This window comes from Stenotrophomonas oahuensis, assembly GCF_031834595.1.
GTDB classification, from domain to species: Bacteria; Pseudomonadota; Gammaproteobacteria; order Xanthomonadales; family Xanthomonadaceae; genus Stenotrophomonas; species Stenotrophomonas oahuensis.
Map to the genome: position 1 here is coordinate 4,372,836 of NZ_CP115541.1, position 57,671 is coordinate 4,430,506.

The 57,671-nt window shown below is 64.8% G+C and carries 48 protein-coding genes (2 of these 48 cut by a window edge); 5 read left to right on the top strand and 43 right to left on the bottom strand.

The features are described 5' to 3' along the window. Positions 1–1,550 carry the 3' portion of a putative bifunctional diguanylate cyclase/phosphodiesterase gene (locus PDM29_RS19540; RefSeq protein ID WP_311191684.1) on the top strand. 235 nt of this gene lie to the left of the window's left edge, so 1,550 of the gene's 1,785 nt are visible here — the last part of the coding sequence; the start codon falls outside the window, past its left edge; the stop codon is at positions 1,548–1,550. 11 nt (positions 1,551–1,561) lie between these two features. Next, positions 1,562–1,798 (top strand): DUF1653 domain-containing protein, encoded by a 237-nt coding sequence (locus PDM29_RS19545; RefSeq protein WP_311191685.1) that lies wholly within the window; start codon positions 1,562–1,564, stop codon positions 1,796–1,798. Between the two features lie 37 nt (positions 1,799–1,835). On the opposite strand, the gene PDM29_RS19550 is transcribed toward PDM29_RS19545, so the two are convergent. The 3 genes from PDM29_RS19550 to PDM29_RS19560 form a co-directional block, all read right to left on the bottom strand. Further along, entirely contained in the window at positions 1,836–3,056 is a 1,221-nt protein-coding gene (locus PDM29_RS19550; protein ID WP_311191686.1) for a hypothetical protein, read from the bottom strand. Between the two features lie 254 nt (positions 3,057–3,310). Continuing rightward, positions 3,311–4,435, bottom strand: a complete 1,125-nt coding sequence (locus PDM29_RS19555) for a TrbL/VirB6 family protein (protein ID WP_311191687.1) — start codon at positions 4,433–4,435, stop codon at positions 3,311–3,313. A gap of 59 nt (positions 4,436–4,494) precedes the next feature. Further along, positions 4,495–5,319: a hypothetical protein gene (locus tag PDM29_RS19560; RefSeq protein ID WP_311191688.1), complete on the bottom strand. Its 825-nt coding sequence runs from the start codon at positions 5,317–5,319 to the stop codon at positions 4,495–4,497. A gap of 376 nt (positions 5,320–5,695) precedes the next feature. Here PDM29_RS19560 and PDM29_RS19565 point away from each other — a divergent pair, with 376 nt between their 5' ends. Beyond that, positions 5,696–6,160: a DUF4189 domain-containing protein gene (locus tag PDM29_RS19565; protein ID WP_311191689.1), complete on the top strand. Its 465-nt coding sequence runs from the start codon at positions 5,696–5,698 to the stop codon at positions 6,158–6,160. Next, positions 6,144–7,247, top strand: a complete 1,104-nt coding sequence (locus PDM29_RS19570) for a DUF4189 domain-containing protein (protein WP_311191690.1) — start codon at positions 6,144–6,146, stop codon at positions 7,245–7,247. The genes PDM29_RS19565 and PDM29_RS19570 overlap by 17 nt, the downstream gene beginning before the upstream one ends. A 20-nt stretch (positions 7,248–7,267) precedes the next feature. Here PDM29_RS19570 and PDM29_RS19575 read toward each other — a convergent pair whose 3' ends face one another. The 25 genes from PDM29_RS19575 to PDM29_RS19690 all read right to left on the bottom strand — a co-directional run bounded on the left by PDM29_RS19575 (position 7,268) and on the right by PDM29_RS19690 (position 32,428). Further along, positions 7,268–8,287, bottom strand: coding sequence for a Rieske 2Fe-2S domain-containing protein (locus PDM29_RS19575; RefSeq protein ID WP_311191691.1), 1,020 nt, complete (start codon positions 8,285–8,287; stop codon positions 7,268–7,270). Further along, positions 8,284–9,399 carry a hypothetical protein gene (locus PDM29_RS19580; RefSeq protein WP_311191692.1) on the bottom strand — a complete coding sequence of 372 codons (1,116 nt, stop codon included), beginning with the start codon at positions 9,397–9,399 and terminating at the stop codon, positions 8,284–8,286. Before PDM29_RS19580 ends, PDM29_RS19575 begins: the two co-directional genes overlap by 4 nt. Continuing rightward, on the bottom strand, positions 9,396–10,559 hold the full coding sequence (locus PDM29_RS19585; RefSeq protein WP_311191693.1) for an ATP-grasp domain-containing protein: 1,164 nt from the start codon (positions 10,557–10,559) through the stop codon (positions 9,396–9,398). The genes PDM29_RS19580 and PDM29_RS19585 overlap by 4 nt, the downstream gene beginning before the upstream one ends. Further along, complete coding sequence (locus tag PDM29_RS19590; RefSeq protein WP_311191694.1) at positions 10,556–11,395, bottom strand: MBL fold metallo-hydrolase; 840 nt, start codon at positions 11,393–11,395, stop codon at positions 10,556–10,558. The genes PDM29_RS19585 and PDM29_RS19590 overlap by 4 nt, the downstream gene beginning before the upstream one ends. Continuing rightward, entirely contained in the window at positions 11,382–12,374 is a 993-nt protein-coding gene (locus tag PDM29_RS19595; RefSeq protein WP_311191695.1) for an NAD-dependent epimerase/dehydratase family protein, read from the bottom strand. Before PDM29_RS19595 ends, PDM29_RS19590 begins: the two co-directional genes overlap by 14 nt. A gap of 2 nt (positions 12,375–12,376) precedes the next feature. Next, the gene (locus PDM29_RS19600) at positions 12,377–13,393 is read right to left on the bottom strand and encodes a beta-ketoacyl-ACP synthase 3 (protein WP_311191696.1); all 1,017 of its coding nucleotides are present in this window, start codon (positions 13,391–13,393) and stop codon (positions 12,377–12,379) included. A gap of 38 nt (positions 13,394–13,431) precedes the next feature. After that, positions 13,432–14,526: a DUF4189 domain-containing protein gene (locus tag PDM29_RS19605; protein ID WP_311191697.1), complete on the bottom strand. Its 1,095-nt coding sequence runs from the start codon at positions 14,524–14,526 to the stop codon at positions 13,432–13,434. Between the two features lie 47 nt (positions 14,527–14,573). Then, positions 14,574–15,917 (bottom strand): XVIPCD domain-containing protein, encoded by a 1,344-nt coding sequence (locus PDM29_RS19610; protein WP_311191698.1) that lies wholly within the window; start codon positions 15,915–15,917, stop codon positions 14,574–14,576. Continuing rightward, on the bottom strand, positions 15,914–16,531 hold the full coding sequence (locus PDM29_RS19615) for a hypothetical protein (RefSeq protein ID WP_311191699.1): 618 nt from the start codon (positions 16,529–16,531) through the stop codon (positions 15,914–15,916). The genes PDM29_RS19610 and PDM29_RS19615 overlap by 4 nt, the downstream gene beginning before the upstream one ends. Before the next feature lie 478 nt (positions 16,532–17,009). Next, positions 17,010–17,552, bottom strand: coding sequence for a DUF4189 domain-containing protein (locus tag PDM29_RS21105; protein ID WP_425508695.1), 543 nt, complete (start codon positions 17,550–17,552; stop codon positions 17,010–17,012). A gap of 56 nt (positions 17,553–17,608) precedes the next feature. Beyond that, positions 17,609–18,160, bottom strand: a complete 552-nt coding sequence (locus PDM29_RS19620; RefSeq protein WP_311191700.1) for a DUF4189 domain-containing protein — start codon at positions 18,158–18,160, stop codon at positions 17,609–17,611. A 42-nt stretch (positions 18,161–18,202) separates the two neighbouring features. Next, complete coding sequence (locus PDM29_RS19625; protein WP_311191701.1) at positions 18,203–19,351, bottom strand: TrbL/VirB6 family protein; 1,149 nt, start codon at positions 19,349–19,351, stop codon at positions 18,203–18,205. Between the two features lie 69 nt (positions 19,352–19,420). Beyond that, on the bottom strand, positions 19,421–20,206 hold the full coding sequence (locus PDM29_RS19630) for a hypothetical protein (protein WP_311191702.1): 786 nt from the start codon (positions 20,204–20,206) through the stop codon (positions 19,421–19,423). Between the two features lie 42 nt (positions 20,207–20,248). Then, on the bottom strand, positions 20,249–22,693 hold the full coding sequence (locus PDM29_RS19635; protein WP_311191703.1) for a VirB4 family type IV secretion/conjugal transfer ATPase: 2,445 nt from the start codon (positions 22,691–22,693) through the stop codon (positions 20,249–20,251). Between the two features lie 77 nt (positions 22,694–22,770). Continuing rightward, a complete protein-coding gene (locus PDM29_RS19640; RefSeq protein ID WP_311191704.1) occupies positions 22,771–23,079 on the bottom strand; it encodes a VirB3 family type IV secretion system protein in 309 nt (102 codons plus the stop codon). Beyond that, positions 23,072–23,467 (bottom strand): TrbC/VirB2 family protein, encoded by a 396-nt coding sequence (locus PDM29_RS19645; RefSeq protein WP_311191705.1) that lies wholly within the window; start codon positions 23,465–23,467, stop codon positions 23,072–23,074. The genes PDM29_RS19640 and PDM29_RS19645 overlap by 8 nt, the downstream gene beginning before the upstream one ends. A 73-nt stretch (positions 23,468–23,540) precedes the next feature. Then, positions 23,541–24,491 carry a lytic transglycosylase domain-containing protein gene (locus PDM29_RS19650; protein ID WP_311191706.1) on the bottom strand — a complete coding sequence of 317 codons (951 nt, stop codon included), beginning with the start codon at positions 24,489–24,491 and terminating at the stop codon, positions 23,541–23,543. Beyond that, complete coding sequence (gene virB11 / locus PDM29_RS19655) at positions 24,491–25,534, bottom strand: P-type DNA transfer ATPase VirB11 (RefSeq protein WP_311191707.1); 1,044 nt, start codon at positions 25,532–25,534, stop codon at positions 24,491–24,493. Before virB11 ends, PDM29_RS19650 begins: the two co-directional genes overlap by 1 nt. 15 nt (positions 25,535–25,549) lie before the next feature. Then, positions 25,550–26,830, bottom strand: a complete 1,281-nt coding sequence (locus tag PDM29_RS19660; protein ID WP_311191708.1) for a TrbI/VirB10 family protein — start codon at positions 26,828–26,830, stop codon at positions 25,550–25,552. Next, entirely contained in the window at positions 26,827–27,606 is a 780-nt protein-coding gene (locus tag PDM29_RS19665) for a TrbG/VirB9 family P-type conjugative transfer protein (RefSeq protein WP_125362319.1), read from the bottom strand. The genes PDM29_RS19660 and PDM29_RS19665 overlap by 4 nt, the downstream gene beginning before the upstream one ends. Then, entirely contained in the window at positions 27,603–28,673 is a 1,071-nt protein-coding gene (locus PDM29_RS19670) for a VirB8 family type IV secretion system protein (RefSeq protein WP_311191709.1), read from the bottom strand. The genes PDM29_RS19665 and PDM29_RS19670 overlap by 4 nt, the downstream gene beginning before the upstream one ends. Before the next feature lie 90 nt (positions 28,674–28,763). After that, positions 28,764–29,213 carry a hypothetical protein gene (locus PDM29_RS19675; protein ID WP_311191710.1) on the bottom strand — a complete coding sequence of 150 codons (450 nt, stop codon included), beginning with the start codon at positions 29,211–29,213 and terminating at the stop codon, positions 28,764–28,766. A 412-nt stretch (positions 29,214–29,625) separates the two neighbouring features. Then, on the bottom strand, positions 29,626–31,284 hold the full coding sequence (locus PDM29_RS19680) for a type IV secretory system conjugative DNA transfer family protein (protein WP_425508766.1): 1,659 nt from the start codon (positions 31,282–31,284) through the stop codon (positions 29,626–29,628). Positions 31,285–31,337: 53 nt separating this feature from the next. Then, positions 31,338–31,592 (bottom strand): hypothetical protein, encoded by a 255-nt coding sequence (locus tag PDM29_RS19685; protein WP_311191712.1) that lies wholly within the window; start codon positions 31,590–31,592, stop codon positions 31,338–31,340. A 152-nt stretch (positions 31,593–31,744) separates the two neighbouring features. Then, a complete protein-coding gene (locus tag PDM29_RS19690; RefSeq protein WP_311191713.1) occupies positions 31,745–32,428 on the bottom strand; it encodes a hypothetical protein in 684 nt (227 codons plus the stop codon). 238 nt (positions 32,429–32,666) lie between these two features. On the opposite strand from PDM29_RS19690, the gene PDM29_RS19695 reads away from it, so the two are divergent. After that, positions 32,667–33,887, top strand: coding sequence for an MFS transporter (locus tag PDM29_RS19695; protein WP_311191714.1), 1,221 nt, complete (start codon positions 32,667–32,669; stop codon positions 33,885–33,887). A gap of 120 nt (positions 33,888–34,007) precedes the next feature. Here the strand turns inward: PDM29_RS19695 and PDM29_RS19700 are convergent, their stop codons facing one another. The 15 genes from PDM29_RS19700 to PDM29_RS19770 form a co-directional block, all read right to left on the bottom strand. Continuing rightward, on the bottom strand, positions 34,008–36,881 hold the full coding sequence (locus PDM29_RS19700; RefSeq protein WP_311191715.1) for a TonB-dependent receptor domain-containing protein: 2,874 nt from the start codon (positions 36,879–36,881) through the stop codon (positions 34,008–34,010). 228 nt (positions 36,882–37,109) lie between these two features. Next, positions 37,110–39,455: a beta-L-arabinofuranosidase domain-containing protein gene (locus PDM29_RS19705; RefSeq protein WP_311191716.1), complete on the bottom strand. Its 2,346-nt coding sequence runs from the start codon at positions 39,453–39,455 to the stop codon at positions 37,110–37,112. A gap of 19 nt (positions 39,456–39,474) precedes the next feature. Beyond that, on the bottom strand, positions 39,475–41,835 hold the full coding sequence (locus PDM29_RS19710) for a Tat pathway signal protein (RefSeq protein ID WP_311191717.1): 2,361 nt from the start codon (positions 41,833–41,835) through the stop codon (positions 39,475–39,477). A 105-nt stretch (positions 41,836–41,940) separates the two neighbouring features. Continuing rightward, positions 41,941–43,515 carry a DUF5597 domain-containing protein gene (locus PDM29_RS19715; RefSeq protein WP_311193841.1) on the bottom strand — a complete coding sequence of 525 codons (1,575 nt, stop codon included), beginning with the start codon at positions 43,513–43,515 and terminating at the stop codon, positions 41,941–41,943. Between the two features lie 29 nt (positions 43,516–43,544). Beyond that, positions 43,545–45,848 (bottom strand): S9 family peptidase, encoded by a 2,304-nt coding sequence (locus PDM29_RS19720; protein ID WP_311193842.1) that lies wholly within the window; start codon positions 45,846–45,848, stop codon positions 43,545–43,547. Between the two features lies 1 nt (position 45,849). After that, positions 45,850–47,421, bottom strand: a complete 1,572-nt coding sequence (locus PDM29_RS19725; RefSeq protein ID WP_311191718.1) for an APC family permease — start codon at positions 47,419–47,421, stop codon at positions 45,850–45,852. A 51-nt stretch (positions 47,422–47,472) separates the two neighbouring features. Next, positions 47,473–49,215, bottom strand: a complete 1,743-nt coding sequence (locus PDM29_RS19730) for a DUF885 domain-containing protein (RefSeq protein WP_425508767.1) — start codon at positions 49,213–49,215, stop codon at positions 47,473–47,475. 29 nt (positions 49,216–49,244) lie between these two features. Further along, the gene (locus PDM29_RS19735; protein WP_311191720.1) at positions 49,245–51,053 is read right to left on the bottom strand and encodes a DUF885 domain-containing protein; all 1,809 of its coding nucleotides are present in this window, start codon (positions 51,051–51,053) and stop codon (positions 49,245–49,247) included. A gap of 29 nt (positions 51,054–51,082) precedes the next feature. After that, positions 51,083–52,285, bottom strand: coding sequence for a M24 family metallopeptidase (locus PDM29_RS19740; RefSeq protein WP_311191721.1), 1,203 nt, complete (start codon positions 52,283–52,285; stop codon positions 51,083–51,085). Then, positions 52,282–53,874, bottom strand: a complete 1,593-nt coding sequence (locus PDM29_RS19745; protein WP_311191722.1) for an aldehyde dehydrogenase family protein — start codon at positions 53,872–53,874, stop codon at positions 52,282–52,284. Before PDM29_RS19745 ends, PDM29_RS19740 begins: the two co-directional genes overlap by 4 nt. Before the next feature lies 1 nt (position 53,875). After that, a complete protein-coding gene (locus tag PDM29_RS19750) occupies positions 53,876–54,778 on the bottom strand; it encodes a dihydrodipicolinate synthase family protein (protein ID WP_311191723.1) in 903 nt (300 codons plus the stop codon). Next, positions 54,775–56,085, bottom strand: a complete 1,311-nt coding sequence (locus PDM29_RS19755) for an FAD-dependent oxidoreductase (protein WP_311191724.1) — start codon at positions 56,083–56,085, stop codon at positions 54,775–54,777. Before PDM29_RS19755 ends, PDM29_RS19750 begins: the two co-directional genes overlap by 4 nt. Continuing rightward, positions 56,078–56,323 carry a (2Fe-2S)-binding protein gene (locus tag PDM29_RS19760; RefSeq protein WP_311191725.1) on the bottom strand — a complete coding sequence of 82 codons (246 nt, stop codon included), beginning with the start codon at positions 56,321–56,323 and terminating at the stop codon, positions 56,078–56,080. Before PDM29_RS19760 ends, PDM29_RS19755 begins: the two co-directional genes overlap by 8 nt. Beyond that, positions 56,320–57,432: an NAD(P)/FAD-dependent oxidoreductase gene (locus PDM29_RS19765; protein ID WP_311191726.1), complete on the bottom strand. Its 1,113-nt coding sequence runs from the start codon at positions 57,430–57,432 to the stop codon at positions 56,320–56,322. Before PDM29_RS19765 ends, PDM29_RS19760 begins: the two co-directional genes overlap by 4 nt. Next, positions 57,429–57,671, bottom strand: partial view of a proline racemase family protein gene (locus tag PDM29_RS19770; RefSeq protein ID WP_311191727.1) — the 3' portion only. 714 nt of this gene lie beyond the right edge of the window; only the last 243 of its 957 coding nucleotides appear in the window; its start codon lies beyond the right edge, outside the window — the gene reads right to left on this strand; it ends in the stop codon at positions 57,429–57,431. The genes PDM29_RS19765 and PDM29_RS19770 overlap by 4 nt, the downstream gene beginning before the upstream one ends.

A 57,671-nucleotide genomic window follows, 5' to 3' on the forward strand; every position in this document is an offset into this window, starting at 1 on the left:
TCGAGTCGCACGCCGTGCTGCAGGTGGAAGACCTCAGCCAGGATCCGCGCTTCGCGGACAACCCGGCGGTGACCGGCCCCGAGCATCTGCGCTTCTATGCCGGTGCGCCGCTGGTCACTCGCGGTGGTATCGCACTGGGAGCCTTGTGCCTGATCGATCGCAAGCCGCGGGTGCTGGGCGAAGACGAGACGCGGCAGTTGCAGACGCTGGCCCGGCTGGTGGTCAATCAGATGGAACTGCGGATGTCGGTAGGCCGGCGCGACGCCGTGAGCGGGCTGCCCAACCGCCAGCAGTTCCAGTCCGACCTGGGCGTGCTCGGCCGGCAGGATGGCGGCCACCAGTACACCGGCGTGCTGCTGGACGTGTTCGATCTGCAGAGCACCACCGACGCCGGCCAGGTGCTGGGCCTGAAGCCGGTTGAATCGCTGCTGCGCCAAGCATCGCTGCGGGTGCAGGACATGATCGGCGAGATCGCACAGGTCTACCACGTGGCCGCGACCCGCTTCGGCTTCGTGCTGCGCGACCACAGCCACGAGCAGGTGGAGGAACTGCTGGACCGGCTGCGCGAGCGCATGCGCCGACCGCTGATGGTAGGCAGCATTCCGATGTCACCGCAGTTCCACGCCGGCGTCTGCGCGTTCCACCCCGAACCCGAGCAGACCGCGGACCTGCTGCGCAAATGCCTGGTCGCCATGCATCACGCACTGCAGACCGATGCCTGCGTGTGCTGGTATTCCAAGGACCGCGACGAATACCTGCGGCGGCGCTACCGGCTGGCCTCCGATGCCGGGCGCGGCCTCAGCCAGGACCAGTTCACCCTGGTCTACCAACCGCGCTTTGACCTGTCTGACGGGCTGCCGGTATCGGCCGAGGCGCTGTTGCGCTGGACCCACCCGTCGCTCGGGCCGGTCAGCCCCGCCGAGTTCATTCCAGTGCTGGAATGCACGGCGCTGATGCCCACGCTGAGCCGCTGGGTGGTGGAGCAGGCCGTGCAGCAGGCCGCCCGCTGGCAGACGCTGCTGCCCGGCTTTGCCGTTTCCCTGAACCTGTCACCGCGCGACTTCGACGACGAACACTTGTGGCAGCGCATGGCCGAGCGACTGCAGATGTACGGGCTGCCGCCTTCGTTGATTGAGGTAGAGATCACCGAAGGCCAATGGCTGCACAGCCATCCCGCCGCCCTGCCCCAGCTGCGTGCGATGGCAGCGGCCGGGGTGCGGGTGGCCATTGATGACTTCGGCAGTGGCTACAGTAATTTCGGCTATCTGGCCGAGGTGCCGATCAGCCATATCAAGATCGACCGCAGCCTGATCACCGGGTTGGCCGATTCTCGCACCGCGCGCCTGAAGGTGGACGCCATCATCCGGTTGGCCGAGCAGCTGGGCTACCGCACGGTGGCCGAGGGCGTGGAGCACGAAGCCGAGCTGGAGCTGCTGCGGGCATGGGGCTGCGATGAAGCGCAGGGCTTCCACCTGGCCCGGCCCATGCGCGCCGAGGCAGTGACGCAGCTGGTCCTGGCCTGCCGTGCGGGGCCGCTCGCCGACGCGTAAGATGCGTCCCCATGACAGATCTCGCCCCACTCCCTACCCTGCCCACCGGGCATTACCGCCACTTCAAAGGCGGCAACTACCGCGTGCTCGGTGTGGTCCGCCACAGCGAAACGTTGGAACCTCTGGTGCTGTACCGGCCGTTGGACAAGGACAGCGGCGACTGGGTGCGGCCCTATGACATGTTCTGCGCACAGGTGGAGCATGAGGGCGTGATGCGGCCGCGATTCGCATTGATCGCGGCCGATTGATTCCGCGCGGACGGGCATGGCCCGTCCCTACCAGCCCTTACGGCGCGGCGCTCTGCCCGGCAACCGCCGCACTGTTGACCACAAACGGATCACGCCCGGCATCGGCATAGCCACTGCACGCCGCATCGCCGGGGGCCACCGGATCACAGGCCCACAGCCCACGCGGCACGGTGTCGCGCGGTTCAAAACGCTCGCCCGTCCACACCAGGAAGCCCAGGTGCAAGCGGCCCCACTCACCGTAGGTGCGCGGCTCGGCTTTGCCTTCAGCGGACACGTCGGCATACCAGCGCAGCGCCGGACCATACTGCAGCTTGCCCGGATCCAGCTGCACGCCTGTGCCTTCCACGCCATAGCGCTTCTTGTCGACATCGGACAGCAGCGGCTGCGCCGGCATCACCTGCGCGGTGATGTCCTGCGGTGCGCCGCCCGCCGTGACCTGGTACACCCGCTGCTCGACCAGTGCCTCACGGCAGCTGCCGGTGGACAGGCGCATGGTCTTGCCCGCGTTGCCATCCGGGTAACGGCCATCCACGCAGGTGAACGGACCAGAGACCAGATACACCGTGGTCGAGGCATCGGCCCCTTCGAACGAACGCACCCACAGCCCGTTCTGCACGGCAATGAAGTCCGGCCGCACGCCATAGCCCGGCACCGCCTTGAACCACGCCTTCTGGCCAAGCTGACGCTCGCGCGCGGCGCGTGGCAGCAGCAGCTGCTGTTCGGGGATGGCCTTTAATGCATTGGCCAGATGTGACGGCATGACACCCTGGCAGGCCCCCACCAGCAGATTGTCCTGGCTGGCAAGGCGCGCAGCCAGATCGTTCGGGCAGCGTGCGCCCAACTGCCGTTCGATGGCGTTGTCCTGGTTGGCCAGCACGGGTACAACCAACGGACGCGGTGCAGGCGGCGCGGCCGGGGCCTCGGCAACAGCATCAGCCGACGCTGGCTCAGGTACCACGGCTGCCGACGGCGCACCTGCCGCGGCATCCGCGGCGGCGGCAGCGGCATCTGCGGCACGGGCAGAGATGATTGCATCGGCTTGTTCGGCGTTGATTCTTTCATTCGAGGATGCCGGTGCCTCCGCCACTGCGTCTACCGCCTCGACCGGCTGCTCGGCCGCAGCCGGCGCAGCGACGGGAGCATCCACAGCCTCCTGCGCCTGCGCCTGCGCGGTGGCCAGCGCGAACGGCAGCATCAGCAGCAACGAGGTGGAACGGCAGGCACGCAGGTGCCGGGAATGAAGCGATGCTTTACGCATGTATTCGTCCTTGAAGCTGGAGTTGAATGAGGTGGATCACTGCAAGCGATGACATTCAAAGCCCCCTTTGAATGTCCGTTCCGTCCACGGCCGGGACCCCGACGCGGACACCCTACACCAATCGTGAAATCCGCGTCGCGACAAAGTGAAGAAACTTTGAAGAAGATCACATCTTGGACCGTAAGATCCTGTTAATCCCAGGACTGCATAACAATCGGGACAAAGGCCGCACCGCGTTGGTGCGGCGCAACACCTCATCCCAACGTTGGCCCCGCATTCCCACGCAGACCGGGGCCGATGCCCGGGCTTGATCCCCCCACCGGATGTGCCGCACCCGGCACAAGATGCGGATGAACCTGCGGCACTGGCTGCTGCTGGGCCTCCACCGCTGTAGGCGCGCTCGGGGCAGCCTGTTCCCTTGTCTGAGCGGCGGAGGTGCCCCCTGAGATTTGCGAGAACGGCGAGAAGTTGCCCAGTACGCCTTGGAAGAACATGGCCGCCATTGGCGGCGCAGTCACGATCAGCGTGGTCATGATCACCCCAAGACCGCCCTGCTGCAGCGCCATGCTGCTCAGACTCGTCCCTCCACCACCGCCCAGCAGGAACATGTCGATGGCAGCACGCGCCCAGAACGACTCTGCGACTGCCACGACCGTGGTCATTGCATAGTCGACCATCACTGCCAGCACCGCCATCGAGAACATCGTTCCGAGACCATAAAGCAGCCACTTCTGAAACAGCGGCTTGGTCTGCTCAAACAGCAGGCAAAGTATGAACAGCGGTGCCAGTCCAACAAACAACGCCAGCGCGATCTTGTAAAGCATCAACATCGAACCGGCCACCACAGCGGGACCGCCGGTGCCCAGGCCGATGAAGAACTTGGCCTGCAGCTTCTCGGAGCCCATCTCGGGATCATTGGCAACCTCGATGGCGTCAATGCTGGCCATCGCCACCTGCATCCAACCCAGTGCCTTGTCTATCTGCTTCTCGGCGGGAGCACTGCTACCGGTGACGACACGCGATATCTCATGCTGAAGATCCTGAAACAGGATCGTCCGCAGCTCTGCGGACAGATCCGTGAGCTTCCAGTTGGTGATGGACACAGCGGTCGCGAGCAATACGATGAACATCGCGCGCACCACATTCATGAAGAACGCGGCTATTGAATCCCGGCTTCGCCCCGATACGATCAGCCCGCCCTTCATGGCCACCCACAGTGTCAACACCCCCCACGCGAACTCAGCGACCCACTTCACGACGCGATCAAACAGCCCAACGCGGAACTCTTCGATCCGCTTATCCAGCGACTGCATGATCAGATCGAAGAACACGAAGTCCATCGCACCCGAGACCCGCATGAACGCATCTGTTAGTTCCATTCCTTCCCTCATCCATTGTCCAACTGAAAGCTCTGACGCGTGCATCAACCACACGCCTGTTACTTGAGCTTCAATGCCTTCTCCAACGCCGCCACCTGCACCACGTCACCCACCGCCCGTTTCACCGGATCTCCCCTGAGTGCTGCCTTCGCCAGCACGCGCTGCTGCTCTTTGAGTGAGGCGATGCTGGCGTCATACGCCTGCATGCGCGCCGACCAGGTCTGCGCCATTGCGTTCAGCTGATTCCCAAGGCGCGCAGTGTCACCTTGCGCAGCCTGCGCCCCGCCGGAGGTGTTCTCGCTGTTTTCGCGCGACTCCAGATTCCGGTCCATTTCGGAACGGACCTGATCCATGGTCTCTTCGAGGAAGAAGAGCGTCTCGTTGAACTTACGGTTGTCCATCCGCTGGATGCTCACGCACAATTCATGCTGACGCTTCTTCCAGTCCGCGCCGTCCCCGAACGCTATGTTCCCGGCCAGCTGTTTCCATCCGGTGCTCAAGGCTTCGCGGCCGCACTTTTCTTTGACCAGGTAGTCCTCCGCCACGGGTTCAAGCTGCGCGCCGGGCGGAAGGTCCATCGCGAAACGCAGCGGGTCGAAGATCGCATCCAACTGCTCCATGTGTCGCTTGGTATCCCTCCAGCGCTGAGCCTCCGTCGTAAACTCTTTAATCTGGGAGACGAACTGCTGGATCTTCCAGAAGATTCCCTGGATGTCGACCACTGGCCAGCCGGATGCGGTCGCGGTCGGGGACGCCGCGGCAAGCGCGATGATGAGCGCACAAGCCTTGGCACTCTTGCGCGCGCGTTGCCGACGACGTGTGCCACCTCGTCCCGACGTCTGCTGTGATTCTTCATGCCCTCGCGGACTTGCCTTCGCCTTCATCACGACCTCCTTGATCAAGGCGTGAACCATGCAACAAGGCAGACGCCACGTGGACGCTAGATCCCGGCCAGCGGCGACACGAAACGAACATCCAGCTTTCAATGGCCGCGCGGGCTTTCGTCGAACACACTGCGGCACAGGAGTTTCAGGGCGCATGACAGCGACAGCGCGAAGCGCATTCGCTGTGCCGGACAAATCTGCAGGATTTCCCTTGGTACGTCGCTTCCAGCCATCAGCGCGCGACGCCGCCCCCCTCAGAACAACGTCCGGGGCTGGGATGTAGGAAAACCCCTATACGCCCACCACCCATTCCCCGCTATCGTATGCAACCAGCGCTCCGGTTGGCCCGGGGCGGGTCATTCAACGGGGACAACACATGAAGCACACCGCACCTCGCCCGCACCGGGCGCGCTGGACACTGCTGGCCATTCTGGCCACCGGTACCGCCTTCGCCCAGACCCCGGCCGGGCTGCCGCCGCCGGGCACAATGAGCGCGAAGATGCCCGAAGGCATGGAAATCTACATGAGCATGGCGGTCAGCGACGCCGACCAGCAGGTCAGCCGGAACATGGGGGCCAGCGAGTCCGAGGCGAAAATCCGCTCGCTGCAGGAATGCAAGGCCAAGTACAAGGGCTGCGTGGAACTGATCACCTTCCCGGTGCGCAACCACTGCATGGGCCTGGCGGTGGACAAGAAGGCCAAGCCGAACATCCGTGCCCTGTTCGTCAGTGTGGAAGAAACCGGCAAGACCAAGCCGGGTGAGCTGGCCCAGAAGTCGCTGGAGCAGTGCGAGGCCGCCGGCGGTGCCCAGTGCGAGTCGCAAAGTGATTACTGTTTCTAAGGCTGTCCGCATCGGACTTGCGGGTGCGCTGCTGGCCCTGGTGCCGGCTTTGGCCCACGGAAACCAGGCGCAGCAGACGCAGATGCAGCGCGATCACCAGAACATGGTGAACTACATCGTCTGGCATCAGAGCCCAGTCGCGGCAGCGTATGTCCCCACCGCCGAAGACCAGATCAATGCGGCGCTCCGGGCCGCCATGCTGGCAAGGAAGCGTGAGAAGATCGCCAAGGACGCTACCCGCGACTGGTGGGGCGTGGTCGTGGTCAGCACCGAGGACGGCTCCTGGAACGTAAAGCTCAACGCCGAGGACAAGACCATCCCGTTGATGGATGCCATGGACGAGTGCAAGGGCGTCTGCTCGCCGATCCTCACCTTCGCCAACAGCTGCGTCGCACCGTCCTACAGTGCACAGGGCGGCATGTACTGGGAACAGGGCGACACCCGCGCCAATGCCCGGGAGGCGGCGAACGCTGCGTGCACCGCAGCAGGGGGCAGCAACTGCAACAGCCCGAAAGAACAGGCCATGTGCACCGGCTGGAAGTATGCGTACAGCGGCCTTGAGCGCTTTTCCAATCGCATGAATCACACCGCCAAGGGTGATATTGCCTCGGCCAAGTTCGAGTACTTCCCAGGTGCCCAGGACTACATTGCCAAGCCACTGGAACGTCGCGGCACGTCAACGGCCAAGATCGATCTTGACAAGAAATACCACGGCTCTGATGAAAAGGGAAAGCAAAGACTGGAGCAGCGCGCGCAAGGCGTCATGCGCATGGCCGAGCCCTGGACCGCCATTGCCGCCGGAAGCGGGCCGAAGGCCTATGCCATCCACTGGGGCCTGAACGAAACCGACGCCAAGGACACGGCGATCAACAAGTGCGGCGGCGGTGACTGCAAGGTGCTGGTCGCGGTGCCCTACGGTCAGTGCATGACAGCCATCCGCCTGCTCAAGGCCGACGGGCGCGTGGACAGCTTCGGCGGCCAGGGTGCCACCCAGGCCGAAGCGGAGGAAATCGCGATGACCCAGTGCATCAGCGCGGGCGCGGCCACCTGCCCCGTCGTCTTCAATGAGTGCATGAAGAAGAAGTAATGCGCGACGTAGAGATGCTGCTACAGCAGCATCTCTACGGCACGGGGTACCGCCTCTGGCGGCAACGCCCCCTGCGACCAGAAGTGTTCCAAGGTGCCACGCACCAGATCCAGTGGCGTGGACGCCCCCTGCCTCGCGCCGAATCGTGCCTTGTTGTCGGACTGCAGGCGCAGCATGGCAGCATCCTGGTCGTTCACCCGCTTCAGGAACGGCCACACGAACAACCGCACCGCCCACGCCGGAGCCCAGCGCCCCTCCACATGCAGGGTGACGAACACATCCGTCTCATGCGGGCTGCGTGGGGTGAAGTGCAGGTCGATCAGCACCCGGCTGCCGTTGGCGTAGGTGTACTCAATGCGGGTGCTGCCCGGCGCGGCAAAATGCGCGCGCTCGCCGGTGCGCTCCGACTCGAACAGGCGATACAGCAGACCTGACTGTGCCGGCAGGCCCTGGTAGTCGACGCTGAAGCCTTCGGCGGTGGGAGTGAACTGTGCCGTGGCCCGAGCGCGCGCGGCGTCACTGCGCACCAGCCCGGCGTGGATGAAGTGGGTGTGCATCGGATCCAGGAAGTTCTCCATGGCGTCCACCACGTTGGCTGCCCAGCGGGTCTGCCAGATGAAACGGCGCGTGCCCGGATCGGTGGCGCGCACCATGGCATTGGGCTGGTCAGCCCCTGCCGGTCCCGGTCGCAGCCACACGAAGCCATCGAGTTCGCAGGTGGCAAATGCCCGTACCCGCACGCCCGGCGGGGTGTGCTCAGACGGCAGGCCGGGCACCCCGCGCAGTGCGCCTTGGGCATCGAACGCCCACCCATGGTAGGGACAGGCCAGGTGCCTGCCCTTGACGCAGCCCGCCGACAGCGGTGCGTGACGGTGGGGACAACGATCTTCCAGAGCGATCAGGGTACCGTCGCCGTCCTGGCTTCGAGCCAGGGCGATGTGCGTGTCCAGCACCGTGATACCCAACGGCTGCGGGCCGACCGCGTCGGAGCGCGCAACCGCATACCACTGGGTGTGAAGCAAGGGGTTCCAGGTACTCATAGTTGAAATCCACGCAGCAGCGGTACACCGAGCCGGCAGGTTGTGGCCGACAGCGCCGAGATCATCGCGCGCGTTCGGCGCGGCAGATGACCGGCGTAGACGGCACTGTATTCGATGGAAGGCACCCCGCCGCGCAGCCGCTTGAAACCCGCGGCACCAGCGCTGAAGTTCAAACGCCAGCCCTGGATCTGGCAGGTGCGATACGCGCACGCGGTGGCGAGTCGGTACAGAGCCCGCTTCTGTGGCTCGGTCGTGTCGTAGCCGACAATGGGGGCGGTGGCGGTGCGCCCCAGTCGGAACAGCCCGACAATGCATGCCAGACGATTGTCTTCGTCGCGGAAGCCCTCGAACTGCAGCAGCCCGGCACGGTGCCAAAGGCGCAGGAACTCGGCGGTATAGACCGGGTTGAAGCGCGAATGCTTGCCGATATAAAGCATTGCGTAGAGTTCGGCGATGCGCGCGTAGTCGATTTCGTTGATGTCTGCATCGTCACAATGACGCAGCGGCGTCTTGCGCAGCAGCGCGATATCCCAGCGCAGGTTCTGATGACGACGATGCAGGGTCTCGAACGCGTCGTACAGATACACCTGCCGGCTGGCGACCAGCACACAGCCTGCAGCGCGCAGCGCGTCGATCCAATCCGCATTGTCGTGGGCGTTGAGCGAACGGAACCACACCGCGTGCTGCGGCCAGCGCTCTATCGCCTCCGCCACCACCGCGACCGGGTTCACCTGCGCAAGCGACGGGTACAGATTGGTGGACAGCAGCCAGTTGTTGACGCACACGGCGCGGTCGAGGCCATTGCTCCGCAGCGGCACGCCAATGGCGGCGATGCCCTTTCGCGACAGCGGCGCAGCCCATGGCGGAAGGTAGCGCGCGGCTTCTTCTGCCGCGTAGTCGGCATAGGTACTGGTGGGCGAGCAGACCCAGGCATCGCCGGCCAGCCCGTCGTGCACGCTGACCGGCAGCGGACCGACCTCGGTGCGGATCGCGGCGGTGTGCGCGCGCACGTTGGTGATCAGGGTGTCGGTCGCACGGTCGGCGTGCACCGCCGCGAAAGCATGCGCCGCGCTGGTGAAGTTGCCCTCACCCTCGGTGCGCACGGCGCTCATCGGGCGACCGCTGCCATCGGCTCGCCATCCCACTCGATGTCGCGGGTGGCCGCCTCGCGCAGGCTGCAGTGCTGCCGTCGCGCCATCCGTGCATATGAGCCCAGGTCGAGCAGGCTGGCCAGCGGCGGCAGGCGGTCGCCGGCGGTGCTGATGACGTCGACGGCATTACCGAAGTCGCGTCGCCACTGCCCGAACTGTCGATGCTGGACGGCCTGCTTCAGGCCTGCGCTGGCCATCAGCGCACCGATCATCCGTGCGCGCGGTGCAACCGGCTCCTGTAGTTCACCCTCCCCCAGCAACGCCGCCGGCAGGTCGCAGTCGAACGGGAACAGATGCAGCCCGCTGGTCGCGCGTGGATTGCATTCCAGCGCCAGCGCCCCGCCTTCGGCGGCCTCGATCCAGTCGAAGGAGATCTGTCCGCTGTAATGCGTACCGCGCACCAGCGCGGCGATCGCATCGCGGATGGCCGGCCGCTGCACCGGCTCGAAGTAGTAGCTGGAGCTGCGGTGCAGCCGATAGCGCGGGCGGTAGATGGCATGCGCCAGCAGGCGGCCGCGGTGGGCGATGGCATAGCTGCACAGCTCATCACCGGCGACGAAGGCCTGTACCACCCAGGGCCCCAACGCGGGCAGCGCCGGCGCATCGGCCGGAATGCCCTGCGGGTACAAGCGGACATGCACGCCGAAACGCGAGAACTCCGGTTTCAGCACCACCGCCCTGCCCTGCGCCCATTCCCGCGCCTCCTCCAGCGAGGACACCCGGCCGCTGTCCGGCACCGGCATGCCGTGCTCGCGGGCGATGGACAGGAACGACCATTTGCTGTGCAGCGCCGCCAGGGTGCCAAAGCCATCCACTGCCACATGCAACGAGCGCGGCAGCGCGGGCCGGTGCCGTGCCAGGTGCAGGGCTTCCTCGCAGGTGGGCAGCAATAGATCGATGCGTTCGCGGGCGACGATGCGATTCAGCTCAGTCACGAAGGCATCGGGCGCATAGCGCGGTGGCGGCAGCGCATGAGTCTGTTCAACGGCGCTGGACCAGCCGGTCAGGCGGCACGGAATGCTGTCGGCCACGTGCACCTGCCAGCCCAGCCGGTCGAAGCGACGTGCGTGATCCAGCGCGACCGGCGCACGTGCCCCCAGAATCAGGACGCGCGGGATCATCGCATCGCCTCCCGTCGCGGCCGCCACTCCAGGCAATGCGATGGCACGATGCGCACCTCGGGGGCGGCCTGCTGCAGTGCATGCAGCCGGGCCAGGGTGTCACGGTAGATGCGGGTACTGCCCAGCCACGCCGTCACCATGGCCGGCGGCGGTGTGTTGTCACGGATCGCCTGTGACGACCAGCTGGCATCGGCGACCAGAAACACCGGGCCCTGCCCATCATCGAACAGCGCGCCGAAATGACCGGCCGCATGGCCCGGCAACGGCACCAGCCGCACGCTGCCATCGCCGAACAGATCAAACGCCGGGTCAAAGTGTGCAAACGGCGCGGGCAATCGATGCGCCGGCTGCGACTCAAACCACAGCGGTGGCGTTTCCTGCCAGCTCTGCAGCAGGCCCGGCAGCAGTCCCAGGCGGAGCGCGCCGATGCGGGAACGGGCACGGATGTCGTCCCAGGCCGCCCTGGAACAGGCCACGCGCGCGTGTGGGAAATCCGCCAGCCCGCCAATGTGGTCGCCATGCAGGTGCGACACGACCACCCACGCGATGTCTTCCGGTGCGATGCCGTCGCGGCGCAGCTGTGCGGCCAGTGATTGCTGTGGGTCCAGGTGGACCGGCGTGACCAGCTGGTACAGCTTTTCCGGGAAGGCAGACGTGGCCTGCAGGAAGTGCTCGGAATAACCCGTATCGAAAAGCACCCAGCCCTGCGTGGGATGGCGCAGCAGTGCAACCAATGCCGGAAACTCACAGCTGCGCGCCGGTGCGCCCTTGCGGGTGGCCCGCTCGGGATGAGTGCAATGCCCGGCTTCGTAGAGCCGCCACTCAAGCGCGACCATGCGTCCTCCACCACTGCGCATAGCGGGCCAGACTGGCCTCCAGGTCCGGATTGGGATCGTAGCCCAGCTCGCACCGTGCCCGGCTGATGTCCAGGGTCTGCGCATAGCCCAGCACGCCGACGCCGTAACGGCTCAGCCGGGGCTCGGGCCGACCGGGCCGGAGCAGCGCGACGCGCTCGGCCAGCCCTGCGAGCAGCAGCGCGGGCACGCGCGGTACCGGCACGCGTTTGACGTCCAGCTCCAGCGCACTGAACAGCGTGTCCAGCAGGTGGCTAACCTGTACCGGTGCGCCGTTGCTCACGTTGTAGGCGCGGCCATCGGTGGGCACGTCGGCATCGACGCAGTGTTCGATCAGTCCCACGAGGTTATCGATATGGGTCACATCGACCAGGGCACGACCGCCGCCGATCATCGGGAACCAGCCCCGCGCCGCGACCGCCAGCAGGCGCGGCAGGATCGCGCGGTCACCCTCGCCGTACACCGCGCGCGGGCGCAGGATCAACGCGGGCAGCCCACGGGCACACGCAGCGAGCACCTCGCATTCCGATTCCCATTTGGTTCTGGCGTAGTCGGTGATCCACCGCGCCGGCGGATCAAATGCTTCTTCCACCCCGTACTGGTCACGAAAGCGGAAGTAGATGCTGGGCGAGCCGATATGAATGAAACGGCGCACCTTGTGCCGAAGGGCGTGCTCGAGCAGGCGCTGGGTTGCCAGCACGTTGGCGCGCTGGAACTCCTCGGCCCGCCCCCACGGCGATGACAACGCAGCGCTGTGCACCACCACCTCACAGCCCTCCAGCAGCGCATCCAGCGCATCGTCTGCCAGATCCGCCGTGATCGCGCGCAGATGGGCGTCCGCCTGCGGCAGCCGGCTATGGTCACGCCCTGTGGCGATGACGGTATGCCCGGCAGACGCAAGCTGCCCGGCAACCTTGTGACCGATGAACCCGGACGCACCGGTGACCAGAATGCGCGCCAAGTTCAGTACCTCAGCACCGCACCGGCAAACGACAGCCCGGCACCGGAGCCCACCATGGCAAACAGATCGCCACGACGCAGGTCGCCGCGCTCAACGGCGTGATGCAGGGCCAGCGGAATCGAAGCCGCCATCTGGTTGCCGTGGGTCTGCAGAATACGCACCAGCACCTCCGGGGGCAGCCGAAGCGCACGCTGCAGATGATCCAGCGCCTTGGCACTGGCCTGATGCGGAACCAGCAGCTTCAGATCGTCCACGCTGACGCCCGCACGGGAGAGCAGCGTCTGCATGAAGCCCGGCAGCTTCTGCGCCGCCAGCCGATAGGTCGAGCGCCCGGACATCTCGAACTGCGAGGCGGCCGCGTAGGCCTCCGCGCCATCGGCCAGCCGCACCCGGGTGCCGCCGGAGCGCACCTGGCAGAACCGGGTGCCCTCGCTGTAGGTTTCCATGTGCGAAGCCAGCAGGCAGGCACCGTCGTCCGGGCCAGCCGCTTCCACGATGACCGCCGCCCCGCCATCACCGAACAGCGCGGCCGTGTCGGTGTCGTTCCAGTTGAGCCCGGCAGAGGCCACTTCACCGGCCACGATCAGCGCCCGACGGTAGCGCCGGGCGGCGATGGCACCAGCCACCAGGTCCAGCGCCACCAGGAAGCCCAGGCAGGTGGCATTGACGTCAAAGGCGGGAATGCCGGAGCCGGCCAGCCCGAGCCGCTCGTGCACCAGCGCCGCCGTGCACGGAATGGCCTGCTCCATGACGCCCCCCACGCTGATCACCACATCCACCTGATCGGCACGCAGACCGGCGCGCTGCAGGGCATCCTGCGCGGCCATGGCGGCCATCAGCGATGTCGGCTCGTCTGCACTGGCGAAGTGGCGGTAATCGATCCCGACGTGCCGGCGGGTCCAGCCGGCGGGCTTGTTCCAGCGGCGGTCGAAGTCTTCCGACTCAATGCGCAGGGAGGGGGTGTACTGGCCCGTGGCCAGGATGCGCAGCGGCAGGCTGCGCGGGAGGTCGTGTTCCATTCGACAAACAGTTCAGGTGGCGGAGTGCGCGAATCAGGTTACTTCAAGCATTCACTGAGAACGATAGGACAGGCACGCGCACCCGAACCGATACAGTCGGTGAGCGCCGCTTCCTCCGCAGCCGCCTTGGTCGGGCCGCGTGCACCAAAGCTCAACACGCGGCCGCCGCTTTGTGGCACCCGGATGGCGACCAGGCATTCACCATGTGGAGCGGCCGCCAGCACCGAACAATCCTTGGCCCCGCACTTGCTCAACGCGCTCTGCTTCGCGTCCTGCTCACTGGGTGCCGTGTGCACGGCGAAGGCATCGCTGCCGGCGCTGGTGGCAATGGCGGTCCACTGGGTCGCAATACGGGTCATGCCCTTGGCGCGGTCGTCCAGGTCCTCGCCCGACCACGCACGCATTGACCCGTCCTCGTTCTCCACCTTCACCAGCGCCATGGCGGTTGAGCTGCCCCGCCGTTCCAGCGGCTTGGCCATGTACTCTTTCGCACCGGGAATCTCGATCAACTTGGGCGACGCAACCTCGCCGCGCGCTTCGCGCCCCAACCGGGCGAAGAAGCGATCACTGCCACTGTAAGCGTACTTCCAGCCGGTGCAGAAGGCTTGCTTGGGCGGGCTCTGACAGCCGGTTCCGCCCGCCGCCGTGCACGCCGCCACCGCTGCCGCATTGGCATTTTCCTGGCTGTCACCCTTGGCCCACTGCATGCCGCCCTGCTCGTTGTAGGCCGGAGCCATGCAGGCGTTGGCGAACTGCACGACCGGGGTACAGGTGCCGCGGCAGTTCTTCATGGCATCCATGGTGGCGTCCCGCGCAGATTCACCATTGAGACCCACGCTCCAGGAACCATCTTCAGTACTGACCACGACGACACCCCACCAGTCGCGGGTCGAGTCGTTTCGGATCTTGGCAATCTGCGCAGCCCGGACATTGGCTGCCAGTTGCGCTTCGGCTGCGGCCTTCTGAGCAGAGATGTAGTCACCCGCGCCCGCACTTGGCTGCCATGCGCCGGGGATCGGCGCACAACCGAGCATGCCTTGGCCACCGATGGGGTACTGTCCAGGCGGGCAGCGGCCTTCGGCGTATGCCCCAAAAGAGGCGAGAGCCAGCAGAAGTACAAAAATCCGTTTCACGCTCATTCCTCCGACAACCTGGTTCTCGTTACGGTGCCCGCACCGGCTCAACTCACGCCCCGACTCATGCCGCGAATCTGCTCCTGCACCTGATCCTGCTGGGCCAGCTGAGCCGTCGCCTGATTCTCGATCTGCCGCCCGCTTTGTTCAAGCGGCGTATTCATCGCGGCAACGGTGGGCACGGAGGCACGCAGGTGCGCCGGATCGGACAATGCGCCCTGGATCGCGAACGCAGTGGAAGCATCGTTGCTCAGCACCACGTGATCGATGCGCTTGCCGCCGAGCTCATGCATCCGGCACGCCAAAGCACCGGCCAGCTGTTCGCTGCGCACGTCAGGGGTACGTCCTGCGCGCTGGTCCTGCTCATGTACGCCCTGCAGCGCTCCGATGAACAGCGGATAGCCAACGTGGCCCGGCCCGTTCAAGGGCTTTAGCGGAACGGATGGCGGCAGTGCTGCGGGCTGCTCGCGTGCCTTCTCTTCGAGGCGTGCGGGCTCGCCAGCGGGAAGCGGGTCGCGAAATTCGTCGATCAGGTGCTTGGCGAGACCTACGCCACTCACCATACCCAACGGAACGAGCTGACGGGCGCGCTTCACATCATCCCGGTAATCCTGGATCAGCTCCCGGTTCGAGTCAGCCAGATCGCGGTGGCTCGCATACTCGAGGACCGAATCTGGGCCGAGGAAGTTGCCGAGCTTGTGAGATTCCAGGGACATACCGGCGGTAGCAGCTACGCGTGAACCCGGTGCAATGAAAACGCTTCCCAGCGTCAACCCCTCACCATACCCATTCCTTCGGAGCGTATCGATCTCATTCTGCTTGGCGTACACACGCACCTCACCATAGTGGGGCGAAGCGGCACTGACCGGATCGTTGGCCATGACGTGATTGATGACCGAGCTGCCACCCTCTGGAATACGACGGGACAGGCTGGCAGCGCCGTAGGCATTGAAGGTCTCGCCTTTCAGGTCAAAGTGGTGGGCGGTGACCTGGGCCAGTGCACCCCCTAGCGAGTGACCGGTGACGATGACGTCAGAGGGCGTTCCACGTCGTTCACTCTCGCTTCTAGCATGCTCAATAGCTCGAGCGGTCAGTGCGATCGCTTCGGGCGCTTGAACGTTTGTCCGCGCTGCCAGCATCGCCAGATCGGTGGCAATGTCGTGACCGACCGCCTCCGTTCCGCGATGGGCGACGATCACTTGCCCTGTGTCGAGCCGCTGATAAACAGTTCCTTGATAGCCTGTAACCTGGTTGTCTACCTGCTCAATGACCCGATACCCATGCCCAAGCACGAGAGTGACTTCTCTATCTTTCGGATCCTGAACTCTATCATTTGGATTGAGATATGCATTATCTGAAAGATGCGCCAGATCCAACGAACTCAAGGTCATCGAGCTTCTCCTTCAGACTTTACGGAGGCCCTAAAGGCACCCTCGCGGTACTTCGGCGTGTACTCATTGACGTCTGAAACGCCGAACGAAGGATAGCCCGCAATTGTCTCCGCTCTGGGATAATCTTTTCCAGGATAAAAGAGACTGAGACTCTTGCCCGCAGCTAGCGACGCACGATCCATGAATATCTGGAACTCCGTTTCGCCTTCCGCCCCGGTAGCAAGAAAGATCACATGAAGTCCGGTCAAACCCCATTGGCACTGTGCACGACCGTAGTAGTTGCCGTCCTGAAGAAGGTCCTCAAACACGCGCCCCTTGAACTCCACATCTGACACCTTCTCCAAGGGCACGTCCCTTGAGGTGGTCATCCCCATGGGAGTGCCAGTGGCAGGCTGCACATAGCCGCACTCTCCGGAATTGACGACGTCGTACTGCCCGCGCGCAACGACTTTACCAAACGGACCGGGCGCATCATGCACAGTCCAGGTGAAGTCGATGCCCCGCTTCGGCGATTCGTTCTCTTTGACCTGCTGGTGCCATCTGGCACCGGGACTGACAGAATCCCCTCCACATCCTGGCATGAGCATCAGCAGCACCAATCCCATCGCAGCCATGCATCGTCCAACTGGTTTCGCCATGATGCCCCTCTGCCTGTAATGCGTATCTGCGGCCAGTCGCCGCCCGTAGCATATGATGACGCCCGTTCGCCGCCGGCACCATAGGACAATTCCTACGCACTCAAGCGAAGACATCGGACGATGTCCTTCAAGCCGACGCCTTGATCAGGCGTCAGAACTTCTTGAACTCCGACATGCTGCATGCTGAGTATGCAATTGGGCACTGCACCGTGCCTGGGGGCGAACGCGGCTGTGCCGCCGTTTGCACCAGGAATGGGCGCGCATCCCAGCATGCCCTGGCCGCCCACGGGGAACTGCCCAGGCGGGCAACGGCCCTCCGCCCAGACAGAGCAGGAGGTTGCCGCCAGCATCAGCAGAACGAGCGTTCTCACCATTGAGAAGTTCCCACAGTTCAATCTGATTCGGTCCATCCACTCGATGGCGGCGGCGTTCGCACAAGGTCTGCAGGGGTAGCTCAGAAACTCTTGAACTCGGACATGCTGCACTCAGAGTAGATGATGTTGCATTCCTGGCGGGAGCCGCCCGTCTCGCACTCTTTCATCGCATTCTGTCTGGCAAGCTCTTCGGTTGCTGCTGCACTCGCCATGGTCCTCGTTCTGGCGCCTGGTGGCAGGCTTCGGACAAACGCTATCGTGGGATCAGCCATGGCAACACACTGGTTGTGATACGCCAGTCGAAGCTTGCAGGATTTGCCGCCTGCGCTCCTGCACCGATCTGTTGCGAGATCCACAGCTGCTCGCTTCGACTTCTGAGATGCGGACGTCCCGGTGGAGTTGTTGTCACCGTCCTCCACAATTGCACCCCAACGTGTTTCCCACTTGCCCGTGGGCTGGGGAGCCGATGGTTGGGCCGGCCCCTGACCTCCTCCAGCACCGGGGATCGGTGCACAGCCAATTACTCCCTGTCCCCCGATGGGATACTGACCAGGCGGGCACACACCTTCAGCGTGCGTCGAGAGTGAGAAAAGGCTCAACACCAAAAGAAGTGCAATCCGCACGTCAATTTCCGTTCAAGTAGCACTGCTTCTGACGAGCCACTACCGCCAGAAGCCACTCAGAATGCCTTGAACTCGGACATGCTGCAGGCGGAATACACAATGCTGCACTGCTGACCAGACCCTGCCTTCTCGCACTCTTTCATGGCATTGGATTTTGCGCGCTCGATAGTTTCGGCGGCGCTTACGTTGTTCGAAGTCAGACTTCCTTTCGGCTGGCTCCTGACGAACTCCATCGTAGGATCGGCTATGGCAACACACTGGTTGTGATAAGCCAAGCGCAGCTTGCAGGACTTGCCCCCTGCGCTCTTGCAGTCGTCGATTGCTGCGGCGACCGCAGCACGCTTTGATTTTTGAGAAGTTGATACTCCGGTAGCCAGGTTGCGACTGGTAGCGTCGTCGGCCACAGCCCCCCAGCGCGTCTCCCACTTGCCCGTGGGCTTGGGCGACGCTGGTGCCTGCGTGGCGGCATCTGCACCGCTGGCACCCGGAATAGGCGCGCAACCAAGCATGCCTTGGCCACCGACAGGAAACTGCCCCGGCGGACACCGCCCTTCAGCAAAGGCTGAAGAGGATGCCAGCGCCATCACAGCTAACAGAAATATCCTCATACCACCATCTCCAAATCATTTGTAAATCGGCCGCTTAAGCCATCAATCCGCATTACCCCTATGCGTGGTCTTGTCTACGCTTCCAGAGTTCGTACCGAAACTGCGCGGAATGACGTCTTGGTTCACCCTAGCATCGTTGTTACCAGAATCGGTCCTATTATGCGTCTGCGGCGGCGTATACGAACCCGGCGGCTGACCCTGCGGACCCGGGGCCGCCGGAACCGGCGAACCTGCGATCTGCGTGTATGGCGAGAATGCACCCAACGTGCCCTGGAAGAACAGTGCGGCCATTGGGGGAGCAGTCAGAATCAGGGTGGTCAGCATCAAGCCCATGCCGCCCTGCTGCATGGCCTGGCTGGTCAGGCCTTCCGAAGCACCGCCCTTCAGGATGAACTGCTCGAACGCGGCGCGGGCCCAGAACGCAATGGATACACGCACCACCATGTCCAGCGCGATGGACACCATGGCCGCCAGTACCGCCATTGAGAACATGGTGCCTATGCCATAGAACAACCACTTCTGGAACAATGCCTTCGTCTGGTCAAACAGCAGGCATAAGATGAACAGAGGCCCAAAGCCCACGAACAACGCAATGGCGACCTGGTAGAGCAGCAGCATCGAGCCCGCAACGACGGCAGGGCCACCCGTTCCCATGCCGATGAACATCTGCGTCTGGAACTTCTGGTTGCTGAGGCTGGGGTCATTGATGACTTGAATGGCGTCCACGCTGGACAGCGCCACCTGCATCCAGGCCAGCGACTTGTCGATCTGCTCCTCCGGGGTTTCGTTGCTTCCGGTCACAACGGTCGCAATGACGCCCTTCACGTCCTCGGTCAGGAAGTCCATGATGTTCCGACCGAACAGGCTCATGCTGGTCGCCACGCTGACGATCAGCGCGGCGCGCGCCATGTTGGTCACCAGCGCGATCATGGAATCGCGGCTCTGGCCGGTCACGATGCGATAGCCCTGGATGAGCACCCACAAGGTCATGACGACCAGGGCGATGCCGCCGACCCAGGTCATCATGTAGCTCATCATGTCCAGACCGAAGTCATTGATGCGCTCGCGCAGGTAATCCAGGATAAGCCGGAAGAATACGAAGTCGCCGATCGACTGGACACGCGTGGCGTATCCAAGCAGGTCCTGCAGGCCTCCTGATAAATCAAAATTCGCGATCGATTCGAGCTTCATTTCCATAGTCCTTTGGTCTTCCCACTTTCCCATGCCACGGGCAGTAGATACGCGGCGTCATCAACCCGCTCAGTCAACGTCAACGCTCAACGCACCCTTCAGCGCGGCGGTCTGCACCAGGTCACCCAGCATCTTGTTCTTCGGGTTGCCCTTCAGCGCAGACTTCGCGAGCACATTCTGGTTCAGCTCCATGGTCGCGATGTAGGCATCGTAAGATTGCATGCGCGTGGCCCACTGCTGCGCCATCATGTTCAACTCGTTGCCCAGACGCAGCGTATCGCTGTCCGCCGCCTGCACGCCGCCCTGCTTGTTGCTGGTCTTGCGGCTCATGAAGTTCTTGAACATCGCGTCCTGGGCCTCGGCGATGGTCTTCTCAAGGAAGTCGACCGAGTCGTTGTACTTCTGGTTCTGCACCATGCGGATGTTCACGCAGATCTGGGTCTGCTGGGACTTGATGTCCTCTTCGTCGCCGATGCCGGCAATCGACAGCAGGGTTTTCAGACTGAAGGCTTCGGTGTTCTGGCCGCAGGTTTCCTTGACCAGGTAGCGCTTGTCCACCTTCACCATGGGCTGCCCGTCGGGCAGGTTGACCATGTAATTGAAGGCGTCAAAGATGGCGCGAAGCTCATCAATCTGCTGCTTCATCTGGTCCCAGCGTACGGCCTCTTTGGCGTACTCGGTGGTGTCGTCGATCCACGAGCGGATCTCGCCCATGATCGAGGTGATGTCGATCACCGGCCAACCGGCGTAGGCGTTCTGCGTGCCCATCATCAGGGCGGCGGCGACCACCAGGGCGCGCAGACGCGTGCGCTTGGCGGCCTTGGCTTTGGTAGTGCGCTTATTCGTGTCGTTCATGGTGTACTCCAATGTCATGTCTTTCATGATCCCCACCCTGTGTTAGGCCGCATCCGAGCTGGCCGCTGCCGGCTTGCCCGATCCCTTGCGATTCTTGTAGAACTCCTCCAGCCACTGCTCCGGCGTAAGTTCATTCACCGAAATCCGGTTACGCACGGCGGCGGTCTGCAGCACGCGGTGCATGATCTCGATGTTGTCGGTGGACGCGGAGATCACCGAAAGAATGTTGTCCATGCCGCGCAGGTTCAGCTGGCACACGCTGGAGGCGTGGCCCTGCTTGACCAGGAAGCAGCGCGAGCGTTCGTCCAGCGCGGTCACCACCCGGAACTCCGCCTCGGTCAGCTTCAGGCCCTCCATGTAGTCGGACTTGCTGGCGTTGGGGTTGGGCAGCAGGATCAGCGTGGCGGTCTGCTCGATCAGTGCGGCCGAAATGTCGCTCTTCAGCGCATCTTCCGGGCTCTGCGTGGCGAAAATGCCGAGGCCGTTCTGCTTACGGATGGTCTTCTGCTTGTTCTTGGCGAATTCCTTCAGGCCGCCTTCGCCGTCCAGGATCTTCCAGAATTCGTCCATCACGTAGATCAGCGGACGGCCGTCAATCAGCGATTCCAGGCGGTGCAGCAGGTAGTTGATGACCGGCACGCGCACTTCGGGGTTGTCGATGATGTCGGTGTAGTCAAAGCCGATGATGTTGGCCTTGCTCAGATCCACGGTGTCGACCGGGTTGTCGAACACCCAGCCCAGCGAATTGCCGGCGGTCCAGCGGCGCATGCGCGCGTACAGGCCGTCATCGCCCATGTTGGGCAGGCTCTTCTGGAAGTTGGTCATGCTGCGCAGATGCATGGGGGTGTCCAGCATGCTTTCCACGCCGCGGTAGATATCCTCTTCCTCGCGGGCGCTGTATTCCTTCTTGCCGGCCAGCACCTTGATCAGGTCGGCCAGGAACTGCACGTTGGCTTCGTTGTTCTCGCACTGGAACGGGTTGAAGCCGGTGGACGCACCGTTCTCCAGCGCCAGGTAGTTGCCGCCGCAGGCGCGCACGAAAATCTCGGCACCGCGGTCCTTGTCGAAGAAGAAGATGGTCGGGGACGGATCGTACTTCTGCACCTGGCTGAGCAGGAAGTTGATCAGGGCGGTCTTACCGGTACCGGACTTACCGATCACCATGGTGTTGGCGATGGCCTTTTCACCCAGGGAGTTTTCCGAGGGGTGGGTGGCGTGGAAGTTGAAGTAGTACGGCTGGCCGTTGGTAGTCTGCAGCGTGGTGACGCAGTCGCCCCACGGGTTGTTGTGCTGCTTGCCGGTGGCGAAGTTGTGCAGCGGCGACAGACCCAGGAAGTTCAGCGAGCTCAGATTGGCCAGACGGGTCCGGTAGCGCCAGTTGCCCGGCAGCTGCGAATAGAACGACGAGGTCACGGCCACGTCTTCCTTCACCGACACGAAACCGGCGTTGGACAGCTCGGCGCGGGTAGCGGCCACGTTCTGCGAAAGCTTGGCCTGGCTGTCACCAAACACCGCCAGGGTGTAGTGGTACTCGCCGAGTACGAAGTTACCCGACGACAGCTGGTCCATGGCCTGGTCCAGCTCGATGATCTGGCTCACGGCCTTGTCGCCGGAGGAGATCATCATGCCCTTGGTACGGTCGAGCACCTTCAGTGCGTCCTGTCGGCCCATGGGGCTGAAGGAATGCGTCACCACGTACTCGAAGTCCAGGTACTTCAGGCCGTTGAGAATGCCCGGGTAGGTGCCCTCGGCATACTCCTTGATGTTCAGGATGGCACCGAAATGATTGGTGCCGTTCGGGGTGGAAATGACGAAGTCGCCGGTCTTGGCCGAGAACATGTGCTTGCTGACCGGCAGGTAGTCCGGCACCGGCGCGCCGAGCACGGGCACGGGCTCATCAATGCGGTTGATCAGGTAGCCGAAGAACTCCAACGTTTCCGAGAACACGATGCCGTTCTTGGCTTCGTACATCCCTAAGCGGTACGGCGCGTAGTCGCGGATCACCGCTTCCACGTTGCCGGCCAGTTCCATCAGCTTTTCAATGGCCTGGGTCTGCTCGGCCTGCAGCTTGTTGGTATCGGCCGACTTTTCCACGAAGCGCTTACCTGCCACCACCGGGCGGTAGATCATGGTCAGGTACAGCTCGTTCTGCATGATGCGCTGCGAACCCAGCATGCCCATGTATTCGTCGGACACGTCCTGGTTGAACTTCTGCTTGTAGACGCTCTTGCCCTTCAAGGTGCGGCGACGACGGATGTCGTGCGCCCAGAACGCCACGTTGACGAAGTCCGGGGCGCGCAGGGTCTGCAGCAGGCGGTTGAACGTATTGTGCTTGTGCTCCAGCTCCCACTCTTCGCGGCCGACGAACGGCAGCCCTTCCAGATGCCAGGTCAGCAGGTAATCGCCACCGGTCGTCTTGACCACGTTGGCAGACACGTGTGACGACAGCGGGATGAATTCGGCAATGGAGGTGTCTGGGCTGAACATGACTGCGTCAGTTTCCGATGGTGGGCGTTGCGGGGTTGGAATGGCCCGGGCAACAGCTGCCAGGGCCATTCCGGCACTCAATCCCTGGGTGCCGGGGTCTTGCGGTAGTGATTCGGGGTGAACACCCACATGCCGTCGTGGTCTTTCACGTTGCGGGCCTTCAACTTGAACTGCAGGCGAAGACCGAGCAACCGGAAGATCATTTCATCGCGTTTGGCCATGTTGCGCATGATGAACACGGCAACCGGAATGGACCCCAGGTACCAGAAGTTCGTGTACACGCTCAACAGGAACAGGCCACCCACGACGAAAAAGAACGGCACGTAGGGAACGCCCAGAAACATTGCCGGGCGCGTGCAGCCGCGAAAAACGACGTTCTTATGCACCGTAGTAGGTCAGAACGTTGTTCAGCATCGCGGTGCCCTGGCTGCAGGAGCTGCTGCCACCTTCACCGCCCAGCAGCATGCTGGCGATCTGGCCGGCGGCACCGATCAGCAGGCCACCGATCAGGATCGGAGCCACGTCGGCAATACGCTTGTGGGCGAAGGCGATCTGGTAACCGGCGAAGATGACGGCGATGGTGACAACGGCGATCGAGGCGATGCTGAGCAGGCCGTTGATGCTTTCGAAGAAGCCGCAGACCTTCTGGTCGGTGCCGCCGAATTCCTGGGCGAACGCCGACGGGGCGAACAGCGCGCCAACGAAGGCGGTGGCCATCAGCACGGTCTTCAGGGTGCGCTGGGCGTTGACGAGGTCGAGATTGAATCGCTTCATGGGTGGATATCCTTGTTGATGGGCTTGCATTACTGAAGTGGTCAATCGGGGGCTTGACCGTGCCGCGCCTTCGTCAGAAAACGAAGGCTGCATCCCCTGCGGGAACCGGTGGACCCGACGGCAGGGTTGCCGGCGGGGTGTACTGCGCGGGTGCCGAAACAGCCGGAACCGGCGCATTGCGCTCGCTCCACGGCCGCAGCATGACGGGACCTTCCTGGCTTGCCGCCACCGGTGCCACCTGCTGCGGCATCGGGGCCTGCTGCACGGGCACCTGCTGCGGCGCGGCGGCGGGCTGCGGCATTGCCGCATCCACTGCCCCCAGTACCACACGCGACAATGCCTGGTCGGCGGTGTTGAGCAGGCTGCCACGCACGGCGGCCTTGGTTGACGGGTACACCACGAAGGCGCGCGCCGGATCGTCCGGCAACGCCTGCGCGTACGCAGCGGCGGTGGCGGTGTTCGGGGCGATGATGCGGCTGCGAGCCGGGGAATCGAACTGCGGGTGGTGTTCCACCTTCACGCTGCGACGTTCGCCGCCACGCGGCACCACATCAATCGGATTGACCCCGCCCACCGCGGCCACGCGCTGGCTGCGCGAGATCGAGTCGTAGATCTTCTGCACGTAACCATGGCGGAAGCCGGTGGTGAAGTTGCCGGAGTAGTAGCAGCTGAACGACTTGCCCCAATCCCCGCCGGAGCGCTTGTAGCACTCAGCCAGAATGCGCGACCCGGCGACCAGGTTGTCGCACTGGCGGAAGGCTTTCTCGTAGGAGTCCAGACCATACTTGGCCAGGTTGTAGCGGTTGACCTGGGCGAGACCGACCGAGAAGTTGTAGCCTTTCTCTTCCAGCATGCGCACGGTGGCCAGCGCTTCATCCAGCTGCTTGGGCTGGCGCGCCAGGGCACCACCCACCACGCCGATGGCGAACGGGTTGCGCGAAGACTCCACGTTGATCACGTGCTGCATCACGTCCATGGGCACGGCCATGTCCTGGCAGACAGCGGCTTCAATTCCGGGAAGCATCAGCCCTCCTGTCCCTGTGCACGGCCGGGGTTGAAATCAATGCCGGTGATGTAACGCGAACCGGCGTGCGCCTTGATGTGCACGACGATGTCGATGGTCATCATCAGCAGGCGCTTGATCACGTCGAACTCCAGGCCGGAGCCTTCGGTGGAGGCCTTCACCATCAACGCCAGCTGGTCCCAGGTCTGCTCCGGGCTGCCGGCGTGGCAGCTGGTGATCGAACCGGGGTGACCGGACGCGCAGTTACGGATGAAGTAGAACGCCTCATCGCCACGCAGCTCGGCGAGGATGATGCGTTCGGGTTTCATGCGCAGGCAGGCTTCCATGCAGCTCTTGGCAGTGACGTTGCTGGTGCTCTGGCCACCCTTGGAATACAGCAGGTGGACCACGTTGGGCTGGGTGAGGAACAGCTCGCGGGCGTCCTCGATGGTGACCAGCCGCTCGTTGTCCGGAATGTGGTTGACCAGGGCCTTCATGAAGGTGGTCTTGCCGCTGCCGGTGGCACCGGAAACGACGATGTTCTTGCGGTACTTCACCGCGTGCCGGAAGAACTCGGCGTACTGCTTGCTGGCGCGCAGCTCCAGCAGTTCGCGGTCCTGTTCGCTCAGGCTGCCGTCCTGTTCCAGGATCTGGTTGAAGAAACCATCCTCGTGGTACTGGGTCAGCGTTTTGGTGTGCTTGGACGGCAGACGGATGGTGATCGAGACCTTGCCGGCGTCACACGCCGGCGGGATCACGAACTGCGCACGCTGGCCGGTGGGGAACGTCAGCGACACGACCGGGTCAGCGTCGGTAATACGCTGACCGGTGTTGCTTTCGTTCACCACCGCCGTGCAGAACTGCCGCGCCCGCTCGAAGGTGAGCGTCGGCACTTCCACGCGCTGCCACCCCGCCCGGGTTTCCAGGTACAGCTCGCCGGGACGGTTGATACAGATTTCCGTCACATCCGGCGAGCTCATGTACTCGGCAATTCCCAGCACTTCGTACTGATAGCGCAGGAAATCACTGGAGACTTGGGCAATGGGGGCCACTTCTGCGTCCATGGTCAGGTCAATCCGTCAACGGCGTCCAATAACCTGGCTGAAGTCGACATCCTTGGCGACATACACATTGATCCGCGTGCCCTGGTTGATGGTCACGGTCGGGCGCGGACGGTTGCTCAGCGCTTCGCCGGCCAGACGTTCCATCTGACGCGCGGTGGCGCTTTCATACGGCGACTGCACGGCCATGCCACTGTTGGTCACGGTGGTGGTTTCCGGGCCGTGCTCTGCAGCGGCGTACTTGAAGGCATCCGCCAGCAGGCTGATCATCAACGCCGACGCCACGCGGCGACCCCAGTGTGCGGTGTACTGCCCCGGGATGCCTGCGCCACCCAGGCCGTCGATACCCGGGCTGGACATCGCCACGTCAATACCGTTCGGGGTGGTGATGCGGTCCCAGATCACTTCCACGCGATCACCGACCGGGCCGCCACCGTAAGCACCATAGATCTTGGAGCCCTTCGGCAGCAGCAGGGTGCGGCCGTTGATGGAGTACACCGGTTCGGTCAGCAGGCACGACGTGTAGCCGGCGTAGTCGGTGATGATGCGGGTTTCCAGGATGCAGCGCAGGTACGTGCCGCGCACCAGCAGGGCATCCGGCGAGCGGATGTAGGTCGCACTGGACACGTCTTCCACGTCCGGACCGCGCTGGGTCTTGGCCGGAGGAGCCGGCGGCCCACCGTTGCTGGCCTGGATGGCGGCCATCATCATCTTGCTGTACTCGTCGTTCTGGCTGGAACCGGACGAGCCGTCACCGGCACCCACGCCCGCACCACCGCCCATGCGGCGGTCCATCAGCGACGGGCCACGATCGATGTCACGTTCACCCTGCTGTGCTGCGGCAGCTTCCAGAGCGGCATAGCGCGCCGCCCGGTCCTGCTGCGGTTGCTGCTGCGGCAGCGGCGGCAGCATCGGGATCGGCTCGACCTGTTCAGTCGGCACCGGCGGCACCATGGCCGAACCATCCGGCCCCAGGCGCGGCATTTCCGGTGCCGAAGCACGCGTGGTTTCGGCGCGCTTCTTGACGTCGTCGTCGGTGGTGCCCTTGCGGAACAGCAGGAAGCCCATGGCCACCAGCAGCACGAGGATGCCGCCCAGGAAGGCCAGCGCCTTGCGGTTCAGGCGCTGCTCTTCGGCCGAACGCAGCTGCGGTGCTGCTGCGTCAAGGTTGGGAGCGGCCTGTGCCTGCGTGTTGCCGAAGTACGGGTTGGACGGATCGACGTTCTCATGGCCGTACTGGCCCTGCCCGTCGTCGCGGTTGTCGTTCGGGTCGTTGCCCGGGGTGTTGTGCTGGGTCATTTTTTCACGTTCCTTCGCAGGCCCACAACGTTGTCGCCATGGCGGACAACCAGGTACGGGTAAGTGCCGTGGACGATGAGGGTATTGCCTTCCACGGTGGTGTTGACCACGTACTCCTCACCATACTCCGCGTCACGACCGAACACTGCCGGGAAAATACCGGTCTTGTACTCAGGCGAGTTCGGCAGCTTCACGTAGGTGAAACGGCTGTCGTCATACACGTTGACCGGAATCAGCCAGCCCATCTTCTTCGGGCGGCGGGTCGAGTAGGAGTAGTCGAAGTTGTACTGGCGGTCCTTGGCCAGCTCGGTGCTGAGCAGCGGCTTGGCCTCTTCCTCGACGGCGGTCTGGGCGATGCCGAATTCGGTATCGCTCGGATAGGTGAAGGCGATCTTGTACTGCACGCCGGCACGACGGGCCTGTTCCAGCTGACGCCAATCAGTGGCCACGACCTTCAGTTCGAAGATGTACGAATGGGTTTCCGTGCGCACCATCATGTTGGTGTCCACGTCCACGTTCTTCGGCTTCAGATAGAAGACGTTTTCACGACGGGTCAGCTCCCAGCCACTGCTGAAGCCGGTGCTGTAGTCGAGGATCTTCTCGTTCGGGCTCAGTTCGATCTGGGTGGTGAGACCCAAGCCGGTGCGAACCGGATAGATGCGGTCCTGCTCATACTCGTAGTGATCGACCGCCTGCGCCGAAACGCCTGCGGAGAACATCAGCGACAGCATTGACACGAAGGCCAATGCGCCTCCCTTTACCTTTCGACGACTCATCGGTTGCTTGCTCCATCAGCAGTTCCGGTGGAATTACCTTGTGCCGGCCTCATGGCCGGCTGCCCCTGCATCTGTTGACCTGGCACGGCCTGCTGCGCCGGATAACCGCCCTGCGGTGCCGGCTGGCCCGGGTACGGCTGACCCTGCATGGGCTGCCCCGGAGCGCCCTGCCCCTGCGGGTAACCCTGCGCCGGAACCGCGACCGGCTGGCCGGTGGCCGGGTCGATGGCCGGGTTCGCCGCGGCAGCAGCCGCTGCGGCCTGCGCGGCCTGGTTGGCTTCGAACGCCGCCTGCTCGGACTGCTGCTGCAATGCTGCATCGTCCGGCCCCGGCACGCCGCGGGAATAGTCGTTATCCACGCGGTACTCGAACACTTCCAGGCCCAGCGGGTTGAGAATGCGTTCCTGCTCGTTCAACGCCAGGTTGTTGTTGTAGCGGAAGCGCAGGGTCACCAGCTGGTTGTCCAGGTAGTTGGTGGTGGCCTTGACCTTGTCATAGATGCTGCGCTGGATGCGCACCGATGCACCACGGAAGCCGCCGTTCTGCTGCGCTTCCAGCGGCGTGATGCTGAGAATCTTGACGCGGATGGCGCGTTCCTTGCCGTACAGCGCGATCGGGCTCTGCGGGTTGTTGCCCGCATAGCGCGCGCGGACCGCATCACTGACCGGCTTGGTCGACATCACATGCACCAGCTGCCAGTCACGCAGGCCCATCACCGCGAAGTCGTAGGACTCGCGCGCCATCACGTACTGCGCCACGTTGCTGCGGTTTATGGCATCGCTGGCGGTAACGCTCTGCCCCTCAAACGTGCCGTTCAGGCGCGCCACGGTAGCGGTGCCGGTGTAGGCATCGGCCATGACAATGAACGGCACCTTCTCCTTCAACGGCAGCATGTAGTAGTAGCCACCGGCCAGCGCCAGCGACATCACCAGCGAAGCACCGGCCACCCACCACGCGCGGCGTTCGCTGCGACGTGCAAGATCGGCCACGGTGACCTCATAGCTCACCGCCTTGGCGATGGCCTGGTCCACTTTGGGGCTGTTGCCTGCGTCCTTTTTTCGGAACATGGAATTCATCCGTACTGCTGGAAGATCAATGGGCACGGCACCCCGGCATGCAGCGCCGGGAGCAACGCGTTCGTGAGCACCCGGAGGCGATCAGCTTCCGTTGGACGCAGCGGCAGCGGGTGCCGATACGGTGGAAGCGGAAACCGACTGCACCACAATCTGGTTGCCCACGATGGACACCGACACGCCCTGCCCGGCATATGCGGCGCTGACATCGATCATCGCCTGCTGCGGGTTGGTGGTCGTAATGGTGGAAACCGCGCCGTACAGCGTGTAATCGGAGCTGAGGCGGTAGTCCAGGGTCATGCCCGAGTCCTTGGCCCAACGTTCGAGCATGGCCTTGAGCGTGCCGTCCATCGGCGAAGCCTGATAGACGTAGCTGGAATACAGCGGAATTTCCTGGGTGGTGTTGGCGAAACGATTCACCGGCTTCCAGCGGCCACCGAAATCCGGTGCCGGCTTGGTTGCACAACCGGCCAGCATGACGGCGGCAGTGACCACGGCAACAACGCAACCCTTAGACAGAAACGCTTGCTTCATACGGACTTCCCTATGGCGTACGGAATAGCGGCTTTAACTCGGAGATTCAGAAAACGCGTTGGCGCGTCGAGCCCTGCTTCAGGCGCGACGTGCGGTTGGTGCGTATCGGTACAACCGTGAAACACCTTTCAGCGGTATGACCGGGCCCCCGCCCCGTCTGATGTGCACACGCCCCGAACACCGGGTTCGGCCCCTGCGCTGCACACCTGCTCCGAGAAAAGCCATCCATGTTCCTCTTGACTACTTCAGCACCTGGTTCCGGCGCTGTACTCAACAACAAGACACTGACGTTTGGAACGTCGATCGCAAATACGATGCCACAGTTCAGCGTCAGGTCAATGTCAATCGCGACGAAATTTTTACATTTGCCGCCCCGTTTTGAGATGTGCGTCACATTGCTGCGTGCACACCGTCACAGCTCAAGCATTTTCACATCCGTTTTGGGTAACAGGCGGGAGGTGAAGTACTTGTCCTTGTAATACTTGATCTTGTCGCACTTGACCGGGTGCGGAATGCCTTCGTACAGGAACACCTCGTGGTCCATGCCCATGGCCTTGAGTTCCTGCGGCAGCATCAGCGCGCGGCGCTCCTCGGTGAAGTTGTGGGTCTTCTCACGCGCATGGGTGACGTTCTTCTTGCGCACGGTGGTGTAACCGAGCATTTCCGAATAGTCGTTGGCGTCCTGCTGTTCGCGCGGGGCGTACAGGATCTGCAGTGCGTGGTTGGTGATGATGGTGCGCGACACGTCGCGGCCGTAGGTGGCATCCAGCTGGGCCATGCTCTGGATGATGGGCAGCAGGCGCACGTTGTAGCCAGCCATGTAGGACACGGCCGAGGCAATGATGTCGACCTTGCCGATGGAGGTGAATTCGTCCATCAGCAGCAGCACCTGGTACTTCAACTCCGGATTGCCCTTGGGCAGTTCCTTGGTGTTGAGGTTGATGATCTGGCTGAAGAACAGGTTGATGATGAGGCGGCTTTCGGCCAGCTTGTTGGGCTGGATGCCGATGTAGACGGTCATCTTCTTCTTGCGCAGATCGGTCAGCAGGAAGTCGTTGGCACTGGTGGCCTTGTCCAGCACCGGGTTGATCCAGGCGTTGAGCGGTTCCTTGAAGGTGCCCATGATGGACGCGAAGGTCTCATCCGCCTGCGACAGCATGTTCGCGAATGCGGCCTTGGCATTGCCGGACAGGAACGGCTGCGTGGACAGCGACTGCAGGTATTTCTTCAGGTCGGTGCCGTCGCCGGTGGACAGGCGGAAGATGGCACCGAGGGTGGGCGTGCCGCTGCCGGCCGGGAAGCCCATGGCGCGCTCATCGTCCCAGTTCTCGAACAGGTACAGACCGAACGCCATGAACGCATTGCGCGCCTGGCTGATCCAGAACTTCTGATCGTCCGAGCCGTCCGGGTACAGCATGGCGGCGATGCTCATCAGTTCGGAGACGCGGAAATTCTGGTCGTCGGAGACGTAGCTGAGCGGATTCCAGCGATGGGTGCGCTTGTCTTCGGCGAAGGGATTGAACAGGAACACCTCATGACCCTGGCTGGCACGCCAACCACTGGTGAGGTCAAAGTTTTCCTGCTTGATGTCCAGCACGACGATGGACTCGCCGTACTCCAGAAGATTCGGAATGACCACGCCCACGCCCTTGCCCGAACGGGTGGGTGCGGCCAGGATCACGAACTGCTGGCCGCCCAGGCGCACCAGCTTGCCGCCGAAGCTGCCAACGACAATGCCGCTGTCGCTCTTCTTGAACATGCCGTGCTTGGCCAGGTCGGCGGCGGTGGCAAAGCGTGCGTCACCGTGGATCGACTTCTTCTTCGGCTTGAACATGAAGAACAGCACGACCAGCAGCACCAGCAGCGGGAGGCCGAAGCCCAGCACGCCGGCCAGCTTGATCTTGGTCAGATAAGGCGCGACCTCGGGCAGATCCATGCTCCGCAGATACACCAGGTAGGTGTTCGCCGCGTAATGGCTGGTGTCCACGCCGAGGAACACAAGCGCGAGATAGCCCGCCAGGGCATAGCCCCCGATTGCGGTCAGCAGAACAAGTACAGCAGTGGCAACCATCTTCTGCGTGGACAAACCCTATCCTCCATGACGCGCCCCGGAGGGCGCTGCGGCTAGCGACGACGCCGGCGTGGCCTCGTACGCGTTTCTTTCCTTTCGTCTTCCGCCAGGACGGGTTCGTCCTGTTCCAGCAGTTCGCGCCAGCGGGCGTGCGCCTGTTCGAGCGAGAGAACCTCACTGATTCTCTCACCGCCAGTCGTCAGCACGGCATAGCCGATCACGTCCGCCGGGTTGTAGACCGGTGAATGTGTCAACGCTACCAGCTGATACCTGCCATCGGCCCGCAATGCATGAGGGTACTGGACCATCGTGCAAGCTCCCCGGTCGACTTCAGTGGGCGCATGCTAATCCACACTGCCGCGTATGCCAATCAGAAAATCCTTACGCGGCAATGGGCAACAGACGGACGGCAAGACGCGGCAGGCACCATACGGTGCGCGCCGCCCGTTACATCGATGCGTTACATCGACTGATTGATGTGCGTCGCAACTGGCACGTTCGGCGCAGCATCGCCGGCGTTGCGCCGGATGACCACCGGTTCCCTTACCCGCTGCGCCACGTAGGAAAGGCTGGCGGCCAGGATGAAGGTATAGCCCAGCAGCTCGGTGGTCTCTTCAATGGTGTTCTTGAACACCCGGATGTACTGGTCGCCGAGCAGCCCCGTCCACAGCGAGGTCATGCCGATCAGGCGCGAGTAGAACAGCAGCAGCACCAGACCAATGACCATCACCGTGCCGGGGCGCGAGCCAAGGAAGCGGACCAGGCCCGACACCGACGCGCGCAGGTCACGGCTTGCCCAGCCCAACGAGCCCACGATCAACAGCGCCACCGGGTACTTCCAAAGACCATGCGCGATCAGATCCAGCGCTTCATCCATCTCGCGCAGGAACATGCAGGTAAAGAAGGCGGCCGCCAGCAGGGCGAAGCGCCGGTCATCGCGGCGTGCGATCGCCAACCGCACGAAGGCCAGCACGCTGGCCGCAAGGAAGCCTTCCTGGGTCAGCTCCACCAGCGACCACTCGCCCACCGCGTTGCCCAGCCAATGGATGTCCAGCCATGCCAGCAACGGCGGCAACGTCACCATCACGCCAAACAGGAATGCACGGCCCAGGTAGGACGCCAGCAGCTGAAGATCATTTTTCATCGAACGCACCCGCGCCACACACGAAGGGCGCGCATTATCGATGTCATAAAAATGTCGTTAAACGTCATTAATAGAACAATGCGTGACCTTGACCCCTTATCGTTCAGCCAAGAGACATGAAGCCGTCCAATCACCCTACGCACCACTGATTTCCACGAAATCGGGCCGTGTTGGTACGGATTTGCTGCACCGCACCAAGTACAATGGCCCTCCGTAAAAACGGTTACATCCTCCCCGCATGAGCTCCACCGCCCCTACCCTCGCCGAGCGCCTCACCCCGCGCGAGCGCACCCTGATCCTGTTGGCCCTGTCGCTGGGCGGCTTTGCCATTGGCACCAGCGAGTTCGCGGCCATGGGCCTGATGCTGGAGATCAGCCGCGGACTGGGCATCGGCGAGACTCAGGTGGGTCATCTCATCAGTGCCTATGCCATCGGCGTGGTAGTAGGTGCCCCGGTGCTGGCGTTCGCCGGCGCCGGCTATGCGCGCCGCACCCTGCTGCTGGGCTTGATGGGCTTCTATGCGGTGGGCAACCTGGCCAACGCGCTGGCTCCCAACTACACCACCATGTTGCTGGCCCGCTTCGTGGCCGGCCTGCCGCACGGGGCCTACTTCGGCGTGGCGATGCTGGTGGCCGCGGCGATCAGCCCCCCGGGGCAGCGCGGCAAGGCCGTGTCCAAAGTGCTGCTCGGCCTTTCCATTGCCATTCTGGTCGGCAATCCGCTGACCACGTGGCTCGGACAGCAACTGAGCTGGCGCACCGCCTTTGCACTGGTCAGCGTGCTGGCCATTGCCACCGTTGCGATGATTGCCCGCTATCTGCTGCCGGACCCGGACGAGGTACGCACCTCACCGATGCGCGAACTGCGCGCGTTCAACCGGACCCAGGTATGGATGGCGCTGGCCATCGGCTCGGTCGGCTTTGCCGGCATGTTCTGTGTCTTTACCTACCTGGCCCCCACCCTGGTGCAGGTGACCGGCATCCGCGAATCTTGGATGCCGGTGGCAGTGGGCATCTTCGGCGTCGGCGCGATCATCGGCAACGTCGCCGGCGGCTGGCTGGTGGACAGGTTCCAGTTCCGCGCCGCCCCCATCGTGCTGCTGTGGTCGGTGGTGGTCCTGATGCTGTTCCCGCTGGCCGCCAACGCGGTGTGGAGCGTGGTGCCGGTGATTGTCGCCGTGGGCACCATGGGCGCCCTGGCCGCGGTGCTGCAGACCCGCCTGATGGACGTAGCTGGCGAAGCCCAGACCCTGGCCGCAGCGTCCAATCATGCGGCGTTCAATACCGCCAACGCGCTCGGCCCGTGGCTGGGTGGCATGGCGATTGGTGCGGGTTTCAGCCCGGCGGTCACCGGGTATGTCGGCGCGGCTACCGCTGTCGGCGGCCTGCTTCTGTGGGGTGTGGCGGTGCTGGTGGAACGGCAGGGGCGTGCGCAGAACGTTGCCTGCGAACAGCGCTGACACGCATGGCGTGTCACTACGCGGGTCGCGGAACGTTCCGACGTACGCAGGGGCGTGCAACGTTTCGACGGAATACGGACGGCCGGTCACCCCTCGGTGACCGGCTGCCCGTCGCATTGACTAGAACTTGATCGACATCCGCGCCCAGTAGAAGCGACCGAGCACGTCATAGGTGGCGACGTCGGTGTTGCCGTTGCCACCATTGTTCGCGTAGTACAGCGGAGCCTGCTTGTTGGTCACGTTGTCCACGCCCAGCTCGAACGCGGTGTGCCACGGGGCCACGGTGTAGCCCACCTGCAGGTTGTGGTAGACGAACGATCCGATGCGACGGACCACGCCAGCCTCGTCGGTATCGGCCGACAGGCCCTGGTCCAGGTCGCTGCTGCCGATGCGGGTCTTGCCGATGTAGCGGACCCGCCACGAGGCGCTCCAGTCGTCCTTGTTCCAGCTCAGGCTGCCCAGGCCGCGCCAGCGCGGGAAGTTGCCGTAGGCATAGGTGTACATGCCGCCATTGCGGATGGTGACGGTGCTGGGGTCGGTGGTGTCCGGCAGCACGTCGTAGCGCTCCAGATAGGTACCGTTGAGACCGGCGGTGAAGCGGCCCCACGGGGTCTCGTGCAAACGGTAGTTCACACTGAAGTCCACGCCACGCGTGGCCAGCGTGCCCAGATTAACGGTGGGCTCGGCCACATAGTTGATGGTGCCGTTGCCGTTGCGGTGGATCAGCGCGCAGAACGCACTTGCCGGGTTCGAGTAGCACTGGTTCAACACGGTCTGGGCGGAGACGCCGGTGATGGTGTCCTCCAGGTCGATACGCCACCAGTCGGCACTGATCGACAGCCCCTCCAGCCAGCGCGGGTCATACACAAAGCCGACGTCGTAGGACTTGCCGGTTTCCGGCTTCAGCTGATAGCCCGCCACTTCCGCACCCGAGGCCTTGCCCGAGATCTGGCCGTCGGCCTGGTGATAGCTGCCATCGGTCGGCACGTTGGCACAAGCCACGTCATTGCCGCCGGTGTAGCCATTGCACGGGTCGTTGACCGTCGGCGCGTCGCCCACCACGCCCGAGTACAGCTCATTGATGTTGGGCGCGCGGAACACTTCCGACACCGTGCCACGCAGCAGCAGGTCCTGTACGGGGCGGTACTCGATGGAGAGCTTGCTGTTGGTCTTGCTGCCGACCGAGCTGTAATCCGAAAAGCGCGTCCCGATGCTGACGTTGAGCGACTGGATGCCCGGCAGATCCTTCAGCAGCGGGAACAGGGCTTCCGCGTAGGCTTCCTTGACGTCGAAACTGCCGGTCAGCTGCGAGGCGCAGAATTCGATGACGCCGCACAGGCCGTTCTCATCACCGGTCCAGAGCGCGTCGGCCTTGCTGGTGCTCTTCTCCTCGCGGTAGGAAACGCCGACCGCCAGGCCGACCATTCCGGCCGGCAACTCGAACAGATCGCCGTTGGCATTGGCTTCGGCCTGCTTGACCGTATAGACGCTGCTGACCACCGGGTTGACGATCATCGACTGCAGCGTGCCCAGGCTGGAGGCGTCGTTGAGGTTGAAGATGTTGAGCGGCGTACAGCCCGCGATCACGTTGCCAGCGCTCCCGCACTTCACCGTGCCGTCCACGTCGAGGAACGACGGACCCACCGCCTGGTTGAACGACGCATAGTCCAGGAAGCCATAGTTGGTGGAGGTCTGCTTCACCCTTCCGTAGTTCAGGTTGACGTCCCATTGCCAGGAGCTGCTGCCGAAGCCCCCGCGCAGGCCCGGGCTGATCTGGAAGTTGTCTGTCTTGTACTCGTAGCGGCGATTGCCAAGCACGGTGGCGCGGCTGTTGAGGTCGTTGTAGGACACGCCCGTGGTGCGGTCGGTACCGAAGTTGACCCCGAACGGGTTGTAGTAGCTGTCGGCGGACACCAGGAAATTGTCGCCGTTGGCGAAGATCGGAATCGGCGCGATCACCGACGCCGACTCGGTCTTGCTGAACCAGGTGTTGACGTAACCCTCAATGTTGTCGGTGAACCGGAACGTCGCCAACGCGAACGCGTTGCTGCGCTCCTGCGGGGTCTGCAGCAGGTTGTACGGCTGGTAATTGTATGAGTCGTTGGCCGCGTTGTAACAGTGGAAGTCACCCGGACCGGTGGCACCGGACACCCCGCTGTTCAAGGTCACGCGCGAACAGCCATTGGCCGCTGCCAGTGCGTCGGAGGCGGCAGAGCCGTCATTGAAGTTGATCGAGCCGGTCGGGGTGGCGGAGGAGCCCTGCTTTACCGCCTCGCCGCTGCTCAGGTAAAGCGCATCCTTGGAGTAGTCGCGGTTGAGCGCGGAGACCGCGTCGAGGTTGTGATACGACACCCCCGCCACGATGCTGCCGCGATCCCAAGCCTTGCCGCCGGTCAGGGAGAAGTTGCGGCGGTTGCCGTCACCCTCGCTGCTGGTACCGAAGTCCGCAGTGAACTGCACGCCCTCGAAGCGGTCGCGCAGGATGAAGTTGACCACGCCGCCGATGGCGTCGGAGCCGTAGATGGCCGAGGCACCATCGCTGAGCACTTCGATGCGCTCGATCATGGTGGCCGGAATCGCGTTGACGTCGTTGTAGGCCAGACGAACGCCATTGACCAGCACCAGCGTGCGCTTGTCACCCAGGCCGCGCAGCGAGATGGTCGATGCGCCGGTACCGCCGCCGTTGTTGGTGTTGGGGTTGGTGGAATTGCCGGCGATGGAGGGCAGTTCCTGCAACAGATCACCCACGGTCGCTTTGCCGGTGGCGGCAATCTGCTCTTGGGACACGGTCACCACCGGGTTGGCGCTTTCGGTATCGACGCGGCGCAGGCGCGAGCCCGTGACCACTATGCTGTCCAGGTTGGTGGTCGCGCCGCTGCCGGCGGCTGGGGCGTCCTGCGCCACGGCAGGTGCAGCAGACGCGAGCAGCAGCACGGCGGCTACGGCAAGGGACAGCGAAGACGCATTCGGTGCATGGAACGGGTGGAACGTCATGGCGAATTTCCTCGGTCATGCGACTGCCGGAGTTCGGGGGACAACACGTCCCCGCACCGGCATGCGCCAGTGGATCGGTTCTTTCGGAGTTATGGACGGGCGTTCCACGCCCTGAAGATGACTACGTGTTTTTCATCACACGGTCACAATGTGCCGGCCACCCGGTGCGACGTCTTGACGCTTTTACTGCATCTGGATGCGGAATAAGGCATGGCCGCATCCAATGATTCACACCGACACCAACCAGCCACCAAACAGCGGGCCTGCGGTGTCGCCATGCTGGGGCTCGAAGCGGAGGCGCAGCGGCTGGCCACTGCGCGTGAGCGCGTGCGGCAGCACGTAGTCGTGGTCCACAAAGTCCAGCACCTGCCCGCGTTCGACCTCGACCTCCACCGCAAGCGTTCCGTTCACCAGGATGTTGAAGCGCCCCTTGTCGCTGCCCCAGAACCGCAGCCGAAGCGCCAGCGGCTGGCGGCTGCCCTGCATCACGAATTCCACGAAGCCCTTGCCGCGTACATCTCGGCATTCCTGACGCCGGTAAGCCGCGGAGAACGACGTATCACTGGTGAGGCCATGGGCCTTCTCGGACGCCTCGTTGCCGAACTGGATCATGTCCACGGCATCGGCCTTCAGCTGTGCGCGCTCCGCAATGGCCTTTTCGCGACGCTGCGCCTCGGCGACCCATTGCGCAGCGTCCATGCGCTTGAAGTACAGTGCACTGCGGCGGTCGTGCTGGGCGTAGAAAGGAGAGAACTCCAGTGCCTGCGGACGCGTGGTGCTGGCCAGAAAGCGGCCCGGCTCCGGTAGCGCGCTGAAGCCGGCCAACGGCGACGCATCTCCCACCAGCGCGGGATCGGGCGCATCCCAGGGATCACTGACCGGGCCAAGATCGGCCGCGAGTGCCAGCGGACCGCGCATCACCACCACGGTATCGGCGTCGCCAGCGGCGTGCTCCAGTCGCAACGGCGTGGCGAGGTCAAGTTCGACGACATCGCCGGCTTTCCACCGTCGCTCCAATAACGCGTAACCCTCCTGCAGGGTGCTTGACGCCTTGCGGCCGTTGACCTTCAGTGCAAAGCGCCCTTCGCTCCACGCGGGAATCCGCAGCAACAGCCGCTGCGGTGCCGCGTCATCTGCGCGCGTCACCTGCAAACGCACCTGCCCATTGAGCGGTACGCCGCTATCCAACGTCAGGGCCAGCCCGCCCTGCTTCCAGTCCAGCGTGGACGGAATGTACAGATTGACGTACAGCGACTGCCCGTCCTGCCAGTAGATGGAATCGCCGAACTGCGCGTGCGCCTCCATGCCGCTGCCCACGCAGCACCAGAACGAATCGAACTTGTCGGAGAAGCCACGCTCGCCGCCGGTGATCATCGGCGTCATGTAGGTGAACATGCCCGTCTCCGGGTGCTGGGCCGACATCGTGTGGTTCAGCAGGGTGCGCTCGTAGTAGTCAAAGTAGCGCGCCTGCGGCGTCCACTGGTACAGGTGCCGGGTCAGCTTGAGCATGTTGTAACTGTTGCAGTGCTCGCAGGTCTGCTCGGTCAGGAACGAGGCGATGGTGTCGGGCTGCTGGAAATACTCCCGGTCGGCGTTGCCACCGATCACGTAGCTGTAGTGTCCGGTCACCGTCTCCCAGAAGAAGCGCGCGCCGGCCGCGGAATCGAGATCACCCGTGACTTCGAACTGCCGGGCCTCGCCGATGAACTTGGGCACCTGGGTGTTGGCGTGGTGGTGCGGCAGGTTGTCCTTGCCGGCGATGGCCGGGTCGACGATGCCTTCGTGGCGCAGGCGCTTGCCGATGGCGATCCAACGTGGATTGTCGGTGCGCGCGCCCAGCTCGATGTACGACTCATTGAGGCCGCCGAATTCTGTGGCCAGCAGGGACTGCATCTGCGCGTGATCAAGGGCATCGAAAACACCGGCCAGGTACGTCGCCAGCGGCAGCAGCACCGGTAGTGCCTGTGTATTGCCGGCCAGCGCATCGGCATCCAGCAGGCCGGCGAACAGTTTGTGCACCGTGTACAGCGGCGACCAGCTGCCATTGATGTTGAATTTGCTGCCGGTCACCGCGCCGGCGCGGATCTGCTCGAAGACCTGCTTGCCGCCCTCGATATCGCCTGCATCGGTCTTGCGGGTCAGTCCGCCGACGTAGCCATCCTTGTCCTGGGCCTGCGCACGCGCCAGCTCGGACACGATGTAGTCGATGCGCTGCCGGACCTGCACATCGCGCGTCTGCGCATACAGCTTGGACAGCGCGCTGAGGTAATGACCGAGGGTGTGGCCGGCGATGGTATCGCCCTCCCAGCCGCCGTAGACCGCTCCTTTCGGTGGCAGTCCGGCCTGCTGCAGGAAATTGTGCAGCAGGCGGTCCGGCTCCAGTTCGAACAGATAGCGGCGGTTGACCTGCAGGGAATCCAGGAACATCGACGGCTTCAGCGTGACATCCTGCAACGGCAGCGCAGTGACCCGTCCAGCGGTAGACGCGGCCGCGTCCAGCGGGAAGCGCAGCATGCCAGCGGCAACAGCCAATGCACTCCACTGCAGGAAACGTCGGCGGGACGGGTCAGTCATGAAAACCTCCTCAATGGATTCAGCCATAGCGGGCCTGCACGCGCACGGTGGCCCCGGCGGTAAACGGCAGCGGAACGCGGTCGTGGTGGGGACCTGCAGCCTTGACCGCCTTGCCGTCCACCGTGATCTCCAGCAGCCGCGTACCCGCAGGCGCGCGCAGGGTGAGCCAGGTGGTGCCGGGCTGCTGCGGAGGCAGGGTCACCTCGGCTTGGATGCGCTGCTGCGCCAAGTCCGCACGCAGCTGCAGGCCAACCCGGCCCCACGGCGTAGGCGCGTCCTGCAGTGCAATAGGCTGGCCGGTGGCCAGCCAGTCGCGCGGTACGCCACGGGCCAGATACAGGTCCTGGTCCTGATCGAACACCAGCATCCAGCGCAGCAGCAGCGGTACCGTCATCTGCGCGGGCATGCAAAACAGCGGCATGCCGCCGGTGATGCCCGCCACCTCGCCTGCGGTCCAGCTGCCGCGCGTATGCGCCTGGTAGCGATGGGCATACAGGAACAGCAGATACTCCTCGATCCGATCCAGCCGCAGCAGCTGCTGGGCGTGGCCATAGGAGATGAAGCCGAGAATGTCGCGCGCTTCCGGGGTGGGCTTCCAGATATTGGACACAATGCCCAGCGTGGTGCCGCCATGGCCGCGCAGGCAATCGATCACCAGGTTGGCAAGGTCGGGCGGCAACACGTCGGCCTGCAGCAGTTCGGCATAGGAACGGTGCGACCACAGCTGTTCGCTTTTGCTCGGATCTTCCTGCGACATGGCCTGGCGGAAGGTCTCGGTGGTTCCCGGCAGCGGGCCCAGGTAAGCTGGCTGCAGGTCATGCCGGATGTCCGCGCGGATGCTGTCCAGCAGGCGCTGGCGCAGTTGCCGTGCGCGGCGTTGCCAGTCGCGGCTAGGTGCGTCGTTGCCGGTCAGCGCCGGCCACACCGCGGCAATGTCCTCCCAGCCCCGGATCACCAAGGCGCTGTTGCCGAAGTACGGCTTCCACCACAGCGAGGGATCCGGATACAGGCAGGCGTCGGACTCGCTCCAGCCATGGATCAGGCCATGGCCGCGATCACTTCGCGGCAAGGCGAGGCTGGCGTCGTGCAGTTCGACCAGCAACGCGGCGGTCGCTTCGATCTTTGCCTGGTGGCGGCGCAGCAGCGCCGTGTCGCCGGTGTAGCGGAGGTAGCGCGCCAGCAATGACAGGGTCAGGCCAAACTGCCCCACCTGTGGACCGCGCATGTTCACCAGACCGTCGGCCTGGGTGTACTCACTCAGGTAGTTGTCCAGCACCGTCCTCGCCTGCGCGAAGCGGCCCCATTCCAGATTGGCGTACAGCGAACTGGTGAAGGTGTCCTGGAAGCCGTCGTATTCGTTGCCGACGTAGTCGCGGTCCACCGCGCCATACTTCGGATACACACCGCCTGGGCGGACGACAAGCTCACGTGCGAAGGCGAAGCGGGCCAGGTCGGACCAGCTCGCATCGGGCAGCCGTGCGGCACTGGCCTCGGCCAGCTGGGCCTGCCAGCTCGCGGCAAAGTCGATCAGCCCGCGATAAAAGTCCTCGATGCTGGCACCATGGCGGCGCGGCGGAAAGTCGGGGTAGCTGTAGCCCACGACGGTACGCACCGCCGCGCCGTGTTCGACCAGCACGGTGCGATGCCAGGTCTGCACGACGAAGCGGTCCTGCGCGTTGACGTCGGCGAACACCGACACGTCGTACCAGCGCCCCACACCGGCCGGCACCATTTTATGTACCGCCGGCATCCAGCCGCCCAGCAGCCCTTCCTCGCGGTGCGCCACTTTGTCCGCGTCAGCGAGCTCCGGAAACGCGTGAATCGGCCGGTAGGTGCGGCTGCGCCCGTCCGGGTAGATCTGCATGGTGTCGTTGCCCTGCACCGTGCCGACGAACGTGGTCCACGGCAGCCGCCCGTTGTGGTCCTTCGGGTCGAGCCGGGACGCCGGCGGCGGTGCGACATCACGCACGGCGGCCTCATCCGGATCCCCATCGCGCAGCAGCCGGTCGGCCAGCAGGTCCGCTTCGGCCATCGCCAGTTCGGCCAGTGGCAGCCCGAGGTACGGCGGTGCCTCGCTGCCCCACACCGCTTCGGTGCGCTTGCCGAGATTCAGCACGCCGGCTGCACAGACGCATACCAGCGCCCCCTGCGGCGTGCGCAGATCTTCATGTACCGTCCAGCGCGTGCCGCGATGCTGGAAGGCGGCCAGCATGGTGAATCCGGTGAGGTCGACGGTAGATGCAGGCTCCAGCATCGGTGCCGGTGGCACCGCCACGGACGGTCTGGAATCTCCCGCAGCGACGCCGCTGGCGAGGGACGGCAGCAGGCCCACGCCGGCGGTTGCCGCCGCGCCCTGACGCAGGAATGTTCTGCGATCCATTCAACCCCACCTGTGGTGACGAGTCTCCATGCTGCGCGGCGCGATCTCTGCCGTCTTGTTACCGACCGATGACATCGATGCGGCTTTCCGCACACTTTCAGGTGCTCAGTAAGTTCCGACCGTTACCCGCAGTACCGGTGGATCCTCGCGCACGAAGTTGAGGCCATAGTCGGTCTGGTCACCATTGAGCAGCCGCTCGAACTGCCACTGGCCGTTCACGTAGCGGCCTTGTTCCACACGCAGCAGCTGCCCATGCAGCGCATCGTTGGCGACGCGCACGAACTCCGCGCGGGCGGAAAAGCCGGTCAGCAGGAACTGATCTTTGCCGGTCTGCGCCACCAGCAAGCGGCCGCCGTGGTCGGCGTTGCCGGGCAGGATCGGATCGGCATCCCCCCAGTACGGCGCGCCGTAGGACACACGCACCTCCCAGTCGCCAAAGCGCAGGGTTCGCTTGGGCTGACCCGGCTGCTCGGCCACGGCCTGCAGCCGGCCCTCGAACGCCGCCTTCGCGATCAGCCGCTGCAGGGGCGCAAGCTGGCCGAAGTTGGCCGCATGCGCGGTGGTCGCCGCACGCTTCTCCGGCGAATCCAGCCCATCCATGCCAAACACCGAGAAGCCGATGCCGCCCTGCCCCAGCACGTGGAACAGATAGGGGGTAGTGCCTGGCTCAAAGCCGGTTTCGGACACCCAGGCCGGATTGTCCGGGCGCGCATATTGGCCGATGACCTTGGTGTATTCGCTGTAGTCGGTGGTGTAGATATCGGTGCCGATGAAATCGATCGACGGCGTGGCCGCGCGCCACAGGTCGAACACATTGACCGTTGCCCCGCCGGAAGGGTAGTCCACGCCGGGATAGCGCTTGCCCTTGTAGCGCAGCCAGGTGTTCACATACATCGGCATGTCGTAGGCGCGTTTGCCGGCGGCGGCCACCTGCTCGATGTAGTGGGCGGTGGCATACGCGTTGAACGCTTCATCGGCCTCGGGCCCGAACACGTCCCGCCAGGTGCCGGTGGGCTTTCCCAGCCGGGTGGTGATGGCCGCGGGTACCGGCTGGGCAAACGCCGCATTGGCGGCAGCCCCGTGGTCACGCACCGCGCCGATCGCGCCCGGCTCATTCTCCACCTGGACCAGAATCACCGTGTGGCGCTGGCCATCGACCTTGCGAAGATGCTGCATCAGCGCAGCGAACGCACGCGCATCTGCCTCGACATTCGCGCGGGCGTGTGGCGACAGCACATCCACCGGTTCGCCGCGCTCGTCCAGGGTACGCGGGTAAGTGACCGCATCACGCTTGATCCACTCGGGCACGTAATGCATCTGCCCGTTCTTCCAGCTGCCGAACCACAGCAGGGCCACCCGCAGATTGCGGCGGCGGGCCTGCTCGATCAGCGCGTCCACATTCGTGGTGTCGTACTGCCCCGGCGAAGGCTCGAACTGTTCCCAGTACACCGGGGCTTCCACCGTATTGGCATTCAGTGCCACCACCTGGTCCAGCGCACCCGGCAGCACCGCGGGCCAGGCGCTGGAGTTGTGCAGCTGCGCGGCCAACACGGTGTACGGTTCACCATCGACCAGCAACGCATGCCGACCGTTCTCAGTGACGAAGCGCGGCATCTGTTCGGCAGCGAACGCAGGCAGGCACAGGCACGCCAGCAGCAGGCCGGCCACGCTGGACGCCATGGTTCGGCGCGAGGAGGTTGCGGAAACGGTCATGGCTGTCCTTTCTTTTCTGCATTCCAGCGCGGTGTCGGCGCACGCATCAGGTGGCGTACGAAGAAATCAAACTGGCGTCGGGTGACGTAATCGATGGGCCCGGTCGAGCGGCCCACCGAGTGCTCGCCGCCGGGCACGTTCAGCAGATCGAAGTCCTTGCCGGCCTTGATCAGCGCATCGACGACCTGTGCGGTCGAGGCTGGATCGACGTTGCTGTCCTGCTCACCCACCACCAGCAGCAGGTCGCCACGCAGCTTGGCCGCGTGGGTCACGCCGGAGGCGCGCGCGTAGCGGGCGTCCACCGGCCAACCCATCCACTGCTCGTTCCAGCTGATCTTGTCCATGCGGTTGTCGAAGCAGCCGGCCATGGCCACGCCCACCGTGTACAGCTCGGGATGCAGCTCCAGCGCGCCGAGCGTGCTCTGGCCGCCGGCCGAGGCACCGTAGATACCCACGCCGCCGGAAATGTCGTAGGACCGGTCCTTGGCCGCCAGCGCCTTGTGCCAGGCGATGCGGTCGGGGAAGCCGGAGTCGCCCAGGTTCTTCCAGGCCACGTCATGGAAGGCCTTGGAGCGGTGCGCGGTGCCCATGCCGTCGATCTGCACGACGATGAAGCCGAGGTCAGCCAGTGCCTGCATGCCGATCTGCTTGTCGCCACCGGAGTGGTAGCCGAACGGCCAGAAGGTCTTGGGCACGAAAGCATCATGCGGGCCGGCATAGATGTTCTCCACCACCGGGTAGCGCCGCTTCGGGTCGTAATCACCTGGGCGCACCACCATGCCCCAGATATCGGTGCGGCCATCGCGCCCCTTGGCCACGAAGGATTCCGGTGCTTTCCAGCCGGCGGCGAGCAGCCGCGAGATATCACCACGGGCCAGCTCGCGGACCGGGGTGCCGTCGATGCGGTGCAGCGACGCGACCGGAGGCATGTCCGGCCGCGAATACACATCGATGTAGTAGCGCCCGTCCGGGGAGATGGCGACATCGTGATCGGCCGGAGCGTGGGTGAGGCGGGTCAGGTTGCGGCCGTCGAAGTTCACGCTGAACAGTTGCCGCTGGTACGGGTCCTGGCCCGCGTCCATGCCGCTGGCGCTGAACCAGATGCGGCGCTGGGTATCGTCGACATGCAGCACGTCGCGCACCACCCAGTCGCCCTGGGTGATCTGCTGCCGCACGCTGCCATCGGTGCCATCGATCAGGTAGAGATGCCGCCACCCGTCACGTTCGGAGATCCAGAGCAGCTCCCTGCCCTGCCCGCCAACATCGTGCAGGAAGGTGCGATCGGCATACACAAAGGTATCGGCCTTCTCTTCAACGGCCGCGTGCGCCTTGCCGGTGCCCGCGTCAACCGCGACCACCCGCACGGTCTGGAAGCCCCGCGCAACGTACTCCATGCTGAAGCTGCTACTGTCGCTGCGCCATTGAATGGGCGACAGCGAATACGGATTCGACACCAACGGGGTATCGATGGGCTTGCGGTTTCCCGCCACGTCGAACAGCACCGGCTGCTCGATGTCCACCGCGTCGCCGGGCTTTGGATACAGCTGGGTCTGCAGCACTGGCTGCAACTGGCCCGCGGGTGCGCTCTCAACACGGGTCACCAGCCGCGGGAACCCGGGCGTCACCCGGTACAACGCGATATGCCGTGAATCCGGCGACCACGCGAGGGTTTCCGGGTCGTAGAAGGCATCGCCGCGCCCATCGCGGGTCAGCGGGGTGACCTTGCCGTCGGCCACGTGGCGCAGCACCACGTTAAATCCCTCGGCATAAGCCTCCCATTGACCATCCGGCGAGCGACGCGGTGCGTTGTCGGCAGGCACGCGCAGATCGCGCACCACGCCGAAGCCGCGTGGACGACCGGCCCGCGTGACCAGCGCACAGAGGTAGTCGGTCAAGGTGCACCGCCACGTGGCATAGGTGCTGTCCAGGCTGAAGCGGATCGCACCGTTCGGGTTGTCACCTTCCGCCACGTATGCGAACTGCGAGAACGGCAGCCTCAGCGGTGCCACGTCCTGACCGCTGGCGGCCGACAGTCCCTGCGCCAGCCGCGCGGCGTCGAATGCGGGCTGCAGTTGCGCGCTGTCCGGCGAGCCGAGCACGAAGGCAAAGCCGCCTTCCACCGTGTGCCGATAATAGAAATGCCCATCGCCGCGCCACTGCGCCGGGAAGGCCACGTCGCGGGTCAGCCCGCTCCAGGCCTCACGCAGGCCCAGCGAGCGGCGATAGTCATCTGCGTCCGGCGCGGCCGAGACCGTGGCACTCGCCCAGACCATGCCCACCAGGGTCAGCGCCCGCACCATCTTATTCGCCATCGTCCTCGTCCAACTTCAGTTCACTGGGGGTCAAACCACTGCGCGCGCCCCATTGGTAGATGAAGAACGCAATCACCGCCACGCTTGCGGTGTCCCACGGATGGGTGATGGCGGCGATGCCGCCGAAGGTTCCCAGGTACGACACGGCCATCACCAATACAAAGAACGCGATCAACCACGCGGAGCTGCGCACCTGCCGCAGCACGCGTGCCCGGCGCTGCGGATTGGGCAGCTGCGAGACCACATACACCACGTAGATCCCCACCTGCAGGCCCAGCAGCCACGACACCGTCTTCCAGGTCGACCAGTACACGATCAAGGCCGCGATCATGAACGACAGCGGCCCCAGTACCGACAGCGCCTTTACCCGGAACGGACGCTCAAGATCAGGCGCGCTGCGGCGCAGTGCGGCCACCGTCACCGGGGCGATGGCGTAGCTCAGCACCAGCGCCGCCGAGACCACGCCGATCAGGGTCTCCCACGACGGGAACGGCAGCGTCCAGAACACCGAGAGCCCAAAGCTCAGCCACAGTGCCGGACGCGGAATGCCCGACTTCGCATCCACCTTGGTCAGCGCCGGCAGGAAACCGCTGCCCCGCGCCCAGCCATACACCACGCGCGGCGTGGCATTCATGTAGATGTTGCCGGTACCGCTGGGCGACACCACGGCATCGGCCACCACCATCGTGGCCAGCCAGCCCATACCAAGTGCCACCGCGATGTCGCGGTACGGCAGCGCATACAGCTTGTCCATGCCGGCCCAGCCATTGGCCAGCACGTCGCCCGGCACCGCGCCCAGGAAAGAGACCTGCAGCAGCACGTAAATCACCGTGGACAGCGCCACCGACAGAATCAGCGCGAACGGAATGGTGCGCTGGGGGTTACGCACCTCGCTGGCGACCGAAACGATCGGCGTCAGCCCGAGATAGGCAAAGATGATGCCGCCAGCGGAGATCGCCGCTTCCACACCGGCCATGCCCGAGGGCGCGAAGCCCTGGCTGGTGAGGTTGTCCGGGTTGAAGAGTGCGAGCAGCAGCACGATCACCAGCACCGGTACCAGGAACTTGAACACGCTGATGATGTTGTTGGCACGCGCGAAGGTCTTCACGCTGAAGTAGTTCAGCAGGAAGAACGCAACGAGGAGCGCGAACTGCACCAGCCAGCCGAGCAGCGTGGGATGGGTACTGTTCGGCTGGGTGAGCGACGGGAACCACGCCGCCGCGTACTGCCGGCAGGCTTCCACCTCGATGGCGATCAGACTCGAAAACGCGATCAGGGTGATGAAGCCGGTCAGCCAGCCGAGCAGCGTGCCGTGCGAATACTCCGGGTAGCGCACCACGCCGCCGGCGCGCGGCAGCGCCGCGCCCAGCTCGCAGTACACCAGGCCCAGCAGGAACACCGCGATGCCGCCAATGATCCAGGACAGGATGCCGGCGGGTCCGGCAATCGAAGACACGTGGCTGGCGGCGAACAACCAGCCCGAGCCGAAGATCGAGCCGAGGCCGATGAAGGTGAGATCGGTCAGGCTCAGGCGCTTGTGGAACTTTCCTGCAGGTGCCATGGGGTTCCCCGGTTGGTGCATGGAATGCAAGCAATGGTGATGCGAGTGGCTTCAGTGCTTCGTGTCGCTCCAGGGCGATGCACCGCCGTCGGCGATGAAGCGGTCGATCCGTGCCTCCAGCACCGGCAGTGGCACCGAGCCCAGTGAAAGCACCGCATCGTGGAAGTTGCGGATGTCGAACTTCGCACCCAGCGCGGCTTCCGCCTTGCGACGCAGCTTCAGGATTTCCAGTTCGCCCAGGTAGTACGAGAGCGCCTGGCCCGGCCACGCGATGTAGCGGTCCACCTCGGTGGTGATCTCGTGCTCGCTCAGCGCGGCGTTGTCGCGCAGGTACGCCAGCGCCTGCTCGCGGGTCCAGCCCTGGCTGTGCACACCGGTGTCGATCACCAGCCGTGCCGCCCGCCACATCTGGTAGGTCAGGTAGCCGAAGCGCTCATAGGGCGTGGTGTACATGCCCATCTCCAGCCCCAGGTATTCGCAGTACAGCGCCCAGCCTTCGCCATAGGCGGAGATGTAGGTGTAACGACGGAAGTCTGGCAGCTGGGTGTCCTCGGCGGCCATCGACATCTGCAGCGAATGGCCTGGCGAGGATTCATGCAGGGTCAGTGCCGGCAGCACATACAGCGGCCGCGACGGCAGGTTGTAGGTGTTCAGCCAGTAGGTGTCCAGGCCGCCGCGACCTCCGGTGTAGAACGGCGCGAGGTCATCCGGCACCGGCTTGATGGTGAAGCGCTGGCGCGGCACCCGGCCGAAGTAGCGGCCGAGGTTGCCGTCCATGGTCTTGGATATCCACGCGGCGCGGTCGAGCAGCTCTTGCGGGGTCTTCGCGTAGAACTGCGGATCGGTGCGCAGGAAGGTCAGGAAGTCGGCGAAGCTGCCCTTGTAGCCCACTTCGTCCATCACGTCCTGCATCTCCCGGCGCAGGCGGGCCACCTCGTCCAGTCCGATCTGGTGGATCTGCGCGGGGTCCATGTCGCGGGTGACGAACTCACGGATCTGCGCACGGTAGTACGCCTTGCCATCGGGCAGTGATTCGCCGGCCAGCGTGGTGCGGGCCTTCGGCAGGTATTCCTCGCGCATGAAGTGCAGCAGCTTTTCGTAAGCGGGAATCACACTGGCGTCGATGGCGGCCAGCGCCTGCTGGCGCAGCTCCGCCTGTTGCGCGGCCGGTATGCTGGCTGGCATCTTCTTGAACGGGGTGTAGAACAGGTTCGTCTCGCCCTTGGCCTCGGCCACATCGGCAATGGACTGGTCCCGTCCGGTCAGCGTCACCCGCGGCTGGCTGAAGCCGCGCGCAAGCCCGGCGCGCATGTTGCGGGTCTGGTCGTCGAAGTAGCGTGGAATGTCGGCCAGCTGGGACAGATAGCGACGATAGTCATCGGCGCTGTGGAAGGTGCCGCGCGCGGTGAAGCCGAGGTTGGTCCAGAACGCGGTATCGCTGTTGAACGGCATCTCCCAGGCCCGGTAGTGCTGCTGGTCCAGCAGCACCTCGATCTGCTGCCGGTAGACCTGGTAGTTCACCTGGTCGACCGCCGACAACTGCGCCTGCGGCACGGCCTTCAGCTCCTTCAGCACCTGCGTCCAGTACGCGGTGCGCTGGTCCTGCGTGGCCGGGTCCACCTTGGGCAGGTGGTCGGCGGGTCGGCTGCCACCGTTCTCGTCATCGCCGCCTGCATTCTGCTGCGAGCGCCAGGTCCATTCCCGCGTGTACAGCGCCTTGAAACGCGCACTTGCGTCGGTATCGGCAGCGGAAGCGACGGGGTTGAGCAGACTGCTTGCACTGATGCCGAGCATGAGGGCGAGAGAAAGCGGGGAACGCAGGTTCATGGAGTCTCCTTGGTCTGGGCGATCCATGCCTCGATGCGGGCGTTGAGCAGGTCCAGCGGCATCGCACCGCCGCCCAGCACCGCGTCATGGAAGGCACGGATGTCGAAGCGATCACCCAGTTCCTTTTCGGCCTTGGCACGCAGGGCGAGGATGTCGAGCTGGCCGATCTTGTAGCCCAGCGCCTGACCCGGCCACACGATGTAGCGGTCAGTCTCGGCCTGGATGCTGGGTTCGTCGTCGGACGGATGGGCGTGGAAGAAGTCCACCATCTGCTGGCGCGTCCAGCGCTTGTAGTGCACGCCGGTGTCGAGCACCAGGCGGTTGGCGCGCAGCAGCTCGCCGGCCAAATGTCCGTAACGGCTGTACGGGTCTTTGAAGAAGCCCACCTCGCCTGCCAGTCGCTCGGCATACAGCGCCCAGCCTTCAATGAAGGCGTTGTAGCCGGCCTGCTGGCGGAACGGCGGCAGCGGCAGCGTCTGCGAGAGCGATATCTGCAGGTGGTGGCCCGGCACGCCTTCGTGGTACGCGGTGGTTTCGATGTTCACCAGGGTGCGTTCGGTGGCGTCGTTGGCGTTGACCATCACGATCGCCGGCTTGGTGCCCTCCGGATTGCTCTGCCAGTACTCCGCGCCGGGTGCCTCACGACGGAAGGCCGGCATGCCCTGCACCACCAGCGGCGTCTTGGGCAGATGGCCGAACAGCTTGGGCAGCTCCGGTTCCATGTCGGCGATGTAGCCGCGGTACAGGCCCAGAATCTGCTGGCTGGAGGTAGCGAAGTGGCGCTTGTCGGTGGCAACTGCCTTGCGGAAGCTGGCCAGGTCGGCGAAGCCCTGCTCCTTCGCGATCCGGGTCATCTCGCCTTCGATCCGGGCCACTTCGGCCAGGCCGATCTGGTGAATCTCTTCCGGCGATTTGTCGGTGGTGGTCTGGGTCCGCACGGCGAACTGGTAGCGCTTGTCGCCATCCGGCAGCGACCAGATCCCTTCCTGCGCACGCCCCTGGGCGGCGTACTCGTCTTTCACGAAGGCAGCCAGCTTCGTGTAGGCCGGTCGCACCTGTTCGTCGATGGCTGCGATCAGCTGCTTGCGGATGTCCGCCCGCTGCGCCGGATCCGCCACCGCGGTGTCCAGCTTTTTCAGCGGTGACGCAAACGCGCTGTCCGCGCCTGACGGTTCGGCAATGCGCGCGATCTGCGCCGGCAGCTTCTCCAGCAGGTAGCGCGGCTGCACCAGGCCATCCTTCGCCCCCTGTCGCGAAACCTCGACGATCTGGTCAAGCAACGCCGGAATGGCATTCAGGCGCGCGATGTAGTCCTGGTAGTCCTTGGCATTCTCGAACGGAAACGCATCGCCCATGCCGGCCAGCGACAGCTGGATGCCGCCGACCGGCTCCAGCGGCATCTCATGGGTTTTCAGATCGATTGACGTCAGCCTGTCACGCAACTGGCGCAGCATCATCTGCAGGCTCAGCTGGCGCTGCTCATCCAGCGCCTTGGCGTCCACCGCCTCGAAGCGCGTGAGCAGATCGGCGGTGGCCGCGCGATCCGCCGCGACCGCCGCCAGGCTGTAGTCAGTCCAGCGGTCGTTGTAGCGCTTGTCGCCGATGATGCTGGCGAACTCCGGGCTGTGTGCCAGCTGGTACTGCCACTGCTCATCCAGCAGCGCGTCGAATCCCTGCGCGGCGGGAACCTTTGCTGCCGCGCCTGCCGAGGCATCGGCAGCACCCGGCGTAGGAGTGGACGGCGAGCACGCCGTGAGCAGCGCTGCGGCAAGCACGCCGATGACAAGGGGACGGAACGGGGCCATGCGCTTACTCCGGTAGGGGCGTGTTGTCCTCAGGCGAACGGGCGGTCAATCGCCGCCGACGGCGGCGTGAACCACTGCGCGCCGCTGGCGGTTACGTAGAAGTGGTCTTCCAGGCGCACGCCGAACGCGCCCGGGACCACGATCATCGGTTCGTTGCTGCAGCACATGCCCGGCTGCAGCACGGTGTCGTTGCCCCGCACCAGGTACGGTGCTTCGTGGATGACCAGACCGCAACCGTGCCCGGTGCGGTGCGGCAACCCGGGCAAGCGGTAATCGGGGCCCAGCCCAGCGGCCTCCAGCACCGCGCGTGCCGCCGCGTCGACCGAGGCACAGGTGACGCCGGGACGCACTGCATTGAACGCCGCGGCCTGTGCAGCGTGTTCCAGATCCCAGATGCGCCGTTGGGCATCGCTGGGCTCACCGAAAATCCAGGTCCGGGTGATATCGGAGTGGTAGCCCTGCACCGTGCAACCGGTATCGATCAGCACCAGCTGGCCGGGGACCAGATGCTGCACACCGGGAATGCCATGCGGGAACGCTGTGGCATGACCGAACTGCACGATGCAGAAGGTGGAGCCGTTGTCGGCCCCGAGGGCGCGATGCGCCTGGTCAATGAAGCGCACCAGTTCATCGGTACCGATGCCCTCGCGTGCGATGCCCGCGGCGAGGCGATGCACGTGCAGGGTCATGTCGCAGGCCTGCTGCATCAACGCCAGTTCCGCTGGGGACTTGCACATGCGGCAGCCGTCAATGATCGCCGTGGCGTCACGGATGTCGGTCGCCGCGAGGTGCGCGGTCAGACCCGTGTGCACGCCGAAGGCGATACCCGGGTCCAGCGCCAGCGTGCGCGCACCGCGTTCGGCCATCAGTCCGGCCACCAACGCGTGCGGGTCTTCGTGCTCTTCCCACAGGAACTTGTCGGCCGGGATCTTCAGCACCGCGTCCAGCGAGCCCTCCTCGAACACCGGGCAGACCAGCAGCGGCTCGCCTTCCCGGGTGAGCAGCAGGCCCACCAGCCGTTCGGTCGCGCCCCAGGGCACGCCGGCAAAGTAGCGCAGCGACGTGCCGGCACCCACCAGCAGCGCGTCCACGCCCTGCGCCTGCATCAGTGCACGGGCGTGGGCGATGCGCGCCTGGTACTCCTCGGCTGCAATGGCCGGGGCACGGTCCTCCCATGGTTTGAGCTGGGCCTGTGCTTCGGCCAGCGTGAGTCCGCCGATCTGACCGCTCACGAGCCGGCTCCCACGTCGGAAACGCCGGTCACGCCATCGATCGTGCGCTGCACGTTACCCGGATTGCGGTCACGCAATTCGATCGGCAACAGTGCATCGGGCACCGCGTCATAACTGTGCAGCGCCGCGAAACGATGGATCGCCGCCGGCATGCCCACCGAGGTAAAGCCAGGATGGCCGGTGCTCGGGAACGGACCGCCGTGGTTCTGCGCTGCGCTCACCGCCACGCCGGTCGGCATGCGCGAGTTGATCAGGCGTCCCACGCGTGCGCGCAGCACCGGGGCGATGCGCTGCCAGGCGGCATCGTCGCTGCCGTCACCAGCGCGGTACAGCGTACCGGTGAGATTGCCTTCGAACGCGGTCGCTACCTGGACCATGGCCTCCACATCCGTCACCCGCACCAGCAGGCTGACCGGACCGAAGGCTTCGGTCTGCAGCGCCTGCGGCTGCGCGATGAAGGCACCGGCATCAACGCTCAACAGGGTCGGTGCGTGGCGGAAGCCGCCCTCGCCCACCACGCCGCCGGCCAGCAGTTCGGCACCGGCCGCGCGCAGGGTCGCAATGCCCTGCGTGAGGTGCTCCAGTCCGCTCTGCGAGAACAGCACCATCGGGGCCGCTGCTGCGAAGTGGGCCGTAGCCGCGGCGACAAACGCATCGCCTTCGGCACCGTGCGGCACGACGACCACGCCGGGATTGGTGCAGAACTGCCCACTGCCCAGCGTGCACGACGCAAAGAACTCCTGGGCCAGCGCTTCACCGCGTTCGGCCAGAATGCCTGGCAGCATGAAGACCGGATTGACGCTGGAGAGCTCGGCATAGAACGGAATGCCTGCGGCGTCGGCCGCCGCCTTCAAGGCGAGACCGCCACCGCGACTGCCGGTGAAGCCAATCGCACCCAGACGTGCATCACCGGCCAGCTTCAGGCCCAGCGGGTTGTCGAATTGATACAGCAGCTGCACCGCCGCCGCCGGCAGGCCGGCTGCCAGCAGCGCGGTGTGCGCCAACTGTGCCATGCGCTGGCTGGTGGCCGGATGCAACGGGTGCGCCTTGGCGATGACCGGATTGCGCGCGGCAATGGCGGAGGCAAAATCACTGCCTGCGATGGCATTGAAGGCAAACGGGAAATTGTTGGGACCGAATACCAGCACCGGCTTGGACAGCGGTGCCCGATGCGAGCGCAGCCCGGCCGCCGTATCGATCACCGGCTGGGTCCAGCTGTAGCTGCGCACCGCCGCGGCGGCCTGACGAAGCTGGCCGCTGGTGCGCGGCAGTTCATTGCCGCGCAGCCGGGTGGGAGCCGGCAGTGCGGTCTCGGCGTTGGCCAGCGCCACCAGCGTGTCGGCGTCGGCATCCAGGGCATCGGCATACGCATCCAGGAAGGCTGCGATGCGCTCGGCCGGTGCTGCCGCCAGCTCCGCGGCCACGGCACTGCCTGCCGCAACCGCCGCTTCAATGTCGGCCGCGCCGCTGACGGGGAACGCCGGTCCGATGGCGTCGCCCGTGGTGGGATCGGCCGCGCGGAAGCTTCCCTCGGATGACAGACTGGCTTGCCAGCGTCCCGCCAGCAGGAGCGGTTCGACGTTGCTCATATCAGGCCTTCTTCGTTGCAATGGCGTGGTCGATGATCTTCAGTGCTTCGGCGCGTTCGGCACCTTCCACCACCAGGCGCGGTGCACGCACGGTCTCGCTGCCCAGGCCGACCTTCGCCTGCACCAGTTTGATCAGCTGCACGAACTTGGGCACGGTATCCAGGCGCAGCAGCGGCAGGAACCAGTTGTAGAGCTCGGCCGAGGCGGCATAGCCGCCGTCACGGGCGAGTTCGAACAGCTTCACCGACTCCACCGGGTACGCATTGACCAGGCCGGCGATCCAGCCTTCGGCCCCCATCGCCAGACCTTCGACGATGGCATCGTCCATGCCGACCAGCAGCACCAGGCGGTCGCCCAGCAGTTCCTTGATCGCGGCGAAGCGACGGATTTCGCCGGAGGATTCCTTCACTGCCTGCAGGTTCGGGAACTCACCGGCCAGCTGCGCGATCTGCGCCGGCAGGATGTCGGTGCGGTACGCGACCGGGTTGTTGTAGAGAATGCACGGCAGGTCGGTGGCACCCAGCACGGCACGTGCATGTGCGGCAGCTTCGTGCCAGTCCGAGGTATACACGTAGACCGGCAGCACCATCAGGCCCTTGGCACCGGCCGCTTTGACCGCCTGCGCCAGCTTGACCGCCTCGTCGGTGGACAGCGCGGCAATGCCCGGCACCACCGGGACGCGTGCGCCCACGGCCTTGACCAGCGTGGTGACGATGGCGACCTTCTCGTCGAAGCTCAGCGTGGCCGCTTCACCCAGCGAACCCAGCGGCACGATGGCGGTGGAACCGGCATCCACCAGCTTCACCGCGTGCTCGGCAAGGAAGGCGTGGTCGACGCTGCCGTCGGCATTGAACGGGGTGGTGATGGCGGGCAGCACGCCCTTCCAGAAAGAAGCATTGCTCATGGATGGATCCCTTGCGAGTCGTCGGTGAAAGAGTCGGCCAGCGCCGCGAGGCGGACCGGGAACAACGGCGGCCGGCGGCCGCCGTCGGTGGAGGATTCAGCGCTGCCAAGACCCAGCTCGGCCAATGCGGTACCGCAGATACGGCCCTGGCAGGCCCCCATGCCGCAGCGCGAGGTCAACTTGGCGTCGCGGCTGTCGGTGAAGTCACGCAGCGCGCCCAAGGGCACGTCTTCGCAGCGACATACCAGGGTGGTGTCCTGGGCCAGGCTGTGCACTCGCGCACCGAGCGCGAAGGTGTGTTGCAGCTGTTCGGCGAAGCTGCGTGCCCGCTTTCGCTGGCCCTGGAGTGCAGCGGCGGCACGCGGTTCGCCGGCCGCCATGTGGCCGGCGATCGCACCTTCAACCACGGCACTGTCGCGGCCGCCGATGCCGAGCGCTTCGCCGGCGGCATAAATGTTTGGCACGCTGGTGCGCAGCTGTGCATCCACCGCCACCTGCGGGTGTGCGCCAGTGTGCGTCAGCCGGCAGCCGAGCAGCTGCGCCAGTTCGGTGTTGGGCACCAGCCCATAGCCGACCGCCAGCTGATCGCAGGCGATCGTATAGCGGCCACGCGGTCCTTCGATCTCGACTTCACGAAGGTGCGTGTCCCCATGCGCGGCCACCACCACGCTGGCCGCGTGGTAACCGACCCCGGCCAGCTGCAGTTGCAGCGCCGCCGCCTGCATCGCCTTGCCCGGCCAGCGCGGCAGCTGCAGCGCGAAGCGCGTCAGCGCACCGCGCGCGGCTTGTTCATGGATGCCGAGCACCTGTGCGCCATGCCGACGCAGCGTGGCCGCACTGGCCAGCAGCAGCGGTCCGCTGCCGGCCACCACCACGCGTTTTCCGTTCAGCGGCCAGCCCTGCTTGGCCAGCGCCTGCGCGCCGCCCGCACCGGTGACGCCGGGCAGCGTCCAGCCCGGGAACGGCAGCAGCAGCTCACGTGCACCGGTGGCCAGCACCAGATGCCGGTAGTGCAGCTGCCGGGCACCGGCCGGCCCGTCGGCCAGCAGCCAGCCCGGTTGCGCCAGCGTCACCTGGGTCTGCGCCAGCCAGTCGACCTCGCGCGTGCCGAGCACCTTCAGCGCACGCCGGGCGATATCCGGCACGCCATGGGTTACGTCATGCCGCCACACCTGCCCACCCGCGCGCGGCTGCGCGTCGACGATGCCCACCCGAACACCGTGTGACGCAGCCGCGCGCGCGGCGGCCAATCCCGCCGGGCCTGCACCAACCACCAGAACATCGAAATGGAGCACGGACTCAGCCATCGGTCAGCACCTCCATGCCCTCACGTGCCGGCACCATGCAGGCGCGCAGCTGGGCCACGCCATCGATGCGCACGCGGCACTCGAAGCACACGCCCATGCCGCACAGCGGCGCGCGCGGTTCGCCACCACGCGAGGTCCGGAATGCGGTGCCGGCCATTGCCACCGCAACGGCTACGGTCGCACCCTCGGGCACGGACACTTGTTGCGCGTTGACCATCAGGCTCAGGAGTGCGCTCATGACGCCCTCCCGGTGATGGCCCGGTCCGGCAGGTACGGCGCGGGATCAATGGCCGGCGTGCTCCCCAGCAGGCCGTCCACGATCAACCGCGCCGTACCGAGCGCAGTGGTGACACCCAGGCCTTCATGCCCGGCGGCCACCCATACATTGCGACGGCCCGGCACCGGTCCCACATAGGGGCGGCCGTCCGGCGTGGCCGGCCGCAGCCCCGTCCAGATGCGGATCGCCTGCAGCTCACGCAGCACCGGCAGGAAGGCGAACGCCTGTGCCAGCATCTGCCGCAGCAGCGGCAGCGACACTTCGCGATCGGACACATTGAACTGCCGCGACGAACCGATCAGGATCTGCCCGGTCGGCCGCGGCTGCACATTGAAGGCCACGCTGGTGTCGGCGTCGCCATGTGCGGAATCGGCGTAGTCCAGGGCCAGCAACTGGTGATTCACCAGGCCCGGATAGCGATCGGTGATGACCAGCTGCCCCTTGCGCGGCCGCATCGGCAGTTCCGGCAGCAGCTGTGGCAGGTCCACGCCGTTTGCCACCAGCACCGGGCCGGACAGCGTTGTACCGTCATCCAGACGCACCCCGTCTGCCGTCAGCGCAACCACGCGGCGACCGGCATACAGATCGCCGTTGCGCTGGCAGGCCTGATCCACCAGGTAACGTGCCATGCGCGGCGGATACACCACCGCTTCGCGCGCAACGCGCATGCCACCGGCAAGGCCAGGGACGAGGTTCGGCTCCAGCTGGTACAGCTGTGTCGCATCCACGTATTCAGCGTTCAACCCCGCAGCCGCCAGCCGTTCGATCTTGGCCGGCACGGCAGCCAGCTCACGCGCATTGCGGGCTACCCACAAGGTGCCGCAGCGGCTGAACTCGGCATCGGCGAGCTGCGCGTATTGTTCCCACAAGCCGAGCGAATAGGCCGACAACGCCAGTTCGGCCGGGTCATCATCCATCGCCACCAGGTGCCCCATCGCCGCCGCCGTCGCGCCGCCGCCAATCGGACCGGGCTCAACCAGCGCCACGCGCAGGCCCCGGCCCGTTGCCGCTTCGGCGCAGGCCGCGCCGACAATGCCGGCACCGACGATGATGAGGTCGTAGGTATTCATCCCTGCGCGACAGGCTCCGCACCAATGCCCCAGGCGAAGGGATCCGCCGGATCGATCAGCAGCTGCGCGCGTGCGGTGATGTGGGCGGTGCCGGTAATCCGTGGCGCGATGCCGCGCCCGCTCACCCGGTAGCTGCCTTCGAAGGCGCTGCCCAGAATGCCCTGCTGCACCCAGCGGGCGCCCTCGGCCAGCTTGCCGTCGGCGGCCAGACAGGCCAGCTTGGCGCTGGTGCCGGTACC

What these genes read in the sequence shown, in the direction of transcription:
- PDM29_RS19650 (WP_311191706.1), bottom strand. Translation starts at nt 24,491, where the DNA reads ATGCTTCCCGGAATTGAAGCCGCTGTCTGCCAGGACATGGCCGTGCCC.
- PDM29_RS19550 (WP_311191686.1), bottom strand. Translation starts at nt 3,056, where the DNA reads ATGCGTAAAGCATCGCTTCATTCCCGGCACCTGCGTGCCTGCCGTTCC.
- PDM29_RS19575 (WP_311191691.1), bottom strand. Translation starts at nt 8,287, where the DNA reads ATGAGTACCTGGAACCCCTTGCTTCACACCCAGTGGTATGCGGTTGCG.
- PDM29_RS19705 (WP_311191716.1), bottom strand. Translation starts at nt 39,455, where the DNA reads ATGACTGACCCGTCCCGCCGACGTTTCCTGCAGTGGAGTGCATTGGCT.
- PDM29_RS19615 (WP_311191699.1), bottom strand. Translation starts at nt 16,531, where the DNA reads ATGGCTGCGATGGGATTGGTGCTGCTGATGCTCATGCCAGGATGTGGA.
- PDM29_RS19680 (WP_425508766.1), bottom strand. Translation starts at nt 31,284, where the DNA reads ATGGTTGCCACTGCTGTACTTGTTCTGCTGACCGCAATCGGGGGCTAT.
- PDM29_RS19600 (WP_311191696.1), bottom strand. Translation starts at nt 13,393, where the DNA reads ATGGAACACGACCTCCCGCGCAGCCTGCCGCTGCGCATCCTGGCCACG.
- PDM29_RS19710 (WP_311191717.1), bottom strand. Translation starts at nt 41,835, where the DNA reads ATGGATCGCAGAACATTCCTGCGTCAGGGCGCGGCGGCAACCGCCGGC.
- PDM29_RS19665 (WP_125362319.1), bottom strand. Translation starts at nt 27,606, where the DNA reads ATGAGTCGTCGAAAGGTAAAGGGAGGCGCATTGGCCTTCGTGTCAATG.
- PDM29_RS19630 (WP_311191702.1), bottom strand. Translation starts at nt 20,206, where the DNA reads ATGAACGACACGAATAAGCGCACTACCAAAGCCAAGGCCGCCAAGCGC.
- PDM29_RS19545 (WP_311191685.1), top strand. Translation starts at nt 1,562, where the DNA reads ATGACAGATCTCGCCCCACTCCCTACCCTGCCCACCGGGCATTACCGC.
- virB11 (WP_311191707.1), bottom strand. Translation starts at nt 25,534, where the DNA reads ATGGACGCAGAAGTGGCCCCCATTGCCCAAGTCTCCAGTGATTTCCTG.
- PDM29_RS19750 (WP_311191723.1), bottom strand. Translation starts at nt 54,778, where the DNA reads ATGAGCAATGCTTCTTTCTGGAAGGGCGTGCTGCCCGCCATCACCACC.
- PDM29_RS19610 (WP_311191698.1), bottom strand. Translation starts at nt 15,917, where the DNA reads ATGACCTTGAGTTCGTTGGATCTGGCGCATCTTTCAGATAATGCATAT.
- PDM29_RS19625 (WP_311191701.1), bottom strand. Translation starts at nt 19,351, where the DNA reads ATGAAGCTCGAATCGATCGCGAATTTTGATTTATCAGGAGGCCTGCAG.
- PDM29_RS19590 (WP_311191694.1), bottom strand. Translation starts at nt 11,395, where the DNA reads ATGGTCGCGCTTGAGTGGCGGCTCTACGAAGCCGGGCATTGCACTCAT.
- PDM29_RS19695 (WP_311191714.1), top strand. Translation starts at nt 32,667, where the DNA reads ATGAGCTCCACCGCCCCTACCCTCGCCGAGCGCCTCACCCCGCGCGAG.
- PDM29_RS19685 (WP_311191712.1), bottom strand. Translation starts at nt 31,592, where the DNA reads ATGGTCCAGTACCCTCATGCATTGCGGGCCGATGGCAGGTATCAGCTG.
- PDM29_RS19675 (WP_311191710.1), bottom strand. Translation starts at nt 29,213, where the DNA reads ATGAAGCAAGCGTTTCTGTCTAAGGGTTGCGTTGTTGCCGTGGTCACT.
- PDM29_RS19735 (WP_311191720.1), bottom strand. Translation starts at nt 51,053, where the DNA reads ATGGCCCCGTTCCGTCCCCTTGTCATCGGCGTGCTTGCCGCAGCGCTG.
- PDM29_RS19565 (WP_311191689.1), top strand. Translation starts at nt 5,696, where the DNA reads ATGAAGCACACCGCACCTCGCCCGCACCGGGCGCGCTGGACACTGCTG.
- PDM29_RS19645 (WP_311191705.1), bottom strand. Translation starts at nt 23,467, where the DNA reads ATGAAGCGATTCAATCTCGACCTCGTCAACGCCCAGCGCACCCTGAAG.
- PDM29_RS19670 (WP_311191709.1), bottom strand. Translation starts at nt 28,673, where the DNA reads ATGTTCCGAAAAAAGGACGCAGGCAACAGCCCCAAAGTGGACCAGGCC.
- PDM29_RS19765 (WP_311191726.1), bottom strand. Translation starts at nt 57,432, where the DNA reads ATGAATACCTACGACCTCATCATCGTCGGTGCCGGCATTGTCGGCGCG.
- PDM29_RS19555 (WP_311191687.1), bottom strand. Translation starts at nt 4,435, where the DNA reads ATGGAACTAACAGATGCGTTCATGCGGGTCTCGGGTGCGATGGACTTC.
- PDM29_RS19720 (WP_311193842.1), bottom strand. Translation starts at nt 45,848, where the DNA reads ATGGTGCGGGCGCTGACCCTGGTGGGCATGGTCTGGGCGAGTGCCACG.
- PDM29_RS19760 (WP_311191725.1), bottom strand. Translation starts at nt 56,323, where the DNA reads ATGAGCGCACTCCTGAGCCTGATGGTCAACGCGCAACAAGTGTCCGTG.
- PDM29_RS19700 (WP_311191715.1), bottom strand. Translation starts at nt 36,881, where the DNA reads ATGACGTTCCACCCGTTCCATGCACCGAATGCGTCTTCGCTGTCCCTT.
- PDM29_RS19585 (WP_311191693.1), bottom strand. Translation starts at nt 10,559, where the DNA reads ATGATCCCGCGCGTCCTGATTCTGGGGGCACGTGCGCCGGTCGCGCTG.
- PDM29_RS19620 (WP_311191700.1), bottom strand. Translation starts at nt 18,160, where the DNA reads ATGAGGATATTTCTGTTAGCTGTGATGGCGCTGGCATCCTCTTCAGCC.
- PDM29_RS19745 (WP_311191722.1), bottom strand. Translation starts at nt 53,874, where the DNA reads ATGAGCAACGTCGAACCGCTCCTGCTGGCGGGACGCTGGCAAGCCAGT.
- PDM29_RS19580 (WP_311191692.1), bottom strand. Translation starts at nt 9,399, where the DNA reads ATGAGCGCCGTGCGCACCGAGGGTGAGGGCAACTTCACCAGCGCGGCG.
- PDM29_RS19715 (WP_311193841.1), bottom strand. Translation starts at nt 43,515, where the DNA reads ATGGCGTCCAGCGTGGCCGGCCTGCTGCTGGCGTGCCTGTGCCTGCCT.
- PDM29_RS19730 (WP_425508767.1), bottom strand. Translation starts at nt 49,215, where the DNA reads ATGCTCGGCATCAGTGCAAGCAGTCTGCTCAACCCCGTCGCTTCCGCT.
- PDM29_RS19725 (WP_311191718.1), bottom strand. Translation starts at nt 47,421, where the DNA reads ATGGCACCTGCAGGAAAGTTCCACAAGCGCCTGAGCCTGACCGATCTC.
- PDM29_RS19560 (WP_311191688.1), bottom strand. Translation starts at nt 5,319, where the DNA reads ATGAAGGCGAAGGCAAGTCCGCGAGGGCATGAAGAATCACAGCAGACG.
- PDM29_RS19690 (WP_311191713.1), bottom strand. Translation starts at nt 32,428, where the DNA reads ATGAAAAATGATCTTCAGCTGCTGGCGTCCTACCTGGGCCGTGCATTC.
- PDM29_RS19660 (WP_311191708.1), bottom strand. Translation starts at nt 26,830, where the DNA reads ATGACCCAGCACAACACCCCGGGCAACGACCCGAACGACAACCGCGAC.
- PDM29_RS19635 (WP_311191703.1), bottom strand. Translation starts at nt 22,693, where the DNA reads ATGTTCAGCCCAGACACCTCCATTGCCGAATTCATCCCGCTGTCGTCA.
- PDM29_RS19755 (WP_311191724.1), bottom strand. Translation starts at nt 56,085, where the DNA reads ATGGCTGAGTCCGTGCTCCATTTCGATGTTCTGGTGGTTGGTGCAGGC.